Source organism: Microbacterium sp. HMH0099 (genome assembly GCF_049384025.1).
Lineage (GTDB): Bacteria > Actinomycetota > Actinomycetes > Actinomycetales > Microbacteriaceae > Microbacterium.
Genome location: NZ_JBMRJR010000001.1, coordinates 57672 through 115342 on the forward strand (window position 1 = coordinate 57672; position 57671 = coordinate 115342).

Here is a 57671-nt window from a genome sequence, read left to right on the forward strand (position 1 = left end):
ACGTCGACGATCGACGCGCTCACCCAGTACGAGCTGTGGCAGGGGATCTGGCACGGCATCGCCGACCGCAACTTCTTCGAGCTCAGCCACGCGGTCGAGCGCAACGACCAGCTGCTGGCCACGTTCGTGCCGCAGACCTTCGTCGGCAACCACGACGTGACCCGTATCGCCTCGGCGATCGGCCCGGACCTGGTGCCGCACGCGCTCGCGGTGCTGTTCACCGTCGCGGGCACCCCGTCCGTGTACGGCGGCGACGAGCTGGGCTGGACGGGCGTGAAGGAAGAGCGGGTCGGCGGCGACGACGCGGTGCGGCCGGAGTTCCCCGCCGCCCCGCCGCGCGACGACGAGCTGGACCCGTCCGCGCTGCGCATCCTCGACGCGCATCGCGCGCTCATCGCCCTGCGTCGCCGCAAGCCGTGGCTGTGGCGCGCACACACGGACGTCGTGGAGGTGACGAACACGGCCCTGTCCCTGCGGACCGCCGTCGGCGACGACGCCGTCGTCGTCGCGCTCAACATCGACGACGCCCCCGCCTCTCTGCCGGTCGCGGACGGGGTCACCGTCGTCGCGGGCGAGGGGGCGGTGGCGGACGGCCGCGCCGCGCTGCCGCCGCGGGGATGGCTGGTGCTCGAGGCCTGAGGCATCCCGGCCGGCGTACGGGGCGCGAGCCGTGCACGGGGCGACCATCGACCGCCCCGGTGCACGAATCGCGCCCCGCATGGCCGGGATCGCCGGTGGTCCCGCAGGCGTGTCCCGAAATGTGCGACTGCGGCCGGCGAAACCTGCACGAAGTGGGACACACCCACCCCCGCTCCCCCGACCGGCCGAGCCGCGGGCGGAGAGACCGTCGGGCGCGTTGCCGGGGTCGAGCGTTATCGGTAACATAACTCCATCGCGACGCGGGAGCGCCGCCGCGAGACCCCGGGCCGCGACGAGCTCCCCCGGCGAGGAGAGCGACGATGCCCACCACGATGACCCGCCCGACCCCGGCGCCCCCGCGCGCCGGTGCGACGCCGCGCGCGCGACGGATCCTCCTGACGGTGGGGGCGGTGCTCACCGCCGCCGTCCTCGTGCGGGCCGTCTCCATCGACGCGGACTCCCCGCTGCCGAGCGCCCTGTCGGACGGTGTCACGCTCGCGGCGAGCGTCATCGTCGAGTCGCTGCCGTTCGTCTTCCTCGGCGTCATGGTCTCGATCGCGGTGCAGCTCTGGGTGCCGACCCGGGTGATGGATGCCGTCGTCCCCCGCGCCGGCTTCGCGCGGCGCGCGGTCCTGTCGCTCCTCGGCGTCGTGCTGCCCGTGTGCGAGTGCGGCAACGTGCCCCTCGCCCGCGGACTCATGGTGCGCGGGTTCTCGGTCGCCGACGCGGCGACGTTCCTGCTCGCCGCCCCCATCCTCAACCCCGTCACCCTCATCACCACGTACCAGGCGTTCGGCTGGAACGACGGCATCCTGGTGTCCCGCCTCGTCGGCGGCTTCGTCCTGGCCAACCTCGTGGGCTGGCTCGTCAGCCTGCACCCCGACCCGGACCGCCTGCTCACCCCGGTCTGGGCCGCGGCGTGCGCGAGCGCGTCCTCGGCGACCTCGGCCCCGACCCTCCGTCGGGCCGCGGGCCTGTTCCGCAGCGAGGTCTCGGCCATGCTGCCGGCGCTGTTCCTCGGCGCCGCCGTGGCGGGCCTCATCCAGGTGGCCGTCTCGCGCGACACGCTCACGTCGATCGGCGGGCATCCGGTCTACGGCATCCTGGCCCTCCTGCTCCTCGCGTTCGTCATCGCCATCTGCTCCAACGTGGACGCGTTCTTCGCGCTGTCGCTGGCGTCGTCGTTCTCGCCGGGCGCCCTGGTCGCGTTCCTCGTATTCGGGCCGATGATCGACGTGAAGATGCTCGTGATGCTGTCGACGACGTTCCGGGTCCGCGCGCTGGCGGGCGTCACCCTCGTCGTCGCCCTGGGCGCGCTCACCCTCGGACTGGCGGTGAACGCCCTTGTCTGACCTCCTCTCCCGCTGGGCCGGACTCGCGCTGTGCGCGGTCGGCCTGATCGCGACGCTCGCGCTGGCCGTCACCGGCGACCTCACCCTCTACATCCACCCGCGGTACGTGCTCTTCACCGTCGTCCTCAGCGTGCTCGGCGCCGGGCTGTTCCTCGCGTCGGTCTGGTACGCGGCGGCGGGCGGTCGCGGCGGGACCGAGGACGGGCACGACCACGACCACACGCACGAGCACCAGAACGACCACCAGCACGACCACGGCGCCGACGCTCACGGTGGCCGGGCGGAGCGGCATCCCTCCCACCTGTGGCGCACCGTCCGCGGACGGGTCTCGGCGACGGGCCTCGCCGCCCTCGTCGTCGCCGCGACCGTGGCCCTCCTGGTCGTCCCGCCCGCCACCCTCAGCGCGGAGCGCGCCCTCACGACGGCGACCGCGGCCGACGGCAGCGGCGACGTGCCCCGCCCCGCGCTCCTCGGCAGCGACCCCACCGGGTTCTCGGTGCGGGACTGGGCCACCATCCTCGGCGGCGGCGCCACGGCCGACGACCTCGTCGGACAGCAGGCCGACATCACCGCCTTCGTCCTCGTCGGCGACGACGGGTCGGCGCGTCTGGGACGCTACGCCGTCACCTGCTGCACGGTGGACGCGCAGCTGTTCGCCGTGCCCGTCGTCGCCGCGGACCTGCCGGACGGTCTGGCCTCCGGATCGTGGGTGCGCGTCACGGGGACCTTCGCCGACGTCGCAGGGGCGACCCTGTTGCATCCGGACGCCGTCGAGGTCGTGGAGGAGCCCGATGACCCCTACCTCTCCTGAGCGGCGCGCCCCCTCCGCCCGCCGGCGGTTCACCCTCGCCGGCGTCGCCGTCGTGTCCTGCCTGACGGCGGTCAGCGTCGCGCTCGGCGCCGCGGCCCTCGAGCGCGGACCCCGCGTGCGCGGGATCGACGGCGACACCGACCTGCTCGTGGAGCGCTCCGGCGTGACCCTCGTCCTGCGCGCCGACCAGCCCCTCGACGGACGCAGCGCCGACGGGGTGCGCGTGGAACCGGAGGTGCCGATCGACGTCGACGTGTCCGGCTCCTCCCTGCGCGTCACCTTCCCCGGGACGGTCGACTTCGCCCGCGACTACCGCCTCATCGTCCCGGCCCTGCGCAGCCGCACGACGGGAGCGGTGGATGCCGCCGAGCTCGCCTTCACGACCCCGTCGCTGTCCGTGACCTCCCTCGTCCGCGGCGGCGCGTTCGCCCGCGACGGCGGAGACGACCGCATCGTGCGCCACGACCTGTCGAGCGGCCAGGAGACCACCGTCCTCGCGGCGCCGCGGATCCAGGAGTACACCGACGACGGCGCCGGCGTGGTCGCCGCCGTCCTCGACGACACCGGACGCGCCTCGCTCGTCCACGGCGGCGACGGCCTCTCGACGACCCCGCTCGCGCTCCCCGGCGACGGCACCCTCGGCCTGCTGCGCAGCTCCGCCGACGCGGGGCGCGTCGGGTTCGTCTTCACCGGCTCCGGCACGGACGGACAGCAGCACCTCAGCACCCTCTTCACGATCGACCCCGCCGACCCCGACGCCGCCGCGCAGGCGGTCCTCGGCGTCGACGGCATCCCGCTCCAAGCCGACGCGTGGTTCTTCGTGCCGGGCAGCACGTACCTCGTCGCGCAGGCCCCGACGGGCACCATGAGCCTGGTGGATGCCACCGGGGTCGCGGCCCCGCGCCTGCTCGGCGAGGTCGGGACGCTGCGCGGCGTGCTGCCGGGGACCACCTCGCTCGTCGTCGAGACGCCGGAGGGCACGACCGTGCTGGACCTCACCACGGCGACGACGACGCCGGCCGGCACCGACGCGTCGGACGACCTCGCCGCGGGGTCGCTGCTGCTGTCGCCCGAGACGTCGATCGCCTGGACCGCCGACACGGTCGACCGTCGCGCGGGCGGCGTCGTCCGGCGCGTGTTCGACGCCGACGCCGACGCCCGGATAGAGGAGGTCTGCGTGTCGCCGAGCGGTCGGCACGCGGCCGTCGGCACGGTCGCCGACGACGCCGTCATCGACGGCTATCCGACGCGCGCGGAGTGGCTCGGCCGCACGTCCGCGGTGGTCGACCTGTCGACGGGCGAGGTCGTGGCCGAGGTGCCCGGCACCCGCCCCGACTGGTGCGCCTGACCCCCCCTCGCCGCACGCTGCCCCCGCCCGCCCGCCGTGGAGATCACGCGATCTCGGCGAGGGCACACGTCCGGGGGCGCGAGAACGCACGAGCTCGAGGAGATCACGTGATCTCGCCGCTCGCGCCGGCCCTGCGGACCCGGCCCGCGGCCCGGGCCGGCCCCGCCCCGCCCGCGCGCACGAAGAACGCCCCGAGGCCGTTGGGGGCGGGCCTCGGGGCGTCGGTGCGGCTGGCCCGGGTGGGTGAGCATCGCGCGTCACCCACCCGGGTGGGGATCAGCCGCAGCTGCGGGCGGTGTACGCCGCGGTCTGGGTGGCGGTCACGTCCTTCCCGTCGACGGTGCCGGTCGCGGTGACCGTGGCCTGGCCGGCCCCGATCCGCACCTGACGGGTGGTGAACGCCTGGCTGGTCGACTTCCCGGCGGCGAGACCGGTGACGGTCTTCTCGCCGTGCGGCGTCGAGATGCGCAGCGACACCGGCACCGTGCTGGGGTTCTTCACGGTGACCGTCAGCACCACGCGGCCCGACACGCACCGCGTGGACGCGGTCGCCTCGACCTTGAGGGCCGGGGCCGTGGCCCGCACGATCTGGACCCGGTACGTCTTCGACGTCGTGTGGTCCTGCGCGACCGACCGCAGCGTCACCGTCGTCGCCCCGTCGGCGGCCAGCGGGACCGTCCGCTTCTGGGTGTCGTCGATGAGGATGTCGCCGAGGTAGACCAGGCCGCTGGGGGTGGCCGGGTCAGCGTCGAACGTCGCCGTGGTGGCGTCGCGCGGCACCGTCACGGTGTAGTCGTACGTGCCGTCGGCCAGCGTCGGGCTGAGCGTGCCGCCGTCGAACGTCAGCGCGTTGAGGTCGGCGTCCGTCGCGAACGAGGTGGTCGTGGTCGTGTAGACGCCGAAGACCCCGCCGACGAAGCTCGCGCCCGTGCCCTGGAAGCGCACCGTGATGATCGGGATCTTGTTCCCGGCCTCGTCGAGGACGTAGTTCCCGGCCTGGTCGCGCTTGTACCTGTCCTTCGCCGCGATGTCGGCCAGCGCCGACGCGGGGATCTCGTCGTACTGGACGTAGAACGAGTTCGCCCCGTTGGCGTTGGTGATCCGCTCGCTCTTCAGCTTGACGTCGTTGATGTAGACGTCGAACGTGCGACCGTCGTCACCGCCGAAGTAGCGGACGCCCAGATAGTTCTTCGGCGCCGACGGGTCGACGGCCATGTCGTACTGGAAGAACGCCTCGGCCGAGCGCTGGCCGTCGCGGTACTGCTGGCCGAGGTGCGCGCCGACGGAGGAGAGGTTGAACTTGTAGTTCTTGCCCGCCTCGCTGTTGTTGTTGTCGAACGACGTGAGGGCGTCCACCGTCATCTCGTCGATGCGCAGCTTCTCCTTCTCCGTCTTGATGAGGGCCTGCGCCTCGGCCGAGTCGGGCTGGATGAGGTTCATGTACAGCGCGTACCGGGCGTTGTACATGCTGTAGTACGGCTCGAACGTCAGCGCCGCGGAGGCGGCATCCACGTTCTGGAGACCGAACTTCATCACCGTGCGGCCGTTGTTGTCCGCGCCGTTCGGGCGGCGGACGAGGTTCTTCTCGATGTCCTTCTTGAAGGCCTCCACGTCAGCGACGCGCACGCTGTTGGTGACGGACTTGTCGGCGGTGCTCATGCGCACGAGGATCCCGGCGGGGCTGGTGGCCTCGACGTTGGTGCGGTTCAGCTCCGCGGACAGGACGACCGGGCCGTAGCGGAAGGCCACCCAGTTGGGGTTCTCGGTGCCGGCCTCGACCTGCACCTTGGCGGGCAGGGTGTACGAGATCCGGTCGCCGGCCGCGACGGGCACGACCACGTAGCCCTTGTCGGTGGCCGCCGCGACGTCACGCGTCTGGCCGTTGACGGTCAGCGTCGGGTTCGGCGACCACGACGGCACGCGCAGGCGCAGGGTGGTGCCCTCCGCCAGCGTCCCGCCGTCCAGCGCCTCGACGACGAAGGTGGCCGTGTCGGTGTTGGGGATGTCCGCGGTCTGGGTGAGCTTCATGTTGTGCGGCTCGGACGAGAAGACCGTCGACCGGAACATGTTGACGTAGACCGAGGAGCTCTTGCGGAAGTAGATCGAGTCGCCGAGCTTGGTGAAGCTCTCGGTCGCCGTTCCGTGGTCGCACCAGAACTCGTCCACGGGACGCCCGAACACCTTCGCGTACCCGGCCGTCTGCGGCTGGAAGTACGTCATCATGCCCGTCTCCGGGTTCTGCGACGCGAGGATCGTGTTGATGTAGGTGTTCTCGTACCAGTCCGCGTACTTCACGTCGGGGTTCACGCGGAACAGGCCGTGCGTGAGCTTGAGCATGTTGTACTCGTTGCATCCCTCGACCGTGGACTGCTCGCCGTAGCCGTTGGTGATGCCGTTCGTGGCGAACTCGTGCAGCGTGCCCGGCTGCTGGAAGTGCTCCGAGTAGCTGTTGCCGCCGCCGATGTAGGAGTGGTCGTTGACCACCATCTGCCAGAAGTTCTCCGCGGCGCGACGGTACATGTCGAGGTCGGACTTCTCGGCATCCGTCAGACGTGCGTACAGCGCCGGGTTGTCGGTGAACACCGTGTAGCGCTTGAGGGCGCCGACCAGCTTCGGGATCGTGGTGTTGGCGTGCTTGCCGGCGAGGACGTCCTGGTTCGCGGCGAGCTGACGGAACAGCTGCACCTCGTCGAAGAGCTCGGCGGCCTTCTTGTGCTGGTCGTTCTCCGTGATGGCGTACAGCTCGTACAGCGCCTCGTTCATGCCGCCGTACTCGGTGCTGAGCAGGGCGCTGGGGTTCGCCTGACGCGAGCCCCAGACGTTGAGCCAGGAGCCGAAGCCGCTCGCGACCGACAGCGCCTTGTCCGCGACGTCCTTCGGGGCGTACTGGTGGGCGTCGATGAGACCGGCGAGCACCTTGTGCAGGTTGTAGAACGGCACGATGAGGCCGTCGCTGCCGTGCGGCAGGTACGACACCGGGAACGGCGCGACGTAGCCGGCGTTCGCGGCGTCGCGCTGCGCGTAGGCCGCCTGCGCGGCGGCGAGGCCGTCGACCGCCGTCGTGAGCTTCTGCAGCAGCTGCGCCTTGCGGCCCGCGTCGGTCTCGGTGGAGTACGCCTGCGACAGCGCCGACATGAAGTGACCGAAGAAGTGGCCCTGGAAGCGCGCCCCCGTGGTGCGCTCCCATCCGCCGTACGGCTGCGCGGTCGTGGGGATGCCGGCCAGCTGGTCGAACGAGTAGAGGAAGCGCTTCGGGTCGAGCGTGAGCAGCCAGTCCACCATCTTGGCGTTGCTGTTCTGCAGGTAGGGGTCGGTGACCAGGACCTCGTTGAGGTCGGTGTCATCGACGTAGATCGAGGTCGCCACACCCTGCGGGGCGACCTCCACCGGGAAGGTCTTGGTGCGCGGGGTGCTGCCCGCGTAGCGGGCGGTCGCCGTCAGCGTGACGGTGGCGGCGGCGTCCTTCGGCCGGGTGACGGTGGCCTGACCGCCGTCGATCGAGATGACCGCCGGGTTCGAGGAGGTCCACGTGAAGGTGCTGCCGTTGGATCCCGTGGTCGGCAGCCCGAAGCTCGTCGACGCGCTGGCGGGCACCGTGACCTGCTCGAGCGCGCGGCCGGCGACGTCGGCGGGATCGAAGGCGGGGTTGTTGGCCTGGGTGAGGGCGACGACGTCCTCCGTCGTGGCGACGGCGTCGTACAGCGTGTAGTCGTCGAGGGCCCCGCGCACGTAGGCGCCGTTGTACTGCGGGCCGTTGAAGCCGATCGACTTGGTGGTCGTCGTCTCGGAGGTGATGACGCCGGTCGCCGATCCCTCGGCCGGGAAGGCGACGGACGACACCTGCTTCTCGCCGTTGCGGAAGAAGGTGACCGCCTTGGAGGCCTGGTCGTACGTCACGACCACGTGCGTCCACTCCCCCGCGGGGAAGAACGCGTCGCGGGGGCCGTTGACCGTCACCTTGTAGGGCTGCTGGTTCGCGGGGCCGATCGACAGCGCCAGCGGCGTGTTCGCGTTCTCGGCGGTGAGGTACCACCCGGCGGTGTTGTAGGCACCCTTGTTCCAGGTGAAGACCTGCTCCCCGGTCCCCATCGCGCCGTCCGGCTTGAACCAGAACGACAGCGTCAGGTTCTGCGGCTGGAGGGCGGCGCTCGTGCCGAGGCTCACCGCGTCGTCGCCGGTCAGGCTCAGGGCGCGCCCGTCGATGCCGGCGACATAGGCGGCCTGGCCGCGCAGCATCGAGGTGGCGATCTTGTTCGGCCCGACGTCGGTCAGGGCGTCGTCGAAGGGCAGGTCGAGCACCGTGGCGGAGTCGAGGGCGGATGCCGCGGAGGCGGCTGTCGGGGCGATCACCGCCAGCCCGCTGGCGATCACGGCGGCGGTCGCGCTGAGGGCGACCGCCTTACGAAGTCGGGACATCATCGTTCCTTTCTGCGTCACTGCAGAATCCGGACCGTGCGCGACGTGCTCGCGCTCACCGGGAGGGCGGCCCGGCGAATGGTTCTCCGAGTATGTTAGGGCTAACAGTGCAGTCTCACCAGTCGGATTTCTGGGAGCGTTCCCACGTGGATGCCACCGCCCCGGCATCCCGTCCCCTCCCCGCCCCGCGGCGCCGACTCGTCCGCGCCACCCGCGCTTCCGCCGCAGCCGGCACCGCCCCCAGGCGTGTCCCAATTTGTGCGACTCCGGCCGGCACAACCTGCACAAAGTGGGACATGCCCACCCCACTCCGCCGGCTCAGCCGCCCCCGCCCAGCAGGCGTGTCCCAATTTGTGCGACTCCGGCCGGCACAACCTGCACAAAGGGGGACATGCCGGCTCAGCCGGCGCGGAACCGGTGCTCCGGCCGACCGGTCGTCCCGTACCGCAGCCCGACCCGGATGACGCCCCGCTCCGCGAGCGCTGTCAGGTGCCGCTGCGCGGTGGCGCGCGAGACTCCGATGCGCTCCGCCACCTCCGACGCCGACGCCTCGTCGTCGCCGAGCGCCGCGAGCACGGACTGCTCGGTCGCGGACCGGGCGATCGACGCGCCGTCCCGCTCGCCGCGGAGCATCGCCGCGGCGCGGTCGATGTCGTCCTGCGTGAGCGGCCGTGTCGACGACAGGAGGTTGCGGTACCGGGCGTAGCGCTCCAGCCGCTCGGCCAGCACGCGCGTGTCGAACGGCTTCACCAGATACGCCAGGGCCCCGGCCCCGAACGCCCGCCGGACGGTCGCGGCATCCGTCGCCGCCGACAGGACGAACGCGTCGATCCCCGCCGACCGCACCAGCTCGATCCCGTCCCCGTCGGGGAGGTACAGGTCGGCGAGCAGCAGGTCGGGCGCGTGGGCGGCGAGCGCCGCGCGCGCCTCCCCCACCGTGCGGGCCGGGTCGAGAGCGGTGAATCCGGGACGGGATGCCACGGCGTCGCGGTGCAGTCCGGCGACGCGGTAGTCGTCGTCGACGACGAGGACGCGGATGTCGGTCATGCGTCCTCCTCGGACGGTCGGGTGAGCACACCGGGCAGGCGGGCGGCGACGACGGCGCCGTGGCCGTCGCCGCCCGGGTCGGCGATCCAGACGTCGCCGCCGCGCCGCCGGGCGAACTCGCGCGAGAGCGAAAGGCCGATCCCGCGGCCGTGGACGGCGTCCCCGTCGTCGTCCCGGTCCGCCCGCCGGGCGAAGGCCGCGTCGACGTCGGCGATCCCGCCGCCGGTGTCCGCGACGCTGAGCACGACCGCGTCGGCGTCGCCGAGCACGGCGACCTCGACCTCGCGCGGGGAGGGACCGGATGCCGCCGCGGTCACGGCGTTGTCGATGAGGTTGCCGAGCACGGCGACGACGTCCTCCACGTCGTCGACGGTCCCGCGGAGCCAGGTGTCGTCCGCGACCCGCAGCGCGACGCCGCGCTCACGCGCGGACAGCGCCTTCGCCCCGAGGAAGGACTGCAGCATGGCGTCGCCGACGAGGTCGATCCCGGGGACGGCCCAGTCGACGGAGCCGCGATCGACCAGCTCGGCCAGGAAGGCCCGCGCCTCGTCGGTGCGTCCGGCATCCAGGAGTCCGACCGCCGCATGCACCCGGTTGGCGTTCTCGTGGCGCTGCACGCGGAGGGCGTCGCCGAGGGCGCGGACGCTGTCCAGCCGCCCGGACAGGGCGGCGACGTCGGTCCGGTCGCGGACGACGGCGACGCGGCCGAGCCGGCGTCCGCCGCGGCGCACCGGGCGGACGTCGATGAACACGACGCGCTCGCCGACGGGGAGCCCGGACTCGGCGCCGTCCTCGCGGAGGGCCGCGGCGACGGCGGCGGGGAGGCCGAGCTCGTCGACGGGCCGACCGACGGCGTCGGCGCGACCGAGCAGCCGCTCCGCCGGGGCGGTCCACACGCGGACGACGCCGGCGTCGTCGATGGCCACCACGCCCTCGTCGGCGCTCTCGAGCACGGCGGTCTGGGTCTGCACGAGCGCGACGAGCTCCTCGGGCTGCACGCCGAGGGTGAGCCGTTCGAGGCGCCGGCGCATGAGGAGGGCGACGACGGCGCCGATGCCGACGGCGGCGAGGACCGCGACGGCGATGCCGCCGAGGAGCGCGGGCAGGTCGTCGAACACGCTCGCCCGCTCGAACCCGACGCTCACCTCGCCGACGGGCACGTCGCCGTCGGGCGGGTAGACCGGCACCTTCGCCCGCGCGGACTCGCCGAGCGTCCCCGTCTCCCAGGTCACGACCTCGCGTCCGGCGAGCGCGTCCGCGAAGCTCGTGCTCACCACCTGCCCGAGGCGGTTCGGATCGGGGTGGGCGAGACGGATGCCGTGGTCGTCGGTGATGACGACGAAGAGTCCCGCGGTGCGGTCGGTGACGTCGGCGGCGTATTCCTGCAGGACGCCGTCGCGCAGGTCCGCCGGGTCGGGTGTGCCCGGGTCGGCGGAGAAGTCGGCGACGAGCGCGCGCACCTGGGGCGAGTCGGCGACCGAGCGGGCGATGTTCAGCGCGGACGAGTCCGCCTCGGCGCGAAGCTGCTGGACCCCGAGCCAGCTGAAGACGGCGGCGCAGACCGCGACGACGACGATCTGCGTGGCCACCTGCACGACGAGCATCCGCGTGGCGAATCGCACGGGGCACCTCCTCCGGTCGGCGGGTCGCGGCCGTCGCCGGCGCTGCGCGAAATGCGCAGAACACACGGTACGCGCATAACGCGGAGCAATGCGAGCAAGCGCGCGAGAGAGGGAGCGGCATCCCTAGCATCCGGAGATCGATGCGCGACGCTCGCGCCCGTCCACGACGAAGGAGTCGCGATGACCCCCCTCATCCTCTCGGCCGAGGCCGTCGAGTACCCGGTGGCCTATACGCCCGCCGACGGCGTGCTCGTCGCCCTGGGATTCCTCATGATCCTGTCGTTCATGGCCCTGATCATGACGCGGCGCCTGACCCCCATGGTCGCGCTCATCGTGGTGCCCACGATCTTCGGGCTGATCGCCGGCGCCGGGTTCGGCATCGGCGACATGGTCATCGACGCGATCGGCAACATGGCGCCCACCGCCGCGCTGCTGATGTTCGCGATCATGTACTTCGGCATCATGATCGACGTCGGCCTGTTCGACCCGCTCATCCGCGTCATCACCCGCCTGCTCGGCGACGACCCCGCCAAGGTGGTGCTCGGCACCGCGATCCTCGCCGGCGCGGTCTCGCTGGACGGCGACGGGTCGACGACGTTCATCATCACCACGTCCGCGATGCTGCCCATCTACCTGCGCCTCGGGATGAGCCCGGTCGTTCTGACGTGCGTCGCGGGTCTGATGAACGGCACGCTGAACATCGTCCCGTGGGGCGGTCCGACCGTCCGCGCCGCCACCGCCCTGGGCCTGCAGCCCACCGACGTGTTCGTCCCGATGCTGCCCTCGCTGGGCGCGGGCCTGGTCGTCGCGCTGGCGTTCGCCTGGTTCCTCGGCCTGTCCGAGCGCCGTCGCCTGGCCGGCTCGGTCGACACCTCGAAGCTCGACGGCCCCGGCGGCTTCGGACGCCTCGGCGCCCCGAGGATCTTCCGCGGCGCCGAGCACAAGCCGGGCGCCCTCGCCTCGCTGCGCACGGGCAACATCGTCACCGTCCGCGGCGGCCGCGGCGCCGTCGCCGCCCCGGAGCTGGTGGAGGCGTCCGACACCGCGATGGCCGACACGATGCTCGACCCGAACCGCGCGACGCTCCGCCCGAAGCTCATCTGGTTCAACCTCGCGCTGACCCTCGCCGTGATGGTCCTGCTCGTGATGGACCTCTTCCCGCTCGCCTTCGTCTTCATGGTCGGCGCGTCGGTCGCCCTCATCGTGAACTTCCCGAAGCTCCGGTCGCAGGCCGACGAGATCGTGGCGCACGCGCCGAGCATCGTCGGCGTGGTCTCGATGGTGCTCGCCGCCGGCGTGCTCGTCGGCGTCCTGAACGGCACCGGCATGGTCACGGCCATGGCGGAGTGGATCACGCAGGTGATCCCGTCGTCGCTCGGCCCGTTCCTCGCCGTCATCACCGGTGTGCTGTCGATCCCCTTCACGTTCTTCATGTCGAACGACGCGTTCTACTTCGGCATCCTCCCGGTCCTCGCCGAGAGCGCCACCGCCTACGGCATCGAGCCGGTCGAGATGGCCCGCGCGTCGATCACCGGACAGCCCGTGCACCTGCAGAGCCCGCTCGTCCCCGCGATCCTGCTGCTCGTGTCGCTGGCCGGGGTGAACCTCGGCGACCACCACAAGAAGGTGCTGTGGCGCGCGACGATCGTGTCGCTGGTGATGCTCGCCGTCGGCGTGCTCGTCGGAGCGGTGCCGCTGCTCAGCTGAGCCGTCGTCGGTCTCGGACGGACCCGGGATGCCATGGCATCCCGGGTCCGTTCCTCGTTCTCTGCATGCGTTCCCTCCCGCCGATAAACGCTCGCTGCACCGAGAAACGCCGGGTGCGCGCGTTTCTCGGTGCACGGAGCGTTTATCGCCAGGGGGGACCCGCGCGTGTCGGAGTGTTTCGTCCCGGGGAGCCGCGACCGCCGACAGCGCGTACCGTCGTAGACATGACCTCGCTACCGCACGCGCACGACGAGAGCACTCCGGCCATCGGCACCACGGTGTCCGCGGACGACTTCAAGCGCGCGTTCCGCGGGCACCCCGGCGGTGTCGCCGTCATCACCGCCTTCGGCGAGAACGGGCCGGTCGCGCTGACCGCCTCATCGGTGTCGTCGGTGAGCGCCGATCCGCCGCTGCTCATCTTCTCGGTCTCCGCGATCTCGTCGGCGACGCCCACGATCATCGCCGCCGACACGATCGTCGTGCACCTGCTCGACGCCGAGGACATCTCCCTCGCCCGCGCCGGCGCGACGAGCGGCATCGACCGTTTCGCCGACGCCGACGCCTGGTCCCGCCTGCCCACGGGCGAGCCGGTCTACCACGGGGTGCGGGCGTGGCTGCGCTGCCGGATCGTCAGCCGGATGGATGCCGGCGGCTCGACGGTCATCGCCGCCCAGGCCCTGCAGGTCGACGTCGAACGCGACCTGGAGCCGGGCGCACCGGGCGACGCGCTGGTCTACCACAACCGCACCTGGCACCGCCTCAGCGAGCACTCCCGCCTGGACTGACGGCGGGCGCGGCGTCGATCTCCGCCGTCGCGAGCACCACGTCGCCCGGACCGAGGGCGACGACCCGCGTCGCGTCGGCGTCGCCGCACAGCCGCAGGGTCGTGTCGACGAACGCGGGTGCCGTCATCCGCACGCGCAGCGCACGCACGCGTCGGTCGGGGGTCCGCCGCCGCGCGGCGTCGACCATCAGCAGCCGCAGCAGCGGGCCGTGCACGAGCAGGTCGTCGAGTCCCTCGACCTCCTGCGCCCACCGCCGGTCGTAGTGCACGAGGTGGGTGTTGAACGTCAGCGCCGAGAAGCGGAAGAGCTGACGCGCGTCGAGATGGACCTCCTCCACCCAGGCGGCCTCCGCCGCCGCGAGCGGGTCGGTGCGCGGCGGCCGGCCGGGACCGGCGGCCTGCTCCAGGAAGACGTCGTGCCACACCGACCGCACCCGCACCTCCCCGTCGACGACGAACTCGCGCTCGATGTCGGCGAAGACCAGGCGACCGCTCGCCCCGGTCTTCTCCTGGATGCGGCCGGCCCGCGCCGTCTGCGTCACCCGGTCGCCGACGTGGAGCGCGGCCGCAAAGACGGTGTCCTCGCCGGCGTACATGCGACGGGGCAGGTCGGTCTCGGGGAGGATGCCGTCGCGGGCGGGCGTGCCGTCGGGCCGGAGGTCGTTCAGGGGCGCGGCGAAGGGAAAGAACACCGCCTCCCACCCGGGCGGCAGCGGGTCGCCGTCGGCCAGGACCGCGTCACGCGGGGCGAAGGTGCCGCGGTAGGCCTCGGGGCGGGCGGCATCCAGGGTCTCCGTCCGGGTCGTGCTCATACGACCGCGCCCGATTCCCGGAGCTCTGCGATGCGCTCGTCGTCGTACCCCGCGATGCCGGTGAGGACCGCCGTGGAGTGCTCGCCCAGCCGGTTGGCGACGCGGCCGGGGGCCGCCGGGGTGGCGCTGAGCTTGATGGGCTGACCGAACATGCGCAGGATGCCGAGGGGGCCGTAGTCGACGTCGACGATCATGTCGCGCTCGGCGGTGCCCGGGTCGTCGACGACCTCGCCGATCGTCTTGATCGCCGTGAGGGGGATGACGTCGCCGGCCATCGCCTCGAGCTCGGCCTTGGTCCGCCCGGCGAGCCAGCCCGCGACGACCGGCTTCACGCGGCGGGCGTAGACGTCGGGCTCGAAGCGCTTGCGCATCGTGTCGATCTCGGGGTCGTCCGCGACCTCGGGCGTGCCGAAGAGCGCGCAGCTGGCCCGCCACAGCTTGTCGGTGTACGCGCCGAAGAACACCTGTCCGTCGGCGCAGTCGAACAGCTCGTACGGGCGCACCCAGGCATGCTCGTTGCCCGAGGGCGTCGCCTCGACCCCGCGCACCGTGTAGTCGACGACGGCCGTCTCGGTGAGGGCCAGGACGCTGTCGACCTGCGCGACGTCGACGAGCTGCCCCTCCCCCGTCCGCTCGGCGTGGCGGAGGGCGGCGAGGGCGCCGACCACGGCGAACAGCGTGGCGGACAGGTCGCCGATGGTCACGCCGACGCGCACCGGCTCCTGGCCGGGGTAGCCGTTCATCGACCACATGCCGCCCGCGGCCTGCGCGGTGTTGTCGAAGGCCGGGCGGCGGCTGCGCGACCCGGTCTGGCCGTAACCCGACACGGCGACGTAGACCAGACGCGGATTGACCGCGCGCAGCACGTCGAAGCCGACGCCGAGCTTGTCCATGGTCCCGGGGCGGAAGTTCTCGACCAGCACATCGGCGCGGCGCACGAGATCGATCAGGGTCGCGGTCCCGCCGGGGGCGGTGAGGTCGAGGCCCACGCCGAGCTTGCCGCGGTTGTACTGCGCGTAATAGGCGCTGAACTCGTCGTCGCCGTCGGTGAGGTACGGCGGGAAGCCGCGCGAGACGTCCGGGTCGCGCGGGTTCTCGACCTTGATCACCGTCGCGCCCAGGTCCGCCAGCATCTGCGCGGCGTACGGTCCGGCGAGCACGCGGGACAGGTCGAGCACGAGCACCCCGGCGAGCGCTCCGGTGGTCGGTCCGAGGGGCGTGCTCATGCGGAAGTCTCCTTCGTCGGGGTTGCGGGCGAAGCCCCGTCGGAGCGCTGACTTGTCGCAGTCTTCCAATGAGGCATCCTCGGAGCGCTGACTTGGCGCAGATGTACGCGCAGTAGCCCCCGCGGCGTGCATTTGCGACACGTCATCGCCTTCCACTGGGGCATCCTCGGAGCGCTGACTTGGCGCAGATGTACGCGCAGGAGCCCCCGCGGCGTACATCTGCGACACGTCATCGCCTTCCAATAAAGCATCCTCGGAGCGCTGACTTGGCGCAGATGTACGCGCAGGAGCCCCCGCGGCGTGCATTTGCGACAAGTCACGGCTTTCCCTCGCGGCGCCGGGGCGGGTGAGGGCGGCAGCGACGCGGGAGGCGTGGGGCCGGCCGCGCCTCTCCGCGAGCCACGCGCTCGTGCGGGCGAGGGCGACGACGTCGAGACCGGTGCGGATGCCGAGGCCCTCGAGCATCCACACGAGATCCTCGGTCGCGAGGTTGCCGGTGGCGCCCGGGGCGTAGGGGCAGCGGCCGAGCCCGCCGACGGACGCGTCGAACTCCGTCACCCCGGCGCGGAGTCCGGCGAGCACGTTCGCGAGGGCCTGGCCGTATGTGTCGTGCAGGTGCAGGGCGAGCGCCGTGCGGGGCACGCCGGCGGCGGCGACCGCGTCGATGACGGCATCCACGTGCCCGGCGGTCGCGACGCCGATGGTGTCGCCGAGGGCCACCGTTCGGCATCCCGCGTCGTGCAGCGCCGCGGCGGCCGCGCGGACCGCGGCGATGTCGACGTCGCCCTCCCACGGGTCACCGAAGGCCATGGAGACGTAGCCGCGCACGGCCAGCCCCGCCGCGACGGCCTCCGTGGCCACCGCACGGGCGCGCTCGATCGCCCCGTCCCGGTCGGTGTTGAGGTTGGCCCGGGCGAACGACTCGGTCGCGGTGACGACCACCGACACCTCGCGGAACCCCGCGCCGACCGCGTCGTCGAGTCCGCGGCGGTTGGGCACGAGGGCGACGGCGCGAGCGCCGGGAGGGGGAGCGAGGGATGCCGCCACGCTCGACGCGTCCGCCAGCTGCGGCACCCACGACGGGGGCACGAAGCTCGTGACCTCCAGCGCGCGGACCCCGGCGGCGTAGAGCCGGGCGCACAGCTGCGCCTTGACGGCCGTGGGGACGACGTCGGTCTCGGCCTGGAGGCCGTCGCGCGGACCGACCTCGAAGACGGTGACCTCGGCCGGCATCCCTTCCCTCGGGACGACCACGGGGCGGGACCGCGGCGCGGGAGCGCTCATCGCGGCACCCGGGCGGCGCGGACCTCGGCGAGCACGTCGCGGGCGTGCTCCACGCGGATGCGGCCGTCCGCGACGATGCGCGCCGCGACCTCGCCGATCTCGTCGACGGCGGCGCCCGCGCTGGCCGCGATCGTGCGGGCGTGCAGGGTCATGTGCCCTCGCTGGATGCCCTCGGCGGCGAGCGCCCGGCACGCCGCGAGGTTCTGGGCGAGGCCGACGGCGGCGATCGTCGCGGCGAGCTCCCGCGCGGTGGTCACGCCGAGCAGGCGGACCGCGGCCTGCGCGGCCGGGTGCGCACGTGTCGCGCCGCCGACGAGACCGACCGCGAGGGGCACCTCGATGGTGCCGACGATGTCGCCGGCGGCATCCCTCTCGAATCGGGAGAGCGCACGATAGAGCCCGGAGCGGGCGGCGTGGGAGTGGCAGCCGGCCTCGACGGCGCGCGTGTCGTTGCCGGTGGCGAGCACGACGGCGGTGATGCCGTTCATGATGCCCTTGTTGTGGGTCGCCGCGCGGTACGGGTCCGCCTCGGCGAAGGCGCTGGCCGCCTCGATGTCGGCGGCGACCTGCGCGCCGCCGAGGAGATCGGCGGGGAAGACCGCCCGCGCGCGGGTCAGGCGCAGGTCGGCCTTGTTCGTGAGGATCCGCAGCAGCGTGCGGGCCCGGGCGATCTCGGCGACGCGCGGGGCGATCGCCTCCGCCATGGTGTTGACCGCGTTGGCGCCCATGGCATCCCGGACGTCGACGTGCAGGTGCAGGACGACCTGGGTGCCGGTCCGCGTGGGGAGCGTGCGGACGGAGACGTCCCGCGCCCCGCCGCCGAACGAGACGAGCACCGGGTCCTGGGCGTCGGCGAGGGCGAGCAGTTCGTCGCGCGCCTCGAGGAGACGCAGGCGCGTCCCCTCGGGGTCGACGGCATCCAGGATCTGGATCTGCGCGATCATCACGTCGCCGGTGGACGAGGTCGAGAATCCCCCCGTCGTGCGGGCGATGCGCGCCGCGTTGGAGGCCGCGGCGACGACGGACGGCTCCTCGGTCGCCATGGGCACGATGCGGTCCACGCCGTCGACGGTGAAGTTGGTGGCCGCCCCGACGGGTACGCCGATCATGCCGATGACGTTCTCGACCATGTGGTCGGCCCGGGCGACGGTGAGACCGTCCTGGGGGTCGAGCGCGGCGAGGTCGTCGGGGTCCACTCCCGCGGCGTCGGCGACGAGGCGGCGCCGATCCCGGGGGGCGTGGTCGCGGAGTCCGGGCAGGCGGCTGGTGGTCGACACGGGGGCTCCTCCTCGAGCGGGGCGCCGCGCGCGTCGCGGCCCCGATTCGAGGCTAGAAAGGGCGCGGGCGGACGGACACGGACGCAGAGCACACCGGATGCCGCCGGCGATGTGCCGGTCACCCATCGCGCTGTCCCGCGAGCCGGTCCCGCAGCTCGTCGAGGCGCACCGCCGTGGACAGCCGGAAGAAGCGCTCGTCCTCCCGCCAGCCGTCCTCCAGCAGACGGTCCAGCTTCTCGAGCCGCTGCAGGATCGTGTTGGTGTGGAAGGTGAGCGCTCGGGCCGTGCGCGTGGGGCTGGCGCCGTTCCGCACGAACGCGCGCAGCGTCGTCAGCAGGTCGCTGCCGCGCTCCGCGTCGTGGCGGCGGACCGCGCCGAGGGCTCCGTCGAGGAACGCGGAGAGGGCGCGCCGGTCCGACGTCAGCGTGGCCGCGTAGGGCGCCAGGTCGTCGGCGGGCACGAGCGTGTCGGTCAGGTCCAGCGCGCGGGCCAGGCCCGCGGCCGCACGGACGTCCGCGGTCGCCCGGACGGGGTCGCGGTCGGCGCCGCCGGTGGTCACGGCCAGCACCGGGACGTCGAGGGCGGCGCGGACACGACGGCGCACGGCCGCGTCCGACGGCGCGTCGTGGAGGGCGAGCACGAGGCCGTCGAGCTCGGCGACCAGCGCCCCCTCCCCCAGCTCGCGGGCGATCACGCGCGCGGCCTCCGCCCGTCCGAGGCGATCGACGTCGAACGCGGTGGCCGCGCGCAGACGGCCGAGGTCGACACCGGACCTCCGCAGGGCGTCCGCGACATCGGCGCGCCGCGCCGGGGCCGCGGTCACGAGCTCGACGAGCAGGTCCGCCCGCCGGCGATGATCCGCGGCGGCCACCGCCTCCTCCGACAGCGCCAGCAGGGCCGTCACCTGACCGGCACGCTCGATCGTGCGCAGGTCCACGTCGTCGAGCTCGCGTGCGGACGCCCCCACGACGATGGCGCCGAACGAGCGCGCACCGGCCGCGACGGCGGTGACGAGGGCGGCATCCGGGGTGCGCACCGCCCGTCCGTCGGTCCGGCTCCGCACGACGGCCGCCCGGACGGCGGGGGCGGCGGTGTCGGGCGGCCGGTCGCCCTCGCTCGCACGGACGGCGCCGTCGGCGTCGACGATGACGACGGGGGCCTCGAGCCCCGCCGCGAGCGTCCGCGCCACCGGGGCCAGACCGCCCCCGGCCAGGACGGCGTCCACGAGCTCGCGGTGGACGCGATTGGCCCGGTCGCGGGCGGCGACGTGCGCGGTCAGCGCGGCCGCCGCGGCGCGGGCGCGCTCCGCCTGGAGCTCGGCGTCGGCGAGGGCCGCGGCGGTCTGCAGCACGACCGACGCGTGGTCGGCCAGCGCCGCGAGGAGCGCGATGTCGTCGGGGGTGAAGGTGCGCTCGCGGCGCATGGCCACGAACAGCACGCCCAGCACGCGGACCTCCGAGAGCAGGGGCACGCCGAGCATCGACACGATCCCCTCGGCGGCCACCGCGGCGTCGATGCCGGACGTGTGCCGGTCCGCCGCGACGCTGTCGTAGCGGCGCACCGCGCGGGGCAGACGGGACTCGGCGATGGCGCTGACGAGACCGCGCCCACGGGGAACGACGAGGTCGCGGAGCGCCCCGGAGACGACCCCGCGGGTCTGACGCACCCGCAGCGTGCCGTCGCCGTCGTCGAACTCCGACAAGTACGCCACGTCGGCGGCGAGGAGCTCCTGCGCGCGTTCGACCAGCCGCTCCAGCACGGCGTCGGCGTCGCGGACGGCGGCCAGCTCACGGGCGCTGGCGAAGAGCGCCGCCAGCTCCCCCGCGCGTCGGCGGAGCGCGGCGGTGTCGTCGGGCCGGCGGAGCGCGGCGGTGTCGTCGGGCCGGCGGAGCGCGGCGGTGTCGTCCCCGTCCGCGGGCGACGCGTCACCGGGCGGCGGGGACGCGGCCGTACTCACGTCCGTTCGACCGCGCCGGCCACGACGGCGGCGCCGCACACCGCGGCCATGAGGACCGCGACGGTCGTGTCGTTCACGGCATCCCTCCCGCGCCCGTCCCGGCGGCTCATCCGTCCGCCATCCGGACGCCGAGGACGGGCACGGCGTCGAGGAGGTCCCGCGTGTACTGCGCCGCGGGGGCGTCGAGCAGCTGCTCCGTCGGTCCGGACTCGACGATGCGGCCGTGACGCATCACCGCGATCTCGTCGCTGACGTAGCGGACGACGGCGAGGTTGTGCGAGATGAAGAGCATCGACAGGCCCAGCCGCTCCTGCAGCTCCCGCAGCAGGTTGAGGACCGCGCCCTGCACCGACACGTCGAGCGCGCTGGTGACCTCGTCGGCGATGAGGACGGACGGCTCCCCCGCCAGCGCCCGGGCGATCGTGATGCGCTGCCGCTGGCCGCCGGAGAACGCCGCCGGCAGCTCCCCCGCCCGGTCGGGATCGAGGTGGACGAGGTCGAGCAGCTCCCGCACCCGTGCGACGCGGGCGTCCCGCGACCAGGACCGGCCGGTGGCCCGCAGCGCCTCCGCGATGGAGTCGCCGATGCTCATCCGCGGGTCCAGCGCCGAGAACGGGTCCTGGAACACCAGCTGCAGGCTCCGGCGGGCCCCGCGCGCCGCCGCGCCGCGCCCCGAGGCGGGGATCCCGCCGACGCGGATCTCGCCGCCGGCGAGCGGGACGAGACCCACCGCGGCGGCCGCGATGGTGCTCTTGCCGGAGCCGGACTCGCCGACCAGGCCGAGGGTCCGTCCCGCCGGCACCGCGAGCGAGACGTCGTCGACGACGGTGGTCCGCCCGTAGCGGACGGACAGGCGGTCGATCTCGAGGGCGTTCACACCCCCACCTCCTCGGCGAGCGCGGACGCGGCCAGCTCCGGCGGGATGACCGGAAGCGGCCGGGTGCGGTCGGACGTCATGTCGGGCAGGCACGCCACGAGCGCCCGCGAGTACGGGTGCGTCGCGTCCTCGCGGATGCGCTGGGCGTCGAGCTCCTCCACGACGACCCCGTCCTTCATCACGAGGACGCGGTCGCAGAACGCGGACACGAGCGCGATGTCGTGCGAGATGAAGACGATTGCCGCGCCCGTCTCGCGCTGAGCGGTGCGCAGGACCCCCATCACCTGACGCTGCACGGTCACGTCCAGGGCGGTGGTCGGCTCGTCCGCGATGATCAGCTGCGGGCGGCCGGTGAGCGCCTGCCCGATCATGGCGCGCTGGCGCATGCCGCCGCTGAACTGGTGCGGGTACTGCGACAGCCGGCGACGCGCGTCCGGGATGCCCACGGATTCCAGGGCCAAGGCGGCGTGCTCGCGCGCCTCCGACCGCGACAGGCGCAGGTGCACCTCGGGCACCTCGGTCAATTGCCGGCCGATCGTGAGGGCGGGGTTGAGCGAGGTCAGCGGGTCCTGGAAGACCATCCCGAGCTCGACGCCCAGGACGGAGCGGTCGGCGGCCGTGAGGGGCCGCGTCATGTCGATGCCGTGGAAGGTGTGCGCCGTCGTCGTGATGCGGGCGTCGGCGCCGAGCAGCCCGGCGAGCGCCATCGCGGTGAGCGACTTGCCGGACCCCGACTCGCCCACGATGCCCACGACCTCGCCGGGGGCGATGCGCACGCTGACGCCGCGGACGCGCTCGACCTCGCCGCCGTCCGCGGTGCCGAACGCGACGCGCAGGTCGGCGACCTCCGCGATCGGCGCGTCCGCGGCGATCGGGGCGCGGTGCGCCGGGGACGCCGCGGGCCGGAGGGGGGCGACGGCGCCCACGGCCCGGCGTCCCACGGCCCGGAGTCCGTTCCCGCCGCCGGCGAGCGCCTCGCTGACGAAGGTGAAGACCAGGCCGGCGAGGACGACGGCGATCCCGGGGCCGATGGCCGCGAGCGGGTTGACGTAGATGCGGGTGATGCCGTCCTGCAGCAGCCGGCCCCAGTCGTATCCGGGCGCCTGCACGCCGAGGCCGAGGAACGAGAGCCCGGCGAACGACAGCAGGGTCACGCTCGCGGTGGCGGCGGCGTTGACGAAGAGCGGGTTGGCGATGTTCGGCAGGATGTGCCGGACCAGGATGCCGAACGGCCCGACGCCCACGACGCGGGCGGCGCGGACGTAGTCGCGGCCGGACACGGAGGAGGCGAGGTTGTAGACGAGACGGGCCATGAAGGGGATGCCGGAGATCCCGATCGCGAACATGGCGCTCATCGCGCTGGCGCCCCAGATGACGGTGAAGAACAGCACCATGAGCAGCCACGGGAAGGCGAGGAGGATGTCGAGCAGGCCGGTCGCGAGACGCCGGACGTGCCGGGGCAGGATGACCGCGACGAGACCGTACGCGATGCCGCCGACGGTGGAGACGAGCGTTGCCCCGAGGGTCAGCAGCAGCGAGACGCGGGCGGCGACGAGGACGCGGGCGAAGATGTCGCGACCGAGGTCGTCGGTGCCGAACGGGTGCGCTGCGCTGGGGGCGAGCAGCCGCTCGGGGACGTTCGACGTCTCGGCCGCGCCGACGAAGAGCACCGGTCCGAGCAGGGCGACGAAGAGGAACAGCGCGGTGCCGGCGAGCGCGGCGATGCCGGCGGGCGAGAGCAGACGGGAGCGCAGGGTCATGGCTCAGCCCTCCGTGATCGAGGACCGCGGGTCGACGGTCACGAGGATGAGGTCGACGATGAGGTTCACGCCGAGGATGATGAGCGCGTAGACGACGACGAGCCCCTGGACGATGGGGTAGTCCTTGGCGCCGACGGCCGGCACCATCACCCCGCCCATCCCGGGGATGGCGAACACCGTCTCGATGAGCACGGTGCCGGCGACCATGCCGCTGAGCAGCAGGCCGCTGACGGTCAGCGAGGCCGTGATGATGTTGGGCAGCGCGTGCCGCAGGTAGATGAGGCGCCCGGGCAGGCGCTTCGCGCGGGCGGTCGTCATGTAGGTGGCCCCGAGGACCCCCGACATCTCGACTTGCACGATGCGGGCCAGATAGGCCATGGGGCCGAGCGCCAAGGCGAGCACGGGGAGGACGGCATCCCTCGGGTCCCCCCACCCCGCCGCGGGCAGCCACTGCAGCTGCACGGCGAAGAGGGCGATGAGCCCCACCGCGAGCAGGAAGCCGGGCACGGCGATGAGCATGCCGAGGATGCCGGAGATCGCGGCGTCCGCGACGCGGCGTCCGGGGCGCTGGAGCGCGACGGCGGCGCCGATGCCGAGCGGGACCGCGGCGAGGAGGGCGACGAGGAAGCTGACGACGCCGAGCGTCACCGTGGCCGGGAAGCGCTGCGCGATCGTCTCGGACACGGGGCGGCCGGTGCGGATCGAGTCGCCGAAGTCGCCGCGCAGCAGGCCGGCGATGTAGTCGAAGAACTGGACGGGCAGGGGCTGGTCCAGCCCCAGCTCGGCCCGTGTCGCGGCGACGAGCTCGGGCGAGGCCTGGATGCCGAGCGCCGCCCGCACCGGGTCGCCCGGGACGAGGTGGATGAGGAAGAAGGATGCCACGACCACCACGGCCAGCGAGACGAGCAGGCGCCCGAGCCGGCGGAGGAGGAACGCGGTCCGGGGCGACAGGGACGGGCCGCGGCCGCGCCCCTCCGCCCGCACCGCGAGGGCTGCGGTCGGAGCACCGGCCAGGTCGGCGGTGGCGGGCGGAGGGGTCGCGGTCATGTCAGCCCAGCATCCGGATCGAGGTGGGGTTGAGGAAGTTCGGCTGCTCGAACACGGCGCCGGACTGGTAGTTCGGCAGGATGTTGTCGATCACCGGGAACGTGTCGAAGCGGTCGATGAGCTCCCGCTCGGCCTGCTGCCACAGCCCGCACGCCTCGTCGGGCGCGGCGGTCTTGGCCTCGGTGGCGAGGGCGTTGTACTCGGGGTTGTCGACGAACATGAAGTTCAGACCGCCCTGGTCGGGGGTGGCCCCGCCGAAGAACAGGTCGAGCACGACGGGGCTGCCCGGCGCGATCTGCACCCAGCCGGTGTCCCAGTCGAAGCTCGTGTAGAGCTGGTCCGACCAGGCGGCGGCGTCGTTGGCCGACAGCTCGGTGACGACACCGAGCTCGTCCCACGTCTCCTTCACCAGCTCGGCGGCCGGGGCGTGCGAGGCGGTGGGCGCGTCGTAGATGAACTTCACCTCGAGCGGCCGGCCGTCCTTCTCGCGGATGCCGTCGGAGTTCAGGGTCCACCCGGCCTCGTCCAGCAGCTCGGCGGCGCGGTCGACGTCGGTGTCCGGGAGGGTCCATCCGGGCGGGTCCTGCACGCAGAGCAGGGGCGTCTTCATCACGAGCCCGGACGACGGCAGGCCCGTCGCGCCGGCGATGACGGGGCCGACCTCGTCGCGGTCGATCGCGATGGACAGCGCCTCGCGCACGAGCGGGTCGGAGAACGGGCGGCCCTCCTTCTCGTTGAAGAGGATCTGGCCGACGGGGTTGCGCACGCCCGCGTACTCCAGGCCGGCGCCTTCGAGGCGGTCCTGGTCCGGGCCGGTGACGACGCCGGAGTTCAGCTCGCCCGACAGCAGCAGGTTGGTGACCGTGCTCTGATCCGACACGATGCGCGCCTCGATCGTGTCGGGCAGGCCCTCGGTGTCGCTCGTGACGTCGTACGGGCCCCACGTGTACCCGTCGCGCTTGGTGAAGACGTAGGCGTCGCCGGCGCGCGCCTCGCTGAGCTGGAACATGCCGGTGCCGTTCGTGGCGTCCGACAGCGACGGGGTGTCGGCGAGGCCCGCGTCGCAGACCATCATGATCGAGCCGAGGTTCGTGGAGAGGAACGGGTCGTTGACCGTGCTGGTCACGGTGACCACGTTCCCCTCGGCGGTCGCGGAGACCGCCTCGGTGATGACCGTGCCGTACGAGAAGGTCGCGTTGGCGGGGTCGGCGTTGTAGTTGAGGTTGTCAGCGACCGTCTGGCCGGTGAACTCCGAGCCGTCGGCGCAGGTGATCCCGTCCTTGAGCGTGAAGGTGGCCGACGTCCCCTCGTCGGTCCAGCTCTCGGCGAGCCAGGGCTCGTACTCCCCGTCGGGGGTGACGTAGATGAGCGACTCGTAGGCGATCGTGACGACGTCGAAGGTGTCGGGCGACACGGCCTTCATTGGGTCGAGGTCGCCCGGGTCGTCGCTGATCGCCTTGACGAAGGTGCCGCCGGAGACGTACTCGCCGGAGGCGTCGCCGCCGCCGCCGTCGGATCCCGCGCAGGACGCCAGTGTCAGCGCGAGGAGGGTGGCCCCGGCCGCGGCCGGGACGATGCTGCTGCGTTTCATTGCCTTGCTCCTTTTCTCGGGTGAAGCGTGGTGATGCCGGTGGTGCGGTGCTGCGGGTGGTGCTTCGGGTGTGGTGCGGGTGTCACCGCGCCGGGAGGGGCGCTGCCAGGTGACTCAGGGGCCCCGCCGCCTTGACGGAGACCTTGATGGTGGGACGCGCGGTGTACGACAGCGACGTCTCGAGGACGTCGACGATCTCGACGGCGAGGGGGTCCGCGCCCGCCTGGATGGCCTTGGCGATCGCCGCCTCGGACGCGGCCGCGATCGCGGCGTCGCGGTCCTCGGCGTCGGAGATCTGGTCCGCGCGGCCGCCCGCGAGCGAGATGGCCGCGCCGACGGCGTTGGCCACCTCCGCGCGGTCCGGCCGCAGGACGGGGCCGGCCCCCGGCAGGTCGTCGGGGACGAGCATCGCCCCGCCGCCGACGACGACGAGCGGCAGGTCGACGCGGCCGAGCGAGAGCCGCTCCACCGCCTCCTCGATCCGCTCGTGCGCCCGGGCGAGCCCCGCGGCGAGCGCGTCGCGCCGACCGGCGGTGAGCGGGGGCAGGGACCGACCGGCGATGCCGTACCCGGCCGCGGCCGCGGCGTCGGTGAGCGTCGGGGTCGACCCGCCGAACAGGAGGGCCTCCTGTGCGATGCGGTAGCCGACCGACCGCGGGCCGACCGCCCCGGTGCGCGGGTCGATGACGGTGCCGCCGCCGATCCCGAGGCTCAGGATGTCCGGCATCCGGAAGTTGGTCCGCACCCCGCCGATGTCGCGCGGGAGCGTGGACTCGCGGGGGAAGCCGTCGACGAGGACGCCGAGGTCGCTCGTCGTGCCGCCGACGTCGACGACGATCGCGTTCGCGGCACCGGACAGGAAGGCCGCCCCGCGGATGGAGTTCGCGGGGCCCGACCCGATGGTGAGCACGGGGTACCGCACGGCGTAGTCGAGCGACATGAGGGTGCCGTCGTTCTGCGCGAAGAAGGTGGCGACATCGAGCCCCTTCTCGGCGACGACATCCACGAGGGCGCGGGTGACATCGGATGCCACCCCGCGCAGCGCCGCGTTCAGCACGGTCGCGTTCTCGCGCTCCAGCAGGCCGTCCGGGCCGATCTCCTGACTGAGGAAGACGGGGGTCGCGGTGCCGAGGTGATCGTGGACGAGCTGCTCGACCTCGCGCTCCTGCTCGGGCGAGGAGGGGCTGAAGATGCCGCACACGGCGACGCTGTCGAACGCGCCGCCGAGTCCGTCGAGGAAGCGCCGGATGCCGTCGCGGTCCAGCGGCGAGATGGGGGTGCCGTCGACCATGTGGCCGCCGCCCAGCATCGCCGCTCCGGCCAGGACGCGCTCCGACAGGTCCGCAGGCCAGCCGGTCAGCGGCGGCCACTCGGTCGCGGCCGGGGCGCCCAGGCGCACGAGTGCGACCCGGTCCAGCCCGCGCCGGGCCACGATGGCGTTGGTCGCGTGCGTCGTCCCGAGCATGACGCGCGACACCCGGTCGCGGTCCTCGCCCAGCTGGTCGAGGACGGCGCCGATCCCGGCCCGGATGCCGCCGATGACGTCCTCCGTCGTGGGCTGCTTCGTCCACGCTATGACGGAGCCGGTGGCATCCACGACGACCGCATCGGTGTTCGTGCCGCCGACGTCGACGCCGATGGACAGGTCGCGAACGGCGCTCATCGCGCGTCCTTCCGCTCGAAGGGGACGTAGGGCAGGTCGTAGCCGAAGGCGCGCGGGCCGGCGAGCTCGAGGCCGCGCTCGGTGCGCCACAGGGGGTCGCACGCCCAGGCCAGGACCGAGACGCGCTGGCCGTAGCGGAGCATCTCGGTCGAGATAGCGTGCCCCGTCTCGAGGTCGACGACCGTGATGAGGTCGGGCACGGTCGCCAGGACCTCCCCGTCCTCGAGGACGACGAGGTTCTCGTTGCGCAGCTCGACCCGCTGGAGGCGCCCGCGGTCGTCGCCGATCCCGGCGATCGTGATCGACCCGCGGACGAAGCCGCCCTCGGTGCGCCGGGAGACGTCGACGACCTTGCCCGAGATGAGGACGTCCGCGTCGAGCTCGGCCGCGATGGCGGGGACGGGGTCCGAGGCCTCGAGGAGGGCCCGCCCGACCCGGATGGCCGTGCTGACGGTGCCCGGGATGACCGCGCCGCGGGCGGTCTCCGCGGTGAGCAGGTAGTGGGCGCCGAGGCAGATGCCGCCGGCGGCGACGGTGACCGCGCGAGCGTGGCGCTCCAGCCAGCCGAGGTCGACCGTGCGGAGCGTGACGACGTTGCCGACGACGTCGCTCAGCACGGCGAACGCGCACGGGACCCCCGCGACGTTCGTGGAGATCATGGTCGCCTCGGGGAACGCGCGGCCCATGCCGTCGGCGTCCAGCAGGGCGACGCCCAGGCGGGCGGCCCACCCGGCGGGCGAGACGCCGTTGCTGCCGCCGATCTCCGCGGGCATGATCGCGGTGATCCGGCGTCCGGCGACGCGCTCGGCCTCGCGCAGCAGCGTCTCGACCTGGTCCGTCGAGGCGAGCATCTCGATGCCCACCGTCGGGGCGCCGATCCCGCTCATCATGATGACGGCGTCGTCGGGACCCAGGTCGTCCAGCGACAGCAGCCGGACCGGGCCGTGCTCGCGGATCGCCCGCTCGGTGATCTGCTGCGACGTGTAGACGGCCCCGCCGCCGCCCGTGCCGAAGATGGCGGCGCCGGCGGCGAGGGCCGCGATGTCGTCCGCCGTGACGTGCGCGGCCGTGCGCGCCGAGGGCGACGAGGTGAGGGACGGGGATGCCATGACACGACCCTAAGCACCCCGTCAGCGAGCGACAATGTGCCCGCGCGACAGGGAATCGGCGTACATTGTGCGCGTGGCACAACTCACCACCACCGACCTCCTCGCGCAGGCCGAGCGCCTCGGCGTCGCGCTCGCCGCGGGTCCCACCGGCGGCACGACGATCGAGCGCGTGGACGTGACCAGCCTGGCCGAGCTGCCGTCGCTGCCCGCGGGCACGCTGGCCGTCGTGGCCGGCGACGAGCCGCCCGCCCCCTATCTCGTGGACGTCGCCGTCCGGCAGGCCAGCGCGCGCGGACTCGCCGGCATCGTCATGCCCGCGGGGTTCGCCCCGACCGAGACCGCCGCGGCCCTCGCTCTCCGCGGCGGGGTGCCGGTGCTCGTCTCGCTCTCCGCGCGCGCCCCCGACCTGGCGGTCACGATCGACCGGGTCATCAGCGGCGGGGCCGCGGAGTCGATGACCCGCGCGGCCTTCGCGGTCGAGAAGGCGACCGAGGCCGCCGCGGCCGGGGCGGGCGACGCCGTCGCGGCCATCCTCGACGCGGCCGGTACCGCCCTCGGCATCCGCGTGGGCCTGCAGGAGGACCTCGCCACCTCGTGGACCGATGCGGACGCGGTGTTCGTGGGCGAGGTCCCGATCGGCCGGCTCGTCGCCGAGACCGGCGACCCCGCCGCGACCGTCGCCCTGCCGGTCGTGGCCTCGCTGGTCTCGCGGGCGATGCAGCGGCAGCTGCAGGACCGCTTCGCACCCAACCAGTCCCGTGCGGACCTCATCGTCGAGCTGATCCTCGCCGAGTCCGGTCGCGTGGACGGCTTCGTCGCCCCGGCCGCGCGCCTCGGCCTGCCGCTGCAGCTGTCGCACGCGGTGGCCTGGCTCCGCCCGCAGCACCGCTCCGACCCGGGCCTGCGCGCCCCGCGCTTCGTCGAGGCCGCGCTCGAACTGCACACGCTGCAGCTCATCGAGGACCGCCCGGAGCTCTGGCACATCGCGTTCCTGCAGGACGACGTCATCCTCGTCAGCAGCGAGGACCACGGCGCCGGCGACCATCAGCGCCGCCTCCGCGACGTCGTCACGCAGATCCAGGCGCAGGCGCGGCGCATCGCCGGCGACGACTGGACCTACACCGTCGGCCTCGGCACGCCGCAGACGGGGGCGGCCGGTCTCCGCCAGTCCGCCGCCGAGGCCCGGGTCGCGGCCGACTCGGCGATCGCGGCGGGACGACTGGATGCCATCGAGCTGACCGACGTGACGGGCCTCCGCCGCCTGCTGCTGGACTTCTACGCCTCGCCGGTGAGCCGCAACCTGCTCGACGACATCCTGCATCCGCTCGACGCGCTGGGCCCCGAGCGCTCGACGACGGCCGTGCGGACGCTGTTGTCGTACCTCGGCAACCGCAACTCGCTCGCGCAGGCCGGACGCGAGCTGAACCTGCACCCGAACGCGGTGGGCTACCGCATCCGCCGGGTCCGGGAGCAGCTCGACGTCGACCTCGACGACCCCGACACGCGGTTCGCCGTCGAGCTCGCCTGCCGCGTCCGCCTCCTCGGCGCGGGACGCTGAGCCGGCGGCATCCCGCGCCCCCTCGTCGCTGCGCGCGCGAGGAGCACCTGTGCGCGGAGCACAGATCGCACCCGTGATCCTGTGCCGGGACGACGAAGCGCGGACCGGAGGGCCGGGATAGCGTGGAGGCCATGCTCTCCACCGGTTTCCGCGCGCTCGGGATCGAGGAGATCCGCGGCGTGCTGGGCGAGCCCGAGGGGCCGTCCCTGCAGAAGATCACCGATCACCTCGACGAGAACTGCCTGCGCTTCCTCGCCCACTCCCCCTTCGCCACGCTGGCCACCGCGGACCGCAACGGCACGTGCGACTGCTCGCCGCGCGGCGACTACCCCGGCTTCGTGCGGGCGATCGACGACCGCACCGTCGTGATCCCCGACCGGCTCGGGAACAAGATCGCCGACTCGATGCGCAACATCGTCGACAACGGCCACGCCGCGCTGCTGTGCTTCGTGCCCGGGATGACCGAGACGCTGCGCATCAACGGCACCGCGATCGTCACCGACGACCCGACCCTGCTGCGCGCGCTCGAGCAGGACCACACCGTGCCCGACCTGGCCATCGTCCTCCGCATCGAGCAGGTGTATCTCCACTGCGGGCGGGCGCTGCTGCGCGGCGGGCTGTGGGATGCCGAGATGCAGGACCTCGCGACGCAGGTGCCGACGTCCGGGCAGATCTGGGCGAGCACCTCCGGGTGGGACCCGGAGGTCGGCGACGTCATCGACGAGGCGATGTCCGGCGCGTACCGGGCGCTGTACTGAGTGCGCACCCGCACCGGACTCCTGCCCCTCGTCGTCCGCGAGATCACGCGGGAGACGCCCGACATCCTCAGCATCCGCCTCGCGCATCCCGACGGCTCGCCGCTGCCCGCGTGGCAGCCCGGCGCCCACGTCGACCTCCAGCTGATCACCCGCCACGAGCGGCAGTACTCGCTGTGCGGCGACCCCGCCGACACGACGTCGTACCGCATCGCCGTCCGCCGCGAGCAGCTCTCCCGCGGCGGCTCGCACTACATCCACACCTTCCTCCGGACGGGGAGCACCGTGTGGGTCCGGCCGCCCCGCAACCTCTTCGCCCTCGGCGACGCCCCGGCCCACCTGCTCCTCGCGGCCGGGATCGGCGTGACCCCGATCCTGGCGATGGCGCGACACCTGGCATCCACGGGGGGCGACTGGCGCATGATCGTCGCGGCGAGGACGCGGGCGGACGTGGCCTTCGCCGACGAGATCGCCGCCCTCGGCGACCGGGCACGAGTGCACGTCAGCGGGGAGGACGGACGGCTCGACCTCGCCGCCGTCCTCGCCGGGATCGCCCCGGGCACCGGCGTCTACGCGTGCGGACCCGCGGCCTTTACCGACGCGCTGCTCGCCCTCGCTCCGACGCTGCCGGAAGGGTCCGGCATCCATCTGGAGCGTTTCGAGCCGCGCCGGCGCGCGTTCGGGCCGACCGCGGCGTTCACCGCCACGGCCGCCCGCTCCGGCGTGACGGTGGAGGTGCCGGCCGAGCGGTCGCTGCGGGAGACGCTGCAGGGCGCCGGAGTGCCCGTGGAGGGGTCGTGCCTGCGCGGGGTGTGCGGCTCGTGCGCCGTGCCCGTCCTGGACGGCGCCGTGGAGCACCGCGACTCGCTGACGACGGACGAGGACTCGCGCGTGATCTACACGTGCGTCTCGCGCGCGGCGCCCGGCTCCACCCTCGTGCTCGACGTCTGACCTGCCGTCAGTAAACGCTCCGCGCGGGTGGAAACGCCGTGCCACGGCGTTTCCCCCGCGCGAGAGCGTTCACTGCCGCCCAAGGGGCCGCGGGGCTCACAGCGCGCGGTGCGTGAACCGCCCGCCGAGCAGCGTGGCCGCGACCGGCATGCCGCGCAGGGCGTCCCGGTCGCAGGCGTGCGGGTCGCGGTCCAGGACGACGACGTCCGCCGCCTCCCCCACGGCCAGCCGCCCCCGACTGCTCGCCGCCAGCGCGACGTCGAGCGGGAGCCGCTGCTCGGGATGCCACGCCTCCCGGTCCCCGCGACTGCGCGCGGTCGCCGCCGCGATGGCGTGCCACGGGTCCAGCGGGGCGACGGGCGCGTCCGAGCCCAGCCGCAGCGCGGCGCCCGAGCGGTGCAGGGAGCCGAAGGCGAACGCGCGCGCGGTGCGCCCCGCCCAGTGCAGGTCGGCGATGTCCCGGTCGTCCATCGCGTGCTCGGGCTGCACGCTGGCGATGAGCCCGGCGGGCGCGAAGCGGCGGAAGTCCTCGTCGCGCACGAGCTGCGCGTGCTCGATGATCCCCGGCATCCCGAGCTCCTCGAACACCTCGATGACCTCGGTGTTGGCGCGGTCTCCGATCGCGTGGACGGCCGGAAGGATGCCGCCCTCCTTCGCGCGGATCAGCAGTCGGCGCAGCTCGTCGACGGGGACGCTCTGCACGCCGCAGCCGTGCTCGGCGTGCCCGTCGGCGCTCGGGTACGGGTCCCAGCACCACGCCGTGCGCGTGTTGAGCGAGCCGTCCACGACGACCTTGAGCCGCCCCATCGTCACGAGCCCGTCCGGGTCGAGCGGAGAGCCCGTCCGCAGACCCGCGGCGATGGCCTCCTCGAGCCGGTCGGGCCACACCGACGCGTCGACCCGCAGCGCGCGCACGCCCGCGGCGACCCGCTCGGGCCACTCGCGGAAGTTCGGCACGTTCTCGTAGTCGACGATGCCGACGATCCCCCGCCGGGCCGCGGCGTCCGCCACGTCCGTGTATGCCTCCAGGGGAATGGATGCCGCCTTCTGGAAGCGCTGCAGGGAGCCGATCCAGTCGGACTCCGACACCACGCCGCTCGCATCGGGCCGCAGGCCGAACCGCTCGGCGCCGCGCGTGTTCATCCACCCCGCGTGCAGGTCGCCGCTGACGAGGACGACGGGGTCGTCCGGGAACGCCTCGTCGAGCGCGCGGAGCGAGGTCGGCGTGGACCACAGCCCGTCGCGGTAGCCGTACCCGACGACGACGCCGTCCGTCCGCGGCGCCCCCGCGGCGATCGCCCGGCGCACGGCATCCACCGCCTCCTCCGGGCTGTTAGTCCCGCTGACGTCGACGCGACGGCTCGTGATGACCCACTGCGTGAAGTGCACGTGCGCGTCCCACAGTCCCGGGCCGACGAAGCGCCCGTCGAGGTCGACGAGCTCGCCCTCCGCGGCCTGCGTGCCGGCCGGCGCGATCGCGGCGATGAACCCGTCGCGGATGACGACGTCCACGGGCGCGCCGCCGCCGTACGGCCGTCCCCCGCGCAGCGTGAGGCCGCTCATGCGACGGGCACCGGGGCGCCGACCATCCCGAAGAGGTCCTTCGGATCGTCGGGGGCGGCCACGAGGTCGATCTCCTGGGCGAGATCGGTGCCCGCGACGCTGTCGCGGAGGAATCGCAGCGCCGAGAAGTCCTCGAGCGCGAAGCCGACCGAGTCGAACACCGTCACCTGGTCGGACGACGTACGGCCGGGCAGACGGCCCGTGAGCACCTCCCAGAACTCCGTCACCGGGAAGTCCGGCGCGACCCGCTGGATCTCCCCCTCGATGCGGGTCTGCGGCGTGTACTCGACGAACACCGGCCCGCGCGACAGGATCGCGGGGTCCAGCTCGGTCTTGCCCGGGCAGTCGCCGCCGATGGCGTTGATGTGCATCCCGGATGCCACGTGCGCGTCCGCCAGCACCGTCGCGGCCATCTTGTCCGCGGTGCACGTGGTCACCACGTCGGCCCCGCGGGCGGCCTCGGCGGCGGAGTCGCACACGACGACGTCGAAGCCCAGGGGGACGAGGTTGCGGACGAGCTTCGCCGTCGCGGCCGGGTCCACGTCGAAGACGCGCAGCCGGTCGATCCCGAGGACGCCGCGGAACGCGAGGGCCTGGAACTCCGCCTGACTGCCCGCGCCGATCATCGCCATCACGCGGGAGTCGGGCCGCGCGAGCGCCCGGGCGACCATCGCGGAGGTGGCGGCGGTGCGCAGCGCGGTCAGCAGCGTCATCTCGGACAGGAACACGGGATAGCCGTTGTGCACGTCGGCGAGCACGCCGAAGGCGGTCACCGTCTGGTACCCGCGCCCCGGGTTGAACGGGTGCCCGTTCACGTACTTGAACGCGTACGTGTCGGGGTCGCTGATCGGCATGAGCTCGATCACCCCGAACGGCGTGTGGCTGGCCATCCGCTCGACCTTGTCGAACGCCGGCCAGCGCCGGTAGTCCACCTCGAGGTAGGCGACCATGTCGGTCATCAGCCGCTCGGCCCCGTGCGTCGCCACCCATCGGACCATGGCGTCCACGCCCACGAATCCCGTCATCGTCGTTCCTCTCTGTCGTCGCCGGCATCCGCCCGGTCGGCCGGGGCCGGAGGGAGGGATGCCGCCGGGTCGGCCGGGGCGCGACGGACGGCATCCATCCGGTCGGCCAGCGCCGGGTTCTCGTACGGTCCGGGCGCGCGCAGCGCCGCGATCACGCGGTCGACCACCTCGTCCGGCTTGTCCTGGCTGAGCTTCTGCTTCGCCTCGAACCGCGTCACGCGGAGCCGGAAGCCGACCGTGCCGTGCACGATCCGCTCGGCGTAGGCGGTGTTCTCGAGGCTGCGGTGCATCAGGAAGGGGTTCGGCAGCGGCGCCTCGAAGTGCGTCACCAGCCGATCGAGCACCGCGAGGTTCTCGTCGTCGCCGAGGATCTCGGGGGTTCCGTGCAGGTGCGCGACGACGAAGTTCCACGTCGGCACGGCCGGCGACACGTCGTACCAGCTCGGCGAGATGTACCCGCTCGGCCCGGACACGATGATCATCGCCTTGTGCCGTCCGAGCTCGTGCAGCGCCTCATCCGGCCGGCCCACGTGGCTCACGAGCGAGAGACCGTCGGCGTCGTCCTCGACGAGGACCGGATAGTGGGATGCCACGAGGCCCCGGCCCGGGACATGACTGACCAGCGTGGCCCAGGGGTTCTCGCGGACGAGGGCGCGCACGGCATCCCGGTCGTCCATCGCGTAGTCGGGGGCGTGTCTCATCCGCGTGCTCCGTCCGTGGTCGCGGCGCCGGACAGCCGGCTCGTCACGATGCTCGCAGCGCCGGGGCGGCGGTCGCGTCCACCGCGAACGCCGTGAGGTCGTCCGTGGTGCCCTCGCCGATCGCGAGCTCGGCCAGACCGAGCCCGAAGGCCGGGGTGAACTTGAAGGCGTGCCCCGCCCCGAGGCCCACGATGATGTCGGGGTGCTCGCGGAGGGCGCCGAGGACGAAGCGGCGCCCGGGGGTCAGCGCGTACTGGCAGGTGACGGTGCGCAGGAGGGCGCCGCTGCCCGGAATCCGCGCGGACAGGAACGCCGACAGCTCGGCCACCCGCTCCGGCGAGGGGACGAAGGTGCGCTCGTCCGGGGACATGCGGTTCTCGGAGACGTCGCGCGCCGCCTTGATCGTCGGCTCGCCGTACGTGGGGAAGCCGTAGAAGTTCTGCTCGTCCTCCCAGATCCACACCGGGAAGCGCTCGGGGGCGTAGTCCGCGGGCGCGGCGGGGGCGAAATAGCTGACCTGCTCCTGCATCACCTCGAGGGGGATATGGATGCCGAGCGGCTCCAGCAGCGCGGACGTCCAGGCGTCCGCGGCCACGACGACACGGAGAGCGCGCACGTCGCCGGCCGAGGTCGCCACGACGACCCCGCCGTCGACGGGGACCAGGGCGTCCACGCGCGTCCGGTCCCGCAGCACCGCGCCCCGCATCCGCGCGTGCATCTGCAGCGTGGCGACGGTGCGGGCGGCGTGGGCGATCCCCGAGTCCGGCGTGTAGACCGTCGTCACGCCGGCGGGAACGTCGAACTGCGGCCAGCGGGCGCGCACCTCGTCGGGGGCGAGCAGCTCGTACGGCACGCCGTTCTCGGTCAGGCTGCGCGCGAAGTCGTCCGCGTCGTAGGGGCCGGCGTCGGGGATGAACACGACGCCGCCGGTCACGGTCAGCAGGTGCTCGCCGGTGTCGGCCTCGAGCGCCGCCCACTCGCGGTAGGCGGCCTGCGCGAACCGCACGTACTCCGGCGAGCCGTACGACGTGCGGACGATGCGGGACGTGTCGTGCGAGGCGCCGCGGACGTGCCCGAGCTCGAACTGCTCGAAGGCGACGGTCCGGATGCCGACACGCGCGAGGTGGTAGGCGGCGGCGCTGCCCAGCGCGCCGAGGCCGACGACGGCGACATCGAACTCTTCCATGGGTCCCTCTTCCCGGGCCGGGCGGGTTGCCGGCGGACGGAAGCCATTATTCGAATCGCGCAGGTCGGAGGTGTTACGGTCGGCGAGAAGTGCAATCCTCCCCCCGTCGGATTGCACTTGTGGGAGGGCACGTGGGTGCGCGCGTCGAGCAGGCCGTCGCCGCGCTGCGCGCCGTCGCCGCGCGGCCGTACCCCACCGCCCCCCTGACGCTGGCGTCGATCGCCGCCGCGGCCGGATCCGGCCCGAGCACGGCGTCCCGGCTGTGCGCCGACCTGGTCGCCGCGGGCGCCCTCGCGCGCGGCGACGGGTACGGCACCTTCCGCCTCGGACCGCGCGCGATCGCCCTATCCGGCCGCGCCGCCGCGCCGCTCGCCGCCGTCACGCACTTCGAGCTGCATCGGATCGCCCAGGACACGAGCGAGACCGTCCTCCTCGCCGCCCCCGAGCGCACCGGCGCCCGCGTCGTGGCGAGCGTCGGCTCGGGATGGACCCTGCACGTCCCGGCCGGCGTCGGCGACCTCGTGGAGGACGACCGTCGCGCCGTCGTGCGCGCCGCCCGGGGCGACGAGGCGGAGGTCGTCGAGGCGCAGGCCGGCCGCGCGGTCGAGATCGCGGTGGCGCTGTCCGCCCCGGACGGACGGTGCGTCGCCGTCCTCGCCGTGTGCCTCCCCGTCTACCGGGCGGTGCGCGCGCGGACGCGCATCCGCCGCGTGCTCCTCGAGGCCCGCCGGGCGTTCGAGAAGACGCTCGCCGCGCCGCCCGCCGATCCTCTCCCGGCGGCGACGCCTCCCGACGCGCCCGCCCCGGCCGCGCCGCCCGCACGGCCCGCGCCGGCCGCGCCGCCCTCACCCGCCGCACCGATCCACGCGCCCGCGCCGCGCACGGTCGAGGCCGCGCTGCGGCTCCTGGAGCGCCTGGCCGCGGGAGCGACGACGATCCCCGCGCTCGCGACGGCGAGCGGCATCCGTCCCGACCGCGTCCGGCGGCTCGTCGACGGCCTGCTGCGCACGGGGATGGTGCACCGCGACACCGAGACGGACGCCCTGCACCTCGACGCGGGCGTCCACGGCTGGCACCGCGCCGCGATGATCCCGCTGCTGGAGGAGGCGAGCGCGACCGTCGTCCCCGACACGGCGGCCCGGCTCGGCACCTGCGTCTTCGTGACGACCCTCCGCGGCATGCGCAGCTTCACGCTCGTGGAGCACATCGAGCCGCTCGGCGAGGGACTGCTCATGACCCCGTGGCTCGGACGCCCCCACCCGCTCGTCGGGTCCGACGGCGGCCCGACCCTCGCCGGCGATTTCGCCCCGGAGCAGCTGGCCGCGCTCTTCCCCCGCCGCCACGGCGCCCTCGAGTACGAGCGGTTCGTCCGCCGCGCCGCCCAGGCACGGGCGGACGGCGTGCTCGTGATGGAGTCGCCGGACGAGTTCGCCATCACCTCGGTCTCCGCGCCCGTGCGGGATTCGTCCGGACTCGTCGCCGCCGCGGCGTGCATCGTCGGCGCCAGCGAGGACGTCCGCCCCCGCCTGGACGACCTGCGCGACGCCGCGCGCGCCCTCGCCGCCGCACTGTCCGCCCGCCTGTGCGGCGCGGAGTCCCCGCCCATGCCGCTCCCGCGAACGATGGGGTGAGCGTCCATTCCGCCCACCGCCGGACCCCGCTAACGTCTCTCGCACCCGAGCTCGAAGGACCCTGGATGCCACTCACCTCCGCCCCCACGATCCACTACGAGTCCACGGGCGACCCGTCCGCGCCGCCGGTCGTCCTGCTCTCGGGCGGCGGCGCGCAGCTGATCAGCTGGCACGTCGACCTCGTCGCGATGCTGGTGGCACGCGGCATCCGGGTCATCCGCATGGACAATCGCGACGTCGGACTGTCCGCGCGCTTCGGCGGCGAGGACGACATCGACGGCGGGTACGGCCTCGGCGACATGGGCGACGACGTGGTGCGCGTCCTGGACGCCCTCGGTCTCGAGTCCGCCCACCTCGTCGGCCACTCGATGGGCGGGATGATGGCGCAGATGGTGGCGATCGACCACCCCGCGCGGGTGCGCAGCCTGGGTCTGCTGTCGACGATCCCCGGCCGGGACCCGCGCTACATCCTGCACGGCGAACGCCCGGAGCTGCGGGTCGCACCGCAGCGCTTCTCCCGCGCGGAGGTCGTCGCCGGGGCGGCCGCGTTCGCCGCCTCCACGGCGGGGCACCGCTACCCGCTCGACGTCGAGTGGAACGCCTGGGCGGCGGGCGAGGCGTTCGACCGCGGCTACGCCCCGGAGGGCTTTTCCCGGCAGTGGGCGGCGCTGCTGCGCGCCCCGGAACGCCTCGAGGCGTTGCGCAGCGTCACGGTGCCGGCGTTCGTCTTCCACGGCCGCGACGACGACGTGCTGCACTGGAGCTCCGCAGTCGACATGGCCGAGGCGCTCCCGCGGGCGGAGCTGCAGGTGCACCCCGACCTGGGGCATTACCTCACCGCCGAGTTCTGGCCCGCCCTCGTCGACGGCATCGTCCGCGCGGTGGCGGCAGGCGAGGCCCTCCGCGCCGACGCCTGACCGGACGCGAGGCCCTCCGCGCCGACGCCTGACCGGGCGCGACCGCCCTGCGCCGACGCTCAGTGCGCGACCGGGGCGTCCCGCTTCACCAGACGCGTGACGCCGGTCACCACGACCACGATCAGCAGACCGAGGGCGAGGCCGAACACGGCCGACAGCGCGGTCTCGACGATCCACTCGACGACGGGCCCGGCCGCCTCGATCGCGTGCGTGACGTGGTGGACGAGGTCCCACGGCCCCGCCCAGAGCGTCTCGGCGAGGTTCTGCAGCACGAGGTGGCCGCCGACCCACAGCATCGCGACGGTGCCGACGACGCTGATGACGCGGAACACGGCGGGCATGGATGCCACGACGCGGGCACCGAAGCGCCGGACGCCGCGCGCGTGGCTCTTCATCAGCCGCAGGCCGATGTCGTCGATCTTCACGAGCAGGGCCACCGCGCCGTAGACGACGACCGTCATAGCCAGGCCGATGACGAGGAGCGCGCCCAGTGTCATCCCGATCCCGAAGTCCGGGTCCAGGCTGGCCAGGGCGATCAGCATGATCTCCGTGCTGAGGATGAGGTCGGTGCGCACGGCGCCGAACACGAGCTTCTTCTCGTCGCGGGGACCGTCGTCGTCGTGGGCGCCGTGGTGCACGCCGAACCATTCGAGCACCTTCTCCGCGCCCTCGAAGCAGAGGAATCCGCCGCCGACGATGAGCAGGTACGGCAGGACCCCGGGGGCGAAGGCGCTGAGCAGCAGCGCGATCGGGATGATGACGACGTACTTGTTGATGATGCTGCCGAGCGCGATCTTCCACACGACCGGCAGCTCGCGCGCGGGGGTGATGCCCTGCACGTACTGCGGGGTGACGGCGGCGTCGTCGATCACGACGCCCGCGGTCTTGGCACTGGCCTTGAGCGCAGCGCTCAGGATGTCATCGACGACGGCGAGCAGTCCGACCGACATGCGTGTTCCTCCCCCGGGGTGCGCCGCGGATGCTCCGCGAGGCTCTTCCGAGGATAGGGGCGGGAGGGATGCCGCGAGCGACGGGGTTGCGCGTGGCGACACCGCCCGGCACGCTCCGACCCCCGTCGACCGGCGGCGGCGTCAGAGCCGCGGCCAGTCGGAGGTCAGGTACGCCTCGACGGCGCGATGCCGGAACGTGTACGGCCGCCCGCGGTCGATGATGCCGCGGACGGTGTCGAGCCGCTGCGCCGTCGGCCCGGCCTCGGAGACGCGGGTGAAGCCCATGCCCTCCGCGATGCGCGTGAGCGAGCGGTCGCCCGCGGGCAGACCGGCCATCACCTCCAGCAGCTGCCGTTCGCGCCCCGGCAGCCTCTCCAGCACGCGCTCGACGTGCGCCGTCGCCTCGCGCTCCGCGTTGCGCCAGCCGCGCCGGACGTCGTCCTCGGTGACCGTCGAGGAGGAACCGGCGTACCAGGCCTGCTCCCCCGCCAGCTGGAACAGGAACGGCTCGCCGCGGCACACCTCGGCGATCAGCGCCGCCGCCTCCGGCTCCATCCACACCCGGCCGGGGCCGTCCTCGCCCGCCACCTCCCATCCGCGGAGCACGAACTCCTGCAGCGCCTCGGACAGGGCGTCGACGTCGATCGCGGAGAGCGTCGACGTCTTGAACCGTCGCGCGAAGGTGGCCCCTTTCCGCGTGCCCGCCATGTCCTCGAAGTCCGGCAGCCCCGTCAGGTAGACCGCGAGGGGCAGCGACCGCCGCACCCGCGCTCCGCCGGGGACGGCCACCTCCGTCTCGTACGTGAGGGCGTCCCCCAGTGCGATGAGCAGCTGCGACAGCGCCTTGTCGTTGGTGATGTTCTGGACCTCGTCGACGTGGATGAGGGCGACAACCCGTCCGTCCTCGAGCGCGGCGCGCCCCACCTCCACCAGCAGGTCGGTGAGCGCGGAGAAGGGCTCGGCACCCTCCGCGCCTCGCAGGGTCAGCGAGAGTCCCGACACCGCGACCGCCTCCACGCGGGCCAGTGCCGTCGCGATACGACTCTCCCGGGCGGCGGGCAGTCCGGCCTGCCCGGCCAGATCGAGGACCGCGCGCGCGACCAGCTTGAGCGGGTCCGACCCGGCGGGGATGCGCAGCTGCGGCGTCACCCAGTCGCCCGCGCGCGACGCCTCGGCGGCGATGCGCCGCACCAGCGCCGACTTGCCGAGACCCGGCTCGCCGAGGATGGTCCGCCCGCGTTCCGGCAGGCCCGCGAGGCGGCGGGGACGGACGACGTCGCGCCAGTCGCCGAGGTGCTCGGTGCGTCCGGCCCACACGTCGGGGACGGTGTCGGAGCCGGGACTGAACGGGTTCGTGAGGGCGGTGCGCACGTCGATAACATTATCAAAACAACAGCGAGCGATAACGTTATCAACGCGACGATCGGCCGACGCGGTCATCGCGCCGGCCGATCGTCCTCCCCCTCTCTACGAGGACGCGGCGGACTCCGGGTGCAGTACGACCTTCGTCCACCCCTCGTCGCGCTTGTCGAAGTGCTCGTACGCGTCGACCGCGCCGTCGAGGCCCAGCTCGTGGCTGACGATCCACGACGGCGTCGCCTTGCCGGCGGCGATGAGGTCGCGCAGGGGCCGGTTGTACTTCTTCACCGGGCACTGGCCGCTGCCGAGCTTCTGCCCGCGGAACCAGAACTCGCCGAAGTCGAACGCGACCTTGCCCTGCTTCGCGAGCTCGTCCGGGCCGCCGGGGTCCTGCGGGACGAACACGCCCACCACGCCGATCTCGCCGGTGAAGCGCACGGACTTCACCAGGCGGTTCAGGGTCAGGTTCGGGTCCTCGTCGCCCGCGGGGTCGTGCGCCTGGTAGCCGACGCACTCGCACCCGTTGTCAGCGCCGAGGCCCATCGTCATCTCCATCACCGCCTCGACCGGGTCCACGGCCGAGTCGTCGATCGGGATCGCCCCGATCTCCTCGATCAGCCGCAGGCGGTCGGGATGCCGGTCCACGACCATCACCTTGCTCGCGCCCTTGATGATGGCCGAGTACGCCGCCATCGCCCCGACCGGGCCGGCGCCGTAGATGACGGTCTGATCTCCCGGCTTCACGTTCGCCATCTCCGTCGCGTGGTAGCCGGTGGGGAAGATGTCCGCCAGCATGACGTAGTCCGTCTGCTTCTTCTCGGCGTCCTCGCCCAGGCGAAGGCAGTTGAAGTCCCCCCACGGGACCCGGAGCAGCTCGGCCTGGCCCCCGGCCCAGGGACCCATGTCGGCGAAGCCGTAGGCGGCGCCCGCCCAGGACGGGTTCGGCTGCGCCGTCAGACAGTAGTTCGTCAGACCGCGTTCGCAGTTCTTGCAGTGGCCGCAGGCGACGTTGAAGGGGATCACCACCCAGTCGCCGACCGTGACCTTGTCGACGCCGTCGCCGACCTCGATCACCTGGCCCAGGTTCTCGTGACCGAACCACCGGCCGGTCTCGAAGTCGGTGCGCCCCTCGTACATGTGCAGGTCGGACCCGCAGATGTTGGTCGTGGTGATGCGGACGAGGACGTCGGTGGGGCGCTCTATCCGGGCGTCGGGCACATCCTTGACGCTGATCGAACGGGGTCCGTCGTAGACGACAGCTTTCATGTTCTTTCCTTCCGGTTACGCGTTGTCTGATCGGGATGCCGATGAGGTGACGGGTGCGGGGCGACCTCCTTCCGCGCGACGGCGGAGCTCAGGGACGGAAGACCGCGCGGACGCAGCCGTCGGTCTTCTCCTTGAACATCGCGTAGCCGGCCGGAGCCTCGTCGAGCGGCATGACGTGGGTGGCCAGATGCTCGGTGACGAGCTCGCCCTGCGCCATCCGTTCGAGCAGCATCGGGATGTACCGGTGCCCGTGCTGCTGCGCCGAGCGGAGCGTCAGGCCCTTGTTCATCAGGGGGCCGAGGGGGAACTTGTCGACCACTCCCCCGAAGACGCCGAGCACGAACACGTTGCCGCCCTTGCGCGCGGCGAAGATGGCCTCGCGGACCGCGGTGGGCCGGTCGGTCTGCAGACGGAGCTGCTGCTTCAGCTGGTCGTACCCGAAGTCGAGCCGGTCGGAGTGCGCCTCCATGCCGACGGCCTCGATGCACACGTCGGGGCCGCGCCCGCCCGTCGCCTCGCGCAGCTCGGCCAGGACCTCGCTCGTCTCGTAGTTCATGGTCTCCGCGCCGATGACGTCCGAGGCCTGCGCCAGTCGCTCCGGGAACCGGTCGATGACGATGACCCGCTCCGCACCGAGGAGCAGCGACGCCCGCGCGGCCATCTGGCCGACCCCGCCCGCGCCCCACACCGCGACCGTGTCGCCGGGCTTCACCCCGCCGAGGTCGGCCCCCATCCATCCGGTCGGCGCGGCGTCCGAGGCGAACAGCGCCCGTTCGTCGCTCACCCCCTCCGGCACGGTGAACGCGCCCTGGTCGGCGTAGGGCACCCGGATGTACTCGGCGTGACTGCCCGCCCATCCGCCGAGCGCGTGCGAGTAGCCGTAGCAGCCGCCCGGCGCCTGCCCCCAGAGCATCTCCGGGATGCCGGCGTTGGGGTTGCCGTTGTCGCAGAGGGAGTACAGCTCGTTGCGGCAGTACCAGCAGCGGCCGCAGCTGATGAACGAGCACACGACGACCCGGTCGCCGACGCGGTGCTTCTCGACGGCCGAGCCGACCTCGACGACCTCGCCGAGGAACTCGTGGCCGAGCACGTCGCCGGCGCGCATCGTGGGCACGTACCCGCCGAGGAGGTGCAGGTCGGAGCCGCACGTGGTCGTGAGACGGACGCGGACGATGATGTCCTGCGCGTTAAGGATCTCGGGGTCGTCGACGTTCTCGACCTCGAGCTTGTTGACGCCGGTCCAGCACAGAGCCCTCACAGCACACCCTCGCCCTTCGCCTTGTCCTCGGCCTTGTCGACCGCGAGACCCGGGAGGGTCATGGGCCGGTGGCCGTGCGGCCGCGGTCGGGCCAGGAGGATCTCCCCGGTCTCGAACAGCTGCTTGGCGTCGCGGAGGGCCGTGCGCAGCTCGGCGTCGGCGTCGTCGTCGCTCTTGCCCGAGGCATCCGTCCGCCGGCGCGCGTGGACCTCGAAGCCCTTGTCGCCGGGGGCCGGGGCGATCCGGATCTCGAGCTCATCCGCCAAGCGCTGCAGGGGCGCCGGGTACCCGCCCGACGTGAAGTCGTCCGCGTCGCCGAGGATGGTCACGGCCTTCCACCCCTCGGGATGGCGGCCGTCGCCGACGGAGTCCGACCCGGACTTCTTGCGTATCAGCGCTGTGGCGGCCAGGCCCGCTGCGGCGCCGACCGCTCCGGCGGTGACCGCTGTCTTGACTCCCATGTCTGCTCCTCCGGTTCCTCGCCGCTGGTGCGACGAGGGGCCAGGGTCGGAGCGTTCGACCGGCGGCACGTAGGGGCTTCACAGCGGGGGGCGACCGGAGGACAATCGCGTGGCGGGCGCGCGGGGCCATCGCACGGATGCCGCCCGGATACGACGAAACCCCCGATCTCTCGGGGATTCTCGTGGCGGAGACGGAGGGATTTGAACCCTCGGTCCCCGTGAGGGGACTCCACCTTAGCAGGGTGGTGCACTAGGCCTGACTATGCGACGTCTCCAGGTGATCGACGCCTCACGGCGCGAGCACACCGGTACATACTAACCGGATCGCGGGAGGCATCCGAAACCGGGATCCGGATGCCACCCTCTCACTGCCGCACGTTGCCGTTCGAGCAGGTCGACTGGGCCGCCGTCTGACCGGCGATCTCCGAGGGCAGCACGATCGCCGTGGAGCTCGGCGTGGGGGTCGAGGACGCCTCGGACGTCGGGGCGGGCGCGGGGGCGTCGGTCTCGACCGGGGCGGGCGCCGGGGTCTCGACGGGCTGTCCGCCGTCCTCCGCGACGACGCCGTCGCCGCCGCTCAGCTCGCCCGAGAGGGTGATCGCCTGGTTCGCGTCGAGCGCGGCCCAGAGGGTCTCGGCGGCGTCCTCGTCGGGCACCACGCGGTTCGGATCGGCGGGGTCGGCGGCCGTGGGGTACTGGACGAACACGATGTCACTGAACGGCACGTCCTTCACGGCCGCGGCGATCTGCACGAGCGTGAACGGGTTGGTCAGCGACGTCGACGGGTCGACGTTGCGCAGGGCGGTCGACGCGAGCTTGTACAGCGTCGCGGGGTTCGACAGGACGTCCTCGCTCTTCAGCTTCGTCGCCAGGCGCGACATGTACTGCTGCTGGTTCGAGATGCGGCCGAGGTCCCCGCCGTCGCCGACGCCGTGGCGCGTCCGCAGGAACTGCAGGGCATCGAGACCCTTGACCGTCCGCATCCCGGCCGGCCAGTCGATGCCCGTGTAGCGGTCCTTGATGCCGTTGGCGATGCAGACGTCCACGCCGCCGATCGCGTCGGTGATGTTGATGACGCCGCCGAAGCTCACCTTCGCGGCGAAGGGGATGTCCTGGCCGCTGAGGTCCGAGATCGTCTCGACGACGCACGAGAGGCCGCCGTCCTCGAAGGCGCTGTTGATCTGCGCCTTGCGCGACGCGGAGTGCTCGACGCCCTCGGCATCCGTGCACGCGGGGATGGGGACCATGAGGTCGCGGGGGAACGAGACGACCGTGACCCGGCGGGGCGCGTCCGAGATGTGCACGAGCATGTTGACGTCGTTGAGGTTGCCCTCGGCGTCGGGGCCGCTGCAGCGGTCGCCGAAATACTGCGCGAACTCGGGCTCGCACTCGTCGGTGCCCGCCAGCAGCAGGTTCACGCCGCCCTTGAGCTCGCCGAGGTCCGGCGGCACCGCGGGCTGGTTCTTCAGGTCGACCGCGTCGGCGGTGAAGCTGCTCGACAGGTCGTAAGTGACGTACGCGGCCACACCGGCGCCGGCCACGAGGATCGCGGCGAGGGCGATGCCGACCGCCGACATGAGCTGCCGCAGGGGGCCGGGCGACGAGAGCTGTCCGTGACGCGCGACGATGCGCCGCGCGCGCGTGGTCGTCTTCTTGCTCACTCGGGTCCTCTCGGGCGGGGCGACCCGGCCAGCGAGTCGGAACCATGTTAGGGAGAAGCGGCTGTGTATTGCGTGAAGACCGGCGCGTCGCGCGGGTCGGCGTCGTCAAGCGGAGGAGATGTCGCGAAGGGAGGACCGGATCACGTGGATGCCACCTCCCCCGGCCGCAGCCCCTCCCCTCCCCGCGCGCGTCGGCGTCGTCAAGCGGAGGAGATGTCGCGAAGGGAGGACCGGATCACGTGGATGCCACCTCCCCCGGCCTCATCCCCTCCCCTCCCCGCGCCGCGCGCTCACCCCTCGAAGACGACGACCTCGTCCGCGTCGGCGTCGTAGACGAACTGGAAGGCCGTGCCGGCGGGCAGGTCGATCGCCTTGCGCTCGGGCGTCTCCTCGCCGAGCAGCATCGTGACGGCCGGCGGGAACAGGCCCGCCCCGCACGACTGCAGCAGCAGGTGCCCGTTGTAAGAGTAGCCGCCGTCACGGAGCTCCTCGAGCAGACCGGGCTGCCAGATGGCCATGCAGGGCCCGGCGGCGCGGCCGGTCTCGAACGACGCGTACGTGATGACGCGGAACCCCTCGAACTCCTCGTACGCCGTCACCCCGCTCGTCACGCCCCGCGACATCGACGTCGGCGCCACGAAGCTCGGATCCGGCGCGAGCCGCGCCACCTGGGTCGCCCCCACCTGCAGGGGATCGGACTGCACACGCGGGACGACGACGAGCGCGGTGATCAGGCAAGCGACGACCAGCGCGGCGGCGGACAGCATGATCACCGTCGAGCGTCGGACGCGCGGCATCCGGATTCCTCGCTCGACGGGTGCGATCGCCTCCCTGGGCTCATCGTCAGCGGCGCGCGCCTCGACCGACGGCTCGGGACGATCGGATGCCACGACCCCTTCGTCCGGAACCGGCTCGGCCCGTTCGGCGACGGCGTGCGCCTCCTCCAGCTCGACGAGGCGGGCGAGCGCGGCGGCGTCGGAGTAGATGTCGCTGTCCGGCGCGTAGGCGCGTCGACGGAGGCTCGCGAGCTCGTCGTCGACGCCGTGCATGCCCCGATCTAAGCAGCCCGCCGCCCCCGCCGACAGACCCACCCGCTACGCGGCGCGCGGAGCCTCCGCCGGCGTGGGCCCAACTCCGTTCGGATCCCGCTCAGCCGATAAAACGACGGAAGCGGCCCCCTGCGGGAGCCGCTTCCGTCGTTGCGGAGGGTGTGGGATTCGAACCCACGGGACATCTCTGCCCACTGGTTTTCAAGACCAGGTCCATCGGCCGCTCGGACAACCCTCCCGAAAGCCCGAGTCTACCGACCGCGTCCAGCCCCCGACGTCGACGGCGGGGCCTGGCTAACGTCGACGGCATGGCGATGACGACGCGCGGGTCCGTGGCATCCTTCTTCCTCCGTCTCGGGCGGCAGGTGTGGGTGCGTGCCGCGATCTTCACCCTCATCGGCGTCGCGCTCGCCCTGACCGCCCGGTTCGTCGGCCCGTTCATCCCGTTCGACGTCAGCATCGAGCTCGGGCAGAACTCCGTCGGCTCTCTGCTCGAGATCATCGCGACCGCCATGCTCACCGTCAGCACGTTCTCGGTGACCGCGATGGTGACCGCGTTCTCGTCCGCGACGACCACCGCCACCCCACGGTCGACGCCGCTGCTCATCGCCGACCCGACGTCGCAGAACGCCGTCTCGACCTTCATCGGCGCCTTCACGTACTCGATGGTGGGCATCGTCGCCCTGTCGACGGGCTATTACACCGAGCAGGGCCGCACGATCCTGTTTGTCGGGACGCTGATCGTCATCGCCATCGTCGTCGTCACCCTGCTGCGCTGGATCTCCCACCTGTCGACGTTCGGACGCATGGCCGACGTCATCGACCGCGTCGAGACCGCGGCCGGCGTCGCCCTCGAGGACCACGCGAGGATGCCCACCCTGGGCGCCCGCCCCGCACGTCCGCTGCCCGCGGGCGCCGCGTCCGCGCACGCCGAGCAGGTCGGCTACGTCACTCACGTCGATGTCGCCGGCCTGCAACGACTGGCGACGGCGCACGACCTCGAGATCCACGTGCGCGCCACCCCGGGCCGCATCGCCGACGCCCGCACCCCGCTCGCGTCGGTGCGGGGGAAGGTCGATGACACCGTGGCATCCACGATCCGTCGCTGCTTCCGCATCGAGAGGCACCGGACGTTCGAGCAGGACCCGCGCTTCGGCGTCATCGCGCTCACCGAGATCGGCAGCCGCGCCCTGTCGCCGGCGACGAACGACCCCGGCACCGCCATCGAGGTGATCGCCGCCCTGCAGCGCGTGTTCACCCGCACGCTGCAGGCCGCCGCGCCCGTCGACGTCCGATACGACCGGGTGTTCGTCGAGGCACCGGAGCTGTCCGACCTGCTCGCGGACGCGTTCCGTCCCCTCGCCCGCGACGGCGCCCGCGACGTGGAGGTGCAGATCCGGCTGCAGAAATGCCTCGCCTCGCTCGCGGAGACGGCGCCGCGGCACGCGGACGACCTCCGCGACGCCTCCCGCGCCGCCCTCGACCGCAGCCTCCCCGCGCTCGACCGCCCCGACGCCAAGCTGCTCAAGTCTACGACGCGCGGCCTCTGGGCGGACGTCCGCCCCCGCTAATCCACCGACAGTAAACGCTCTCGCGCGGGGGAAACGCCGTGTCAGGGCGTGTCCACCGCACGAGAGCGTTTACTGGACAGGGGTGCCACGCGGCACAGCCGCGACACGGGCGCACCTCCCCCACGGGTGAGGGCAACCCGCCGGGGTCAGAGCGCGCGCAGCACCGCCGCGACGCCGCCCTCGCCGACCGACAGTCCGACCTCGCCGGCGGCGGCGTGGACCTCCGGCGGGCCCTGGTGCATGGCGATCGCGCGGCCGCCGTTGCGGACGGCCCACTGCATCATCTCGATGTCGTTGCGCCCGTCGCCCATGACCAGCACGCGGTCCGGTGCGACGTCCAGCCACGCGCGGACCCGCTCGAGCGCGGTCGATTTGTCGACGCCCTGCGGGGCGATGTCGAGCCAGGCCGTCCACCCGATCGCGTACGAGACCTGACTGAGGCCGATCCGCTCGACGAGCTGGAGGAAGTCCTGGTCGGTCTGCTCCGGCGCGACGACGACCACACGGCAGACCGGCTGCGCGGACAGCTCCGCGAAGCTCACCCGGTCGGCGTCGTGCAGGTTCCAGTCGTCGAGGTACTCGGTGAAGAGCCGCTTGCCGTCGGGGAGCTCCACGAGGAAGTGCGCGTCCCCCAGGTGCTCGCCCAGCAGCGTGAGGACCTCGGTCGGGTCGAACGTCTCCACGTGCGCGCGCTCGTAGCCCGCGGCATCCCCGTCTCCGACACGTCGCATGACGATGGCGCCGTTCGAGCACACGGCGTACTCGGGACGGATGCCGAGGCGGGACATGATCGGGTGGGTGCTGTCCCAGCTGCGACCGGTGGCGAGCATCACCTCGTGACCGGCGTCCTGCGCGTGCGCGACGGCCTCGACGATGCCGGGGCTCAGCGTGTCGTCCTCGAGGAGCACGGTGCCGTCGATGTCGAGCGCGATGAGCATGCGCCCGACGGAGGCGTCGGCGAGATCCTCGACGACGTCGGCCGCCTCTTGCTTCGGGGCGACGTCGACGTCGCCCGTCTCGGGCAGGGCGGCCTCGCGGGTCACGCGACCGGCTCCATGACCTCGAGCCCGCCCAAGTACGGCCGCAGCACCTCCGGGACCGTCACCGACCCGTCGGCCCGCTGGTGCGTCTCGAGGAGCGCGACGATCCAGCGCGTCGTGGCGAGGGTGCCGTTCAGCGTCGCGACCGGCTGAGTCTTGCCGCCGTCCGGACGGTGGCGGACGTCGAGGCGCCGCGCCTGGTACGTGGTGCAGTTCGAGGTGCTCGTCAGCTCCCGGTACGCGTCCTGCGTCGGGACCCACGCCTCGATGTCGAACTTGCGCGCGGCGCTGGAGCCCAGGTCGCCGGCCGCCACGTCGATGACGCGGTACGACAGGCCGAGGTCCTGCAGCATCCGCTCCTGCATCTCGACGAGACGGTCGTGCTCGGCCTCGGCGTCGGTCGGATCGGCGTAGACGAACATCTCCAGCTTGTTGAACTGGTGCACGCGGATGATGCCGCGGGTGTCCTTGCCGTACGAGCCGGCCTCGCTGCGGTAGCAGGTGGACCAGCCGGCGTAGCGCTTGGCGCCGCGCTCCAGGTCGAGGATCTCGCCCATGTGGTAGCCGGCGAGCGGGACCTCGCTGGTCCCCACGAGGTAGAGGTCCTCCTTGTCGAGGTGGTAGACCTCGTCGGCGTGCTGGCCGAGGAAGCCGGTGCCGCGCATGACCTCGGGACGCACGAGGGTCGGGGGGATCATGGGGGTGAATCCGGCCTGCAGCGCACGGTCGAGCGCGAGGGTCATCAGCGCCAGCTCGAGGCGCGCGCCGATGCCGGTGAGGAAGTAGAAGCGGCTGCCCGACACCTTCGTGCCGCGCTCCATGTCGATCGCGCCCAGCTTCTCGCCGAGCGCGAGGTGATCGAGCGGCTCGAAGTCGAAAGCGGGGATCTCGCCGTGCGTGCGCAGCGTGATGAAGGCCTCCTCACCGCCGGCCGGAACGCCCTCGAGGACGATGTTCTCGATCTTCGCGAGGGCGGCGTCCGCCGCGGCCTCGGCCTCGGCGACGGCGTGCTGGGCGTTCTTGACCTGCTCGCTGAGCTGCTTGGCCTCGGCGACGAGAGCAGCCTTCTCGTCCTTCGGGGCCTGCGCGACCCGCTTGCCGTGGGCGTTCTGCGCCGCCCGCAGCTCCTCGAAGGCGGTGATGGCCGCCCGGCGGTCGCGGTCGGCGGCGAGTGCGGCGTCGACCGACTCGGACGACTCGCCACGGGCGATCTGGGAGCGCTTCACGAGCTCGGGATCTTCACGCAGCAGAGTCAGGTCGATCACGCGTCCATCCTAGGGGCGGGTGCGGACGCACTCCCCGCCGCGTCCGGGCGCGCCGTCCGGGCGCGCCGCTCGCCCGTGGGGACCCCGCAGGGATGGCGTCAACCCCCGCAACACCGCCCGTGCCCCGCCGCGCGCCCGCCCTATGGTGGAGCCATGGCCGGTTCTGACGACTCGCGCGACGACGCGGCATCCCCCGACGAAGACGCTTCGACCGCCCCCGCTTCCCCGGGGGCGCACCACGACGCCGCCGCGGCGGAGGGGTCGGGCGAGGACTTCGAGGCATCCTCCCTGCGCGACGGCGCCGGTGACGACGCCTCCGAGGGGGCGCCGGATCCGAAGCAGGCGGCCGAGCCCGACGACGTCATCCACCAGCCGGAGGACGTCGAGCCCGACACCTCGGACGAGAGCTCCGGTGAGGCCAAGCGCGTCTCGTCCGACGGCGACGAGGCCCCGATGGACGCGGAGCCCACCGAGAAGAAGCGCGCCGCCCTCATCTACAACCCCACCAAGGTCGAGCCCGAGCAGCTGCGCGCACGTGTGGCCGAGCTGGCCGCTGCGGCGGGCTGGGCCGAGCCTCTCTTCTACGAGACGACCGTCGACGACCTCGGCGACGACGCGGCGCGCGCCGCCTTGGAGGAGGAGGTGGATGCCGTCCTCGCGGCCGGCGGCGACGGCACGGTGCGTGCGGTGGCCGAGGCGCTGACCTCGTCGGGCGTGCCCCTCACGATCGTGCCGAGCGGCACGGGGAACCTTCTTGCCCGCAACCTCAACCTCCCGTTGACGGACACGGACGCGATGATCCGCGCCACGTTCGACGGCGACATCCTCCCGATCGACACGGGGCTGGCCCGGATCCGCCGCGCGGACGGCGAGGTCGAGGAGCACGGCTTCTCGGTCATGGCCGGCATCGGCCTGGATGCCGCAATGATCCAGAACACGCGGTCCGACCTGAAGAAGCAGGTGGGCTGGGTCGCCTACGTCGACGGTGCGGCCCGGTCGCTGGTCTCGGCCAAGCCGTTCCGCGTGATGTACCAGCTCAACGGCCACCGCCTGCACTCGGCGAAGGTGCAGAGCGTGCTCTTCGCGAACTGCGGCGCGCTGCAGGGCGGCGTGGCGCTGATCCCCGACGCGTCCGTGGCCGACGGCCGCCTCGACGTGGCCGTGATCCAGCCGAGCGGCATGCTGGGCTGGCTGGGCGTCTGGCGGAGCATCGTGTGGGACAACTCCGTCCTGCGCCGCTTCCGCGCCGGCCGACGCGTGCTCGAGCGTCGTCGCGACACCTCGGTCCGCTACCTGCGCGGCGACGGCATCGAGCTCGCGACGTCCCCGGCCCAGCCGATCGAGCTCGACGGCGACGAGTTCGGCGAGGCGACGCGCATCTACACCCGCATCATCTCCGGCGGGCTGTCGGTCGCGCTCCCGAAGGGCCACGACACCTCCTCGCTCTGACGGCCGCCCCGCCTGCCCCTTCGCTCGCCGAGATCACACGTTCGGTGCGAGAGCACACGCTCGCACGCGCCTGCGCTGTGTGATCTCGCGCGGAACGTGTGCTCTCCCCCCGCCCGGGGCCGGCCGCGGCGGTGTCAACCCCGAAGGGACGGATGCCGCGGTGGATAGCGTCGAGGGATGGCAACGCCCTCGATCGTGTGGTTCCGCGACGACCTCCGCCTGACGGACAATCCGGCGCTCCGCGCGGCCCTCGACCGGGACGAGCCGATCATCGGCCTCTACGTCCTGGACGAGGAGTCGGACGGCGTGCGCGAGATCGGCGGGGCTGCGCGCTGGTGGCTGCACCACTCCTTGGCATCCCTCGCCGGTCGCCTGGAGGAGCGCGGCTCCTCCCTCGTGCTGCGGCGGGGGCGGGCGTCCGAGGTGCTGCCCGCGGTCGTGAAGGACGTCGGCGCGGGAGCGGTGTTCTGGAACCGACGGTACGGCGGGGTCGAGCGCGAGATCGACGCCGGCATCAAGGAAGGGCTCCGGGACGACGGGGTGACGGTGGCCTCGTTCGCCGCGAACCTCCTCTACGAGCCGTGGACGGTCCGCACGCAGTCCGACAAGCCGTACGGCGTCTACAGCCCGTTCTCGCGCGCGGTGCAGAAGCTCCCCGCGCCGCGTCCGCCGCTGCCCGAGGCGCGCAAGGTCCCCGGCTTCGACGGGGGTGTCGACGGCGACGACCTGACCGCCTGGGACCTGCTGCCGACCAAGCCCGACTGGGCCGGCGGCCTGCGCGAGACGTGGGAGCCGGGCGAGCCCGCCGCGAAGGCCCGGCTCGAGGAGTTCCTCGACGAGGACCTCGGCGACTACGCGAAGTACCGCGACGAGTTCGCCGGGGGCTCGACGTCGAACCTGTCGCCGCGTCTGCGCTGGGGCGAGCTCAGCCCGTACCAGGTGTGGCACGACACGCTGGAGCACAAGGGCTCGGGCGAGCACGCGAAGAGTGCCAGCGGCTTCCTCTCCGAGCTCGTCTGGCGGGAGTTCGCCTGGCACGTGACCTACCACTCCCCCGACATCGCGACGGTGAACTGGAGGCGCAACTTCGACGCCTTCCCCTGGCCCCCGCTGAACCGCGCGCATCTCGAGACCTGGCAGCGGGGCGAGACGGGCGTGGCCGTGGTCGACGCCGGGATGCGTCAGCTGTGGAGGACCGGCGTCATGCACAACCGCGTGCGCATGGTCACGGCATCCTTCCTCATCAAGAACCTGCTGATCGACTGGCGGCATGGCGAGCAGTGGTTCTGGGACTGCCTGGTGGACGCGGATGCCGCGAGCAACCCGTTCAACTGGCAGTGGGTCGCGGGGTCCGGGGCGGATGCCGCTCCGTACTTCCGCGTGTTCAACCCGGACACCCAGCGTGAGAAGTTCGACAAGCACGACGCCTACGTCCGCGAGTGGGCGCCGGAGTATCTCAGCGACGACCCGCCGCAGCCGATGGTCGACCTGAAGGAGACGCGCCGGCGCGCCCTCGACGCCTACGCGCACGTCCGTCACGGCGACTGAGCCCGCGGCATCCGGGATCGACGACGGTATCGTCGAGCGATGCGCGCCGTCCCGCCCTCCCTCGATCCCGCGGTGGTCTCCGAAATCGACCGGCGTCTCGCCGCGGTCGCGGTGGAGCACGGTGTGCGCATCCCCTGGGCGATCGAGAGCGGCAGCAGGGCGTGGGGTTTCCCCTCACCGGACAGCGACTACGACTGCCGCTTCGTCTTCGTCCGCCGAGCGGAGCAGTACCTGTCGCTCTGGCCGGAGCGCGACGTGATCGAGACGCCGCTCGACGAGACGTTCGACGTCAACGGATGGGACCTGCGCAAGACCGTGGGGTTGATCGTCCGCGGCAATGCGACGGCCATCGAGTGGCTGCGCTCCCCCATCGTGTACACCGGCGACGCCGCCTTCCGCGACGGTCTGCTCGCCCTCGCGGAGGCGACGGTGGACCGCACCGCGGTCGGGCGCCACTACCTCCACGTGAGCCGGCAGCAGCGGGCCGGTGCGACGACGCTGAAGAAGTTCTTCTACGCCTTGCGGCCCGCGACGGCGCTGCGGTGGCTCGAGGTGCACCCGCAGGCTGTCCTTCCGCCGATGGACCTGCCGACCCTCCTGATGGAGGCGGAGGTCGAGGAGGCCGTCGCCGGAGCGGCCCGCGACCTCATCGCGCTCAAGGCGCGAACACGGGAGCTCGGCGCGGGCAGCCCGCCCGCCGTGCTCGACCGCTTCGTCACGGCGCAGCTGGAGGCCGCGTCGGCCTTCGAGGAGGCCGCCCCGGTGCGCGAGCCCGGGGCCGTGCGGCGCCTCGCCGACGAATACTTCCGAGCGCAGGTCCTGGCCGGCTGAACCCGCGGCATCCGGACACGAGAAAGGGCGCCGCTGCGAAGCGGCGCCCTTTCTGCGGAGGTCAGTTGACGCGCTTGTCGGCGTCCTCGTCCTCGTCATCGTCATCGCCCGGGATGTAGACGTCGACGACGGTGACGTTGATCTCGGCGACCTTCATGCCGACGAGGTCGGTGATGGCCTGGCTGACGGCGGAGCGCACGTCGCTGGCGACGTCCTGCAGACGCTCGGGGTAGTCGACCTGGATCGAGATGTCGGCGGCGACCTCGGTCTCGCCCACCTCGACGCTCACGCCCTGCGCGTGGTCCTTCGCGCCGACGGCCTGACGGATGTTGCCGATCACGCGGGCCGCACCGCCACCAAGGGCGTGGACGCCGGGGACCGAGGCCGCGGCGATGCCCGCGACCTTGGCGACGACGCCGTCGACGATGACGGTCTTGCCGCCGTCGGTCGACGTGGTGGTGGGGGTCGTGGCGGTGGTGTTCTCAGCCATTGCGCTTCCTTCCGTTGTCTCCGGGACGGTGTGCCCCGCGATGTCACTAAGGAGACGCGGCGAGGAGCGCGTTCGTCACGGATTCAACCTGAAAGAACCCTGAGACCTGGATGCCACGGCTCACGCGTCGAAGAAGCCGCCGAACGGCTCCGTGAGCTCACCGTTGTCGCGGACGTCGTACTGCACCGTCTCGACGGACAGCGCGACGGACGTCGACACCGTGAAGAGGACGCTCACCTCCCGGTTGCCGACGACGGTGAAGGTGACGAAGCGTCCGCCCGCCTTCACGGCCTCCTCGATCTTCCTCATGAGCTCCTCGTGGGACTGCCCCTGCGCCAGATAGAACGCGGCGTCGTTCACGGCGACCTGCGTGCGGATCATCGTCTGCTCACCCATGGCCTGAACGTAGGGCGAGCTGCGCGGGAGACGAGGGGGGTTGCCCCGAGCCCCCCGGCGGAATATCCCCCCGGGGGGACGGGTTGCCCTCAGGGTGAACGACGCGATCCCCTCCCTCTCCGTTCTCGACCTCGTCCCGGTGCGCAGCGGACAGACCAGCGCCCAGGCCGTGACCGCCGCGCTCGACCTCGTGCAGCGTGCGGACCGGCTCGGGTACCGCCGCTACTGGTTCGCCGAACACCACAACATGCCCGCGGTGGCCTCCACCGCTCCGCCCGTGCTCATCGCGGCGGCCGCCGCCCGCACGTCGCGGATCCGCGTCGGCTCCGGCGGCGTGATGCTGCCCAACCACTCCCCCCTCATCATCGCGGAGCAGTTCGCCGCCCTGGAGGCGATCGCCCCCGGCCGCATCGACCTCGGCATCGGTCGCGCCCCCGGGAGCGACCCGGTCATCACGCAGCTGCTGAACCGTTCCGGCACGACCAGTGACGTCTCGCGGTTCCCGGACCACGTGACCGACATCATGGCGCTCACCTCCCCGGACGGGGCCACGGTGCGCTTCACCTCCGGCAGCGAGTACCAGGTGAAGGCCACCCCGGCGGCATCCGGTGTCCCTCAGGTGTGGCTGCTGGGCTCGAGCGACTACTCGGCGCAGCTCGCGGCGAGCTTCGGCCTGCCCTACGTCTTCGCCAACCACTTCGCCGGCGAGGGCCTCGAGCACGCGCTCCGGCTCTACCGGGACCAGTTCCGGCCCAACGAGTCGGGCGACGGTCCGCGCACCTTCGTGACCGCGAACGTCGTCGCCGCTCCGACCGCCGAGGAGGCGGAGGAGCGCGCTCTGCCGCAGCTGCGCATGATGGCGCGCCTGCGGACGAACCGTCCGCTCGTCCCCCTCGAGACCGTGGAGGAGGCGCAGGCCGACCCGTTCGACGCGATGGCGCAGTCCCTCATGGCGTCGACGCGTCAAAAGTGGTTCGTCGGCACGGGCTCGCAGGTCTCGGCGGAGCTCGCCGCCTTCGCCGCGCAGCACGGCGTCGACGAGATCATGGTGTCGCCCGTCGCGGGCGCCTACGCCGGGGAAGCCCCCGACTCGGCGGACGGGCGCGCGCAGACGCTGGAGCTCCTCGCGCAGACCGCGCCCGTCGCGGCCTGAACGCGGGGCGCCCGGCCTGAGCGTGGGACGCGCGGCCTGAGCGCGGGACGCGCGGCCTGAACGCGGGGCGCATGACCTGAGTGCGGGGCGCCCGGGCCGGCTGGGTCTCGCGGACGGAGCCCGCTCAGGCCTCGGGCTCGCCGCTCAGCAGGCCGCGCAGCCAGTCGCGCGCCTCGACGAACACGTCGTCGGAGTAGCGCTGCGGATAGCGGTTGATCGCCCGGTCGGCGCGCGCGTACGAGCCGAGGAAGATGACCTTCGGGCTGAACCGCCGCAGGCCCATCAGGGCGTCCGCCATTCGCTCGTCCTGCACGTGCCCGTCCGCGTCGATGACGAAGCGGTAGCGGCCGAGCGCGTCGCCGATGGGACGGGATGCCAGGAGGCTCAGGTTGATGCCGCGGGTCGCGAACTGCTCGAGCAGTTCCAGCAGGGCACCCGGGTGGTCCTCGGGCAGCTCGACGATGAGCGAGGTCTTGTCGGCCCCGGTCGGCGGCGCCGGTGCCACGGTCCGGCTCACGAGGACGAAGCGCGTGACCGCGTTCGGGTTATCGCCGATGTTCTCGGCCAGAACCTCCAGCTCGTGGTGCGTCACGATCCCGGGCGCCGCGATGGCGGCATCCGCCCCGCTCGACGAGTCGAGCACGCCCAGCGCGCTGGCGACGTTGCTGCTCGCCGGCAGATGGGCGTGGGCGGGGACGTGGTCGCGCAGCCAGCCGAGGCACTGCCCGTAGGCCACGGGGTGAGCGGAGATCAGCGAGACGTCCTCGATGCGCGCGCCGGGACGACCGACGAGCACGAAGTTCACCGGCACGAGGTACTCGCCGACGATGCGCAGACCCGGCACGGTCGCCAGGGCGTCCTGCGTCGTCGACACGCCTCCGTCGACGGAGTTCTCGATGGCGATCATGGCCGCGTCCGACCGTCCGGAGGTCACGTCGGCGAGCGCCTCGCCGACGTTGCGGACCGGATGCCACACCTGATCCCGCGCCTCGGGCACCTGGGCCAGTGCGGCCTCGGTGAAGGTCCCCGCGGGGCCGAGGTAGCTGTAGGTACGACGGATGGGCGCGGACTCGGCTTCGGGCGGCACCGGCTCAGCCTAGCGCCGCGCTCTCGCCGTTCCGCACGCCCCGCCCCCGCCCTTCGCTCGCGCTCCCCCTCGCCCTCCCCCAGCGCTGACTTGCCGCAAATGCACACCTCACCCCCGCCCCGCCGTACATTCGCGGCAAGTCACCGCCTCCGGCACACGCCGCCCGGCGACGGCAGAGGGGCCCGCGCATCGCGCGGGCCCCTCCGTCGTCGGAACGATCA

46 protein-coding genes and 2 tRNA genes (2 of these 48 cut by a window edge) are annotated in these 57671 nt (G+C 72.9%); 16 read left to right on the forward strand and 32 right to left on the reverse strand.

Features of this window, described 5'->3' with window-relative positions; translation table 11 throughout:
- The 4 genes from ACO03V_RS00230 to ACO03V_RS00245 all read left to right on the forward strand — a co-directional run.
- Positions 1-639, forward strand: the 3' portion of a protein-coding gene (locus ACO03V_RS00230; RefSeq protein ID WP_423136155.1) for an alpha-amylase family protein. The gene continues 663 nt to the left of window position 1, outside the view; only the last 639 of its 1302 coding nucleotides appear in the window; its start codon lies beyond the left edge, outside the window; its stop codon occupies positions 637-639.
- Between the two features lie 320 nt (positions 640-959).
- Entirely contained in the window at positions 960-1991 is a 1032-nt protein-coding gene (locus ACO03V_RS00235; RefSeq protein ID WP_423136156.1) for a permease, read from the forward strand.
- A complete protein-coding gene (locus tag ACO03V_RS00240; RefSeq protein WP_423136157.1) occupies positions 1984-2802 on the forward strand; it encodes a DUF1980 domain-containing protein in 819 nt (272 codons plus the stop codon). Before ACO03V_RS00235 ends, ACO03V_RS00240 begins: the two co-directional genes overlap by 8 nt.
- Positions 2783-4150: a hypothetical protein gene (locus tag ACO03V_RS00245; protein WP_423136158.1), complete on the forward strand. Its 1368-nt coding sequence runs from the start codon at positions 2783-2785 to the stop codon at positions 4148-4150. The genes ACO03V_RS00240 and ACO03V_RS00245 overlap by 20 nt, the downstream gene beginning before the upstream one ends.
- 276 nt (positions 4151-4426) lie before the next feature.
- Here ACO03V_RS00245 and ACO03V_RS00250 read toward each other — a convergent pair whose 3' ends face one another.
- From ACO03V_RS00250 to ACO03V_RS00260, 3 genes are all read right to left on the reverse strand, one after another.
- Positions 4427-8566, reverse strand: a complete 4140-nt coding sequence (locus ACO03V_RS00250; protein ID WP_423136159.1) for a beta-L-arabinofuranosidase domain-containing protein — start codon at positions 8564-8566, stop codon at positions 4427-4429.
- A gap of 399 nt (positions 8567-8965) precedes the next feature.
- Positions 8966-9613 carry a response regulator gene (locus ACO03V_RS00255; RefSeq protein ID WP_423136160.1) on the reverse strand — a complete coding sequence of 216 codons (648 nt, stop codon included), beginning with the start codon at positions 9611-9613 and terminating at the stop codon, positions 8966-8968.
- A complete protein-coding gene (locus ACO03V_RS00260) occupies positions 9610-11217 on the reverse strand; it encodes an ATP-binding protein (RefSeq protein WP_423136664.1) in 1608 nt (535 codons plus the stop codon). Before ACO03V_RS00260 ends, ACO03V_RS00255 begins: the two co-directional genes overlap by 4 nt.
- 198 nt (positions 11218-11415) lie before the next feature.
- On the opposite strand from ACO03V_RS00260, the gene ACO03V_RS00265 reads away from it, so the two are divergent.
- Together ACO03V_RS00265 and ACO03V_RS00270 are read left to right on the forward strand one after the other, a co-directional pair.
- Complete coding sequence (locus ACO03V_RS00265) at positions 11416-12942, forward strand: CitMHS family transporter (RefSeq protein WP_367732959.1); 1527 nt, start codon at positions 11416-11418, stop codon at positions 12940-12942.
- Positions 12943-13166: 224 nt separating this feature from the next.
- A complete protein-coding gene (locus ACO03V_RS00270; protein ID WP_423136161.1) occupies positions 13167-13727 on the forward strand; it encodes a flavin reductase family protein in 561 nt (186 codons plus the stop codon).
- Here ACO03V_RS00270 and ACO03V_RS00275 read toward each other — a convergent pair.
- From ACO03V_RS00275 to ACO03V_RS00320, 10 genes are all read right to left on the reverse strand, one after another.
- On the reverse strand, positions 13702-14538 hold the full coding sequence (locus ACO03V_RS00275; RefSeq protein WP_423136162.1) for a hypothetical protein: 837 nt from the start codon (positions 14536-14538) through the stop codon (positions 13702-13704). The two genes, ACO03V_RS00270 and ACO03V_RS00275, sit on opposite strands and share 26 nt — an antisense overlap.
- The gene (locus ACO03V_RS00280) at positions 14535-17048 is read right to left on the reverse strand and encodes a hydroxymethylglutaryl-CoA lyase (protein WP_423136163.1); all 2514 of its coding nucleotides are present in this window, start codon (positions 17046-17048) and stop codon (positions 14535-14537) included. The genes ACO03V_RS00275 and ACO03V_RS00280 overlap by 4 nt, the downstream gene beginning before the upstream one ends.
- On the reverse strand, positions 17045-18325 hold the full coding sequence (locus ACO03V_RS00285) for a hydroxymethylglutaryl-CoA reductase, degradative (protein ID WP_423136164.1): 1281 nt from the start codon (positions 18323-18325) through the stop codon (positions 17045-17047). Before ACO03V_RS00285 ends, ACO03V_RS00280 begins: the two co-directional genes overlap by 4 nt.
- 118 nt (positions 18326-18443) lie before the next feature.
- Positions 18444-20282 (reverse strand): helix-turn-helix domain-containing protein, encoded by a 1839-nt coding sequence (locus ACO03V_RS00290; protein ID WP_423136165.1) that lies wholly within the window; start codon positions 20280-20282, stop codon positions 18444-18446.
- A 106-nt stretch (positions 20283-20388) separates the two neighbouring features.
- The gene (locus ACO03V_RS00295) at positions 20389-21159 is read right to left on the reverse strand and encodes an ABC transporter ATP-binding protein (protein ID WP_367732945.1); all 771 of its coding nucleotides are present in this window, start codon (positions 21157-21159) and stop codon (positions 20389-20391) included.
- Complete coding sequence (locus ACO03V_RS00300; protein ID WP_423136166.1) at positions 21156-22919, reverse strand: dipeptide/oligopeptide/nickel ABC transporter permease/ATP-binding protein; 1764 nt, start codon at positions 22917-22919, stop codon at positions 21156-21158. Before ACO03V_RS00300 ends, ACO03V_RS00295 begins: the two co-directional genes overlap by 4 nt.
- A 3-nt stretch (positions 22920-22922) precedes the next feature.
- Positions 22923-23966: an ABC transporter permease gene (locus ACO03V_RS00305; protein ID WP_387052795.1), complete on the reverse strand. Its 1044-nt coding sequence runs from the start codon at positions 23964-23966 to the stop codon at positions 22923-22925.
- A 1-nt stretch (position 23967) separates the two neighbouring features.
- Positions 23968-25557, reverse strand: coding sequence for an ABC transporter substrate-binding protein (locus ACO03V_RS00310; protein ID WP_423136167.1), 1590 nt, complete (start codon positions 25555-25557; stop codon positions 23968-23970).
- An 82-nt stretch (positions 25558-25639) separates the two neighbouring features.
- Entirely contained in the window at positions 25640-27220 is a 1581-nt protein-coding gene (locus ACO03V_RS00315; protein WP_387052799.1) for a hydantoinase/oxoprolinase N-terminal domain-containing protein, read from the reverse strand.
- The gene (locus ACO03V_RS00320; RefSeq protein WP_423136168.1) at positions 27217-28329 is read right to left on the reverse strand and encodes a DUF917 domain-containing protein; all 1113 of its coding nucleotides are present in this window, start codon (positions 28327-28329) and stop codon (positions 27217-27219) included. The genes ACO03V_RS00315 and ACO03V_RS00320 overlap by 4 nt, the downstream gene beginning before the upstream one ends.
- A 73-nt stretch (positions 28330-28402) precedes the next feature.
- Here ACO03V_RS00320 and ACO03V_RS00325 point away from each other — a divergent pair, with 73 nt between their 5' ends.
- The 3 genes from ACO03V_RS00325 to ACO03V_RS00335 all read left to right on the forward strand — a co-directional run bounded on the left by ACO03V_RS00325 (position 28403) and on the right by ACO03V_RS00335 (position 31593).
- Positions 28403-29887, forward strand: coding sequence for a PucR family transcriptional regulator (locus ACO03V_RS00325; protein ID WP_423136169.1), 1485 nt, complete (start codon positions 28403-28405; stop codon positions 29885-29887).
- Between the two features lie 131 nt (positions 29888-30018).
- Entirely contained in the window at positions 30019-30645 is a 627-nt protein-coding gene (locus tag ACO03V_RS00330) for an MSMEG_1061 family FMN-dependent PPOX-type flavoprotein (protein WP_423136170.1), read from the forward strand.
- Positions 30646-31593 carry a PDR/VanB family oxidoreductase gene (locus ACO03V_RS00335; RefSeq protein ID WP_423136171.1) on the forward strand — a complete coding sequence of 316 codons (948 nt, stop codon included), beginning with the start codon at positions 30646-30648 and terminating at the stop codon, positions 31591-31593.
- A 96-nt stretch (positions 31594-31689) separates the two neighbouring features.
- Here ACO03V_RS00335 and ACO03V_RS00340 read toward each other — a convergent pair whose 3' ends face one another.
- Genes ACO03V_RS00340 through solA form a run of 4 tightly spaced genes read right to left on the reverse strand, consistent with a single transcriptional unit; the run spans position 31690 to position 36068 of the window.
- Positions 31690-33156: an amidohydrolase gene (locus tag ACO03V_RS00340; protein WP_423136172.1), complete on the reverse strand. Its 1467-nt coding sequence runs from the start codon at positions 33154-33156 to the stop codon at positions 31690-31692.
- Positions 33153-34181 carry an ornithine cyclodeaminase gene (locus tag ACO03V_RS00345; protein ID WP_423136173.1) on the reverse strand — a complete coding sequence of 343 codons (1029 nt, stop codon included), beginning with the start codon at positions 34179-34181 and terminating at the stop codon, positions 33153-33155. The genes ACO03V_RS00340 and ACO03V_RS00345 overlap by 4 nt, the downstream gene beginning before the upstream one ends.
- Positions 34178-34882, reverse strand: coding sequence for an FMN-binding negative transcriptional regulator (locus ACO03V_RS00350; protein WP_423136174.1), 705 nt, complete (start codon positions 34880-34882; stop codon positions 34178-34180). Before ACO03V_RS00350 ends, ACO03V_RS00345 begins: the two co-directional genes overlap by 4 nt.
- A 43-nt stretch (positions 34883-34925) precedes the next feature.
- Positions 34926-36068 (reverse strand): N-methyl-L-tryptophan oxidase, encoded by a 1143-nt coding sequence (gene solA / locus ACO03V_RS00355; RefSeq protein WP_423136175.1) that lies wholly within the window; start codon positions 36066-36068, stop codon positions 34926-34928.
- 131 nt (positions 36069-36199) lie between these two features.
- Here solA and ACO03V_RS00360 point away from each other — a divergent pair, with 131 nt between their 5' ends.
- Positions 36200-37699, forward strand: coding sequence for a helix-turn-helix domain-containing protein (locus tag ACO03V_RS00360; RefSeq protein WP_423136176.1), 1500 nt, complete (start codon positions 36200-36202; stop codon positions 37697-37699).
- 65 nt (positions 37700-37764) lie between these two features.
- On the forward strand, positions 37765-38616 hold the full coding sequence (locus ACO03V_RS00365) for an alpha/beta fold hydrolase (RefSeq protein WP_423136177.1): 852 nt from the start codon (positions 37765-37767) through the stop codon (positions 38614-38616).
- 59 nt (positions 38617-38675) lie between these two features.
- On the opposite strand, the gene ACO03V_RS00370 is transcribed toward ACO03V_RS00365, so the two are convergent.
- The 9 genes from ACO03V_RS00370 to ACO03V_RS00410 all read right to left on the reverse strand — a co-directional run bounded on the left by ACO03V_RS00370 (position 38676) and on the right by ACO03V_RS00410 (position 46858).
- A complete protein-coding gene (locus tag ACO03V_RS00370) occupies positions 38676-39566 on the reverse strand; it encodes a DUF808 domain-containing protein (protein ID WP_367732913.1) in 891 nt (296 codons plus the stop codon).
- A gap of 141 nt (positions 39567-39707) precedes the next feature.
- On the reverse strand, positions 39708-40937 hold the full coding sequence (locus ACO03V_RS00375; protein ID WP_423136178.1) for an ATP-binding protein: 1230 nt from the start codon (positions 40935-40937) through the stop codon (positions 39708-39710).
- 96 nt (positions 40938-41033) lie between these two features.
- A complete protein-coding gene (locus ACO03V_RS00380) occupies positions 41034-42191 on the reverse strand; it encodes a glutathione-independent formaldehyde dehydrogenase (RefSeq protein WP_423136179.1) in 1158 nt (385 codons plus the stop codon).
- A gap of 88 nt (positions 42192-42279) precedes the next feature.
- Positions 42280-43449, reverse strand: a complete 1170-nt coding sequence (locus ACO03V_RS00385) for a zinc-dependent alcohol dehydrogenase (protein ID WP_423136180.1) — start codon at positions 43447-43449, stop codon at positions 42280-42282.
- A complete protein-coding gene (locus ACO03V_RS00390; protein ID WP_367732905.1) occupies positions 43446-43910 on the reverse strand; it encodes a hypothetical protein in 465 nt (154 codons plus the stop codon). Before ACO03V_RS00390 ends, ACO03V_RS00385 begins: the two co-directional genes overlap by 4 nt.
- Before the next feature lie 183 nt (positions 43911-44093).
- Positions 44094-44185, reverse strand: a tRNA-Ser gene (locus ACO03V_RS00395).
- Between the two features lie 90 nt (positions 44186-44275).
- Positions 44276-45571 (reverse strand): LCP family protein, encoded by a 1296-nt coding sequence (locus ACO03V_RS00400; RefSeq protein WP_423136181.1) that lies wholly within the window; start codon positions 45569-45571, stop codon positions 44276-44278.
- Between the two features lie 290 nt (positions 45572-45861).
- Positions 45862-46620, reverse strand: coding sequence for a hypothetical protein (locus ACO03V_RS00405; protein WP_423136182.1), 759 nt, complete (start codon positions 46618-46620; stop codon positions 45862-45864).
- A gap of 153 nt (positions 46621-46773) precedes the next feature.
- A tRNA-Ser gene (locus ACO03V_RS00410) sits at positions 46774-46858 on the reverse strand.
- A gap of 70 nt (positions 46859-46928) precedes the next feature.
- On the opposite strand from ACO03V_RS00410, the gene ACO03V_RS00415 reads away from it, so the two are divergent.
- Positions 46929-48191, forward strand: coding sequence for a DUF2254 domain-containing protein (locus ACO03V_RS00415; protein WP_423136183.1), 1263 nt, complete (start codon positions 46929-46931; stop codon positions 48189-48191).
- 146 nt (positions 48192-48337) lie between these two features.
- Here the strand turns inward: ACO03V_RS00415 and ACO03V_RS00420 are convergent, their stop codons facing one another.
- Both ACO03V_RS00420 and serS read right to left on the reverse strand, forming a co-directional pair.
- A complete protein-coding gene (locus ACO03V_RS00420; protein WP_423136184.1) occupies positions 48338-49234 on the reverse strand; it encodes an HAD family hydrolase in 897 nt (298 codons plus the stop codon).
- On the reverse strand, positions 49231-50496 hold the full coding sequence (gene serS, locus ACO03V_RS00425; RefSeq protein ID WP_423136185.1) for a serine--tRNA ligase: 1266 nt from the start codon (positions 50494-50496) through the stop codon (positions 49231-49233). Before serS ends, ACO03V_RS00420 begins: the two co-directional genes overlap by 4 nt.
- A gap of 153 nt (positions 50497-50649) precedes the next feature.
- On the opposite strand from serS, the gene ACO03V_RS00430 reads away from it, so the two are divergent.
- The 3 genes from ACO03V_RS00430 to ACO03V_RS00440 all read left to right on the forward strand — a co-directional run bounded on the left by ACO03V_RS00430 (position 50650) and on the right by ACO03V_RS00440 (position 54324).
- Positions 50650-51945 carry a diacylglycerol kinase family protein gene (locus tag ACO03V_RS00430; RefSeq protein ID WP_367732890.1) on the forward strand — a complete coding sequence of 432 codons (1296 nt, stop codon included), beginning with the start codon at positions 50650-50652 and terminating at the stop codon, positions 51943-51945.
- A 177-nt stretch (positions 51946-52122) separates the two neighbouring features.
- On the forward strand, positions 52123-53493 hold the full coding sequence (locus ACO03V_RS00435; protein WP_423136186.1) for a cryptochrome/photolyase family protein: 1371 nt from the start codon (positions 52123-52125) through the stop codon (positions 53491-53493).
- 39 nt (positions 53494-53532) lie between these two features.
- Positions 53533-54324: a nucleotidyltransferase domain-containing protein gene (locus ACO03V_RS00440; protein ID WP_423136187.1), complete on the forward strand. Its 792-nt coding sequence runs from the start codon at positions 53533-53535 to the stop codon at positions 54322-54324.
- A 61-nt stretch (positions 54325-54385) separates the two neighbouring features.
- Here the strand turns inward: ACO03V_RS00440 and ACO03V_RS00445 are convergent, their stop codons facing one another.
- Together ACO03V_RS00445 and ACO03V_RS00450 are read right to left on the reverse strand one after the other, a co-directional pair.
- Entirely contained in the window at positions 54386-54814 is a 429-nt protein-coding gene (locus ACO03V_RS00445; RefSeq protein WP_367732881.1) for an Asp23/Gls24 family envelope stress response protein, read from the reverse strand.
- A gap of 120 nt (positions 54815-54934) precedes the next feature.
- The gene (locus tag ACO03V_RS00450) at positions 54935-55210 is read right to left on the reverse strand and encodes a hypothetical protein (protein ID WP_423136188.1); all 276 of its coding nucleotides are present in this window, start codon (positions 55208-55210) and stop codon (positions 54935-54937) included.
- 94 nt (positions 55211-55304) lie between these two features.
- Here ACO03V_RS00450 and ACO03V_RS00455 point away from each other — a divergent pair, with 94 nt between their 5' ends.
- Positions 55305-56363 (forward strand): LLM class flavin-dependent oxidoreductase, encoded by a 1059-nt coding sequence (locus ACO03V_RS00455; RefSeq protein ID WP_423136189.1) that lies wholly within the window; start codon positions 55305-55307, stop codon positions 56361-56363.
- Between the two features lie 124 nt (positions 56364-56487).
- Here ACO03V_RS00455 and pheA read toward each other — a convergent pair whose 3' ends face one another.
- On the reverse strand, positions 56488-57450 hold the full coding sequence (gene pheA / locus ACO03V_RS00460; protein ID WP_367732870.1) for a prephenate dehydratase: 963 nt from the start codon (positions 57448-57450) through the stop codon (positions 56488-56490).
- Positions 57451-57668: 218 nt separating this feature from the next.
- On the reverse strand, positions 57669-57671 hold the 3' end of the coding sequence (locus tag ACO03V_RS00465) for an immunoglobulin-like domain-containing protein (RefSeq protein WP_423136190.1). It continues 2982 nt past the right edge of the window; the window shows 3 of its 2985 coding nt (coding positions 2983-2985); its start codon lies off the right edge, out of view; the stop codon is at positions 57669-57671.

Bases quoted from the DNA above. Each gene is read 5' to 3' on its own strand.
- ACO03V_RS00445 (WP_367732881.1), bottom strand. From the start codon at position 54,814: ATGGCTGAGAACACCACCGCCACGACCCCCACCACCACGTCGACCGAC.
- ACO03V_RS00415 (WP_423136183.1), top strand. From the start codon at position 46,929: ATGGCGATGACGACGCGCGGGTCCGTGGCATCCTTCTTCCTCCGTCTC.
- ACO03V_RS00235 (WP_423136156.1), top strand. From the start codon at position 960: ATGCCCACCACGATGACCCGCCCGACCCCGGCGCCCCCGCGCGCCGGT.
- ACO03V_RS00265 (WP_367732959.1), top strand. From the start codon at position 11,416: ATGACCCCCCTCATCCTCTCGGCCGAGGCCGTCGAGTACCCGGTGGCC.
- ACO03V_RS00245 (WP_423136158.1), top strand. From the start codon at position 2,783: ATGACCCCTACCTCTCCTGAGCGGCGCGCCCCCTCCGCCCGCCGGCGG.
- ACO03V_RS00440 (WP_423136187.1), top strand. From the start codon at position 53,533: ATGCGCGCCGTCCCGCCCTCCCTCGATCCCGCGGTGGTCTCCGAAATC.
- ACO03V_RS00255 (WP_423136160.1), bottom strand. From the start codon at position 9,613: ATGACCGACATCCGCGTCCTCGTCGTCGACGACGACTACCGCGTCGCC.
- ACO03V_RS00270 (WP_423136161.1), top strand. From the start codon at position 13,167: ATGACCTCGCTACCGCACGCGCACGACGAGAGCACTCCGGCCATCGGC.
- ACO03V_RS00435 (WP_423136186.1), top strand. From the start codon at position 52,123: ATGGCAACGCCCTCGATCGTGTGGTTCCGCGACGACCTCCGCCTGACG.
- ACO03V_RS00250 (WP_423136159.1), bottom strand. From the start codon at position 8,566: ATGTCCCGACTTCGTAAGGCGGTCGCCCTCAGCGCGACCGCCGCCGTG.
- ACO03V_RS00260 (WP_423136664.1), bottom strand. From the start codon at position 11,217: ATGCTCGTCGTGCAGGTGGCCACGCAGATCGTCGTCGTCGCGGTCTGC.
- ACO03V_RS00340 (WP_423136172.1), bottom strand. From the start codon at position 33,156: ATGAGCGGCCTCACGCTGCGCGGGGGACGGCCGTACGGCGGCGGCGCG.
- ACO03V_RS00370 (WP_367732913.1), bottom strand. From the start codon at position 39,566: ATGTCGGTCGGACTGCTCGCCGTCGTCGATGACATCCTGAGCGCTGCG.
- ACO03V_RS00405 (WP_423136182.1), bottom strand. From the start codon at position 46,620: ATGCACGGCGTCGACGACGAGCTCGCGAGCCTCCGTCGACGCGCCTAC.
- ACO03V_RS00320 (WP_423136168.1), bottom strand. From the start codon at position 28,329: ATGGCATCCCCGTCCCTCACCTCGTCGCCCTCGGCGCGCACGGCCGCG.
- ACO03V_RS00380 (WP_423136179.1), bottom strand. From the start codon at position 42,191: ATGAAAGCTGTCGTCTACGACGGACCCCGTTCGATCAGCGTCAAGGAT.
- ACO03V_RS00390 (WP_367732905.1), bottom strand. From the start codon at position 43,910: ATGGGAGTCAAGACAGCGGTCACCGCCGGAGCGGTCGGCGCCGCAGCG.
- ACO03V_RS00280 (WP_423136163.1), bottom strand. From the start codon at position 17,048: ATGAGCGCTCCCGCGCCGCGGTCCCGCCCCGTGGTCGTCCCGAGGGAA.
- ACO03V_RS00345 (WP_423136173.1), bottom strand. From the start codon at position 34,181: ATGACGGGATTCGTGGGCGTGGACGCCATGGTCCGATGGGTGGCGACG.
- ACO03V_RS00330 (WP_423136170.1), top strand. From the start codon at position 30,019: ATGCTCTCCACCGGTTTCCGCGCGCTCGGGATCGAGGAGATCCGCGGC.
- ACO03V_RS00275 (WP_423136162.1), bottom strand. From the start codon at position 14,538: ATGAGCACGACCCGGACGGAGACCCTGGATGCCGCCCGCCCCGAGGCC.
- ACO03V_RS00315 (WP_387052799.1), bottom strand. From the start codon at position 27,220: ATGAGCGCCGTTCGCGACCTGTCCATCGGCGTCGACGTCGGCGGCACG.
- ACO03V_RS00310 (WP_423136167.1), bottom strand. From the start codon at position 25,557: ATGAAACGCAGCAGCATCGTCCCGGCCGCGGCCGGGGCCACCCTCCTC.
- ACO03V_RS00305 (WP_387052795.1), bottom strand. From the start codon at position 23,966: ATGACCGCGACCCCTCCGCCCGCCACCGCCGACCTGGCCGGTGCTCCG.
- ACO03V_RS00450 (WP_423136188.1), bottom strand. From the start codon at position 55,210: ATGGGTGAGCAGACGATGATCCGCACGCAGGTCGCCGTGAACGACGCC.
- ACO03V_RS00350 (WP_423136174.1), bottom strand. From the start codon at position 34,882: ATGAGACACGCCCCCGACTACGCGATGGACGACCGGGATGCCGTGCGC.
- solA (WP_423136175.1), bottom strand. From the start codon at position 36,068: ATGGAAGAGTTCGATGTCGCCGTCGTCGGCCTCGGCGCGCTGGGCAGC.
- ACO03V_RS00300 (WP_423136166.1), bottom strand. From the start codon at position 22,919: ATGACCCTGCGCTCCCGTCTGCTCTCGCCCGCCGGCATCGCCGCGCTC.
- ACO03V_RS00365 (WP_423136177.1), top strand. From the start codon at position 37,765: ATGCCACTCACCTCCGCCCCCACGATCCACTACGAGTCCACGGGCGAC.
- ACO03V_RS00430 (WP_367732890.1), top strand. From the start codon at position 50,650: ATGGCCGGTTCTGACGACTCGCGCGACGACGCGGCATCCCCCGACGAA.